We start from the raw sequence: 47,607 nt of genomic DNA, 5'->3' as shown, positions 1-47,607 counted from the left end.
GCGCTGCTCGCGCTTGCCGCCTGCGGCGGTGAGGACCCGCAGACCCCCGGACCGAGCGCGCCGGAGGAACCCGGCGCATCCCTGGGGCTCACCGCTCCCGGCACGGTCCTGGACATCGGCGAGACCGCACGGATCCCGCTGGAGGAGCGCACCGCCGCCTCGGACGGGGAGCCCAACGTCATCGACCTCACCGTCACCTCGGTCAGTCCGGGCGACCCCTCACTGGTCGAGGGCCTTCCAGGAACGCCGTACTTCGCGCGCCTCACCTTCACCGCGGTCTCCGGCGACGCCCAGCGCTTCTTCCCCGCCGACGTCATCGTGGCCTGGTCCGGGGACACACAGGTCCTGCCCCTGGCCTCGCCGGCCGTCGTCGGCGACTGCGCCCGCGTCGGGTTCACCGCGCCAGAGCCGCCGCTGGGCAGCTCGATGGACACCTGCGTCACCTTCGTCGTGGAGCCCGGAGGTGCACCGCTGGACCGGATCGGCTACGACGACAACGACACCTACGACGACCAGGAGGGCACTGCCGTCGAGTGGCGGTGACCCCCGCCCCTAGGCGGGCTGGACCGCGCGCCGACGCGAGAGGACCCGGTCGACCGCAGTGAGCACCGCGGCGACGACGAGGCCGAAGACCAGGATGGCCGCGATCGTGGCGAGCGCTGCGGGGTAGCCGCGCTCGTTGGCCGCGACGAAGGCGTAGGGGTAGGCGTCGATCACGGCGCCGCGGGCCAGCATCCAGACGACCCACAGCAGCGGCACGACGAGCGAGAGTGGCAGCAGGCGCACGGTGAGCCAGCCGCGCGGACCGGCCCAGGCCCAGACGGCCAGGGTGAGCAGCGGCGTCACGACATGCAGGACCGGGTCGGTGAGCAGCGACCAGCCCTGCACGTCGATCGAGGGTGCCAGCAGCAGCTGGTAGACGATGCCGGTGACGGTGATCATCAGCAGCGCGTCCAGCAGCAGCACCCGGGTCCTCGGGCCGTCGCTCCCCCGGGCCAGCAGGGTCGCGGTCACCGCCACGACGATGTTGGACCAGATCGTGAAGTAGCTGAAGGTGTCGACGACGCGCTGGAGCACGCCGTACGCCCCGTCGCCGGTGTCGCCGTAGAGGCCGGGCTCGGGCGGGACCTGGGCGTACCACCCCAGTCCCGACAGCAGCACGGTCGCCACCACCCCGAACCACGCCACGACGGCCACCACTGCCCACGCACGGCTCACCCGCACGTCCTCCCCTGACGTCATGGGGAGGAGTATGAACCCTCGGCGCGCGCTCAGCCCTCGGTCTGCGCGTCGACGACCTGGAAGGACATCCCGGCCGCCTGCAGCCGGGCGAGCAGGTTGTCCCCCATCGCCTGGGCGGTGGTGACCTGCCCGGAGGTCGGCGGGTTGTCGTCGAAGGCCAGGCACAGCGCGGACTCGGCCAGCATCTTGGCGGTCTCGGTGTAGCCCGGGTCGCCGCCGGAGACGCGGGTGTGGATGGTGCGGCCGTCGCCCTCGCCGACGAAGTCGACGGTGAACCAGGACTTCTCCCGGCGCGCCGGCGAGGGGCCCTCGCCCTGCTTGACGCGGGACTTCAGCAGGTTGCGCGCCGGCGGGATCTTGGCCGCGACGCCGATCAGCCCGACACCGAGCGCGCCGCCGGCGGCGTACCGCAGGGTCTTGGTGCCGGCGAAGTGGGAGTAGCGGAAGTCGGGGCCGTAGGTCTCGAGGGCGGCGCCGCTGCGCGCGACGACCTGCGGGTCGATGGTCGGCATGGGGAGCAGGTAGTAGCCCAGCACCGGGTCCTTGCCCGGCTTGCCGGCCACCGCGCGGCTCTTGCGGCCCTCGGGGCGGGCCTCGACGCGGCGCCGCTCCTTGAGCGCCTGGCTCATCTGCCGGCTGCGCTCGAAGGCGCCCATCGCGGAGTGGAACGTGCCGCCCGAGAACGTGCCCGCCGCGCGCACGACGCCGCGCAGGGTCACGGGACCGGAGGCGTGCAGCTGCTGGACGGTGTAGTAGGCGCCGAGGTCGTGCGGGATCGAGTCGAAGCCGCACGCGTGCACGATCCGGGCGCCGGAGCGCTCGGCCGCAGCGTGGTGGCGGACGTACATCGTGTCGACGAACTCCGGCTCGCCGGTGATGTCGACGTAGTCGGTGCCGGCCTCGGCGCACGCGGCGACGAGCGGCTCGCCGAGCTGCTGGTAGGGCCCGACGGTGGTCGCGACGACCTTGGTGCGGCGGGCGAGCGCGGCCAGCGAGGCGGGGTCGGAGGTGTCGGCGATGACGATCTCGAGGTCCTTGCACGCGGGGTCGATGGTCGCCAGGTGCTGGCGCACCGCCTCGAGCTTGCCCTGGTTGCGGCCGACCAGCGCCCAGCGCAGGCCGCTGGGGGCGTGGCGGGCGAGGTACTCGGCGGTCAGGCCGCCGGTGAAGCCGGTCGCCCCGAAGAGCGCCAGGTCGAGGTCACGGGTCTGCGCGTCAGCCATGGGGCCATCGTCGCAGGCGGCCTCGGCACCGGGAACCGCGCGTCCGCGTCGTACGTCGCAGCAGCATGCGCGCACGCCCTCGGACCCTGCTGCTCAGCACCGCGACGGCGGGCGGACTCCTCGCCGCAGGGGTGCTGGTCGGCGTCTCCCTCGCCGACCAGGACGCCGCCCCGGTCGCTGACCCGGTCGGCGAGCCGACTGCCGAGCCGGGTCGTCCGGCCGGCTCGACGAGACCGGTCGCGTGGCAGGGGGACGGACTGGTGCCGGCCGACTCCTGCGAGGAGCTGCTGGCCTGGCACGTCGACCGCGCGGAGGAGCTCGTGACCCCCTGGGGGTGGGCCGGGTACGCCGGCTGGCCGGTCGCCGCGACGGACCTGGGCGCGGAGGCCCTGGCGTCGGTCGGGGGCGCCATGCGCTCCGCCGCGTCGGACTCGGCGGCCACCTCTGCCGACGCCGGCGGCATGACCAACGCGACCCAGAGCGGCACCGGCACCAACGTCCAGGAGGCCGGGGTCGACGAGCCGGACGTCGCGAAGTCCGACGGCCGGCTCCTCGTGCGGGTCGAGCCGGGCGGCTGGGGAGGCGGGCTCGTCGTCGCCGACGTCACCGGCGCGACGGTGCGGGAGACCGCCCGGCTCGACCTCCCCGACGTCGTCGACCCCGAGCTGCTGCTCGTCGGCGACGCGGTGGTCGTGGTCGGGGCCGACCGGGAGGCGGAGCGGGGGGCCGAGGGCACCCGCTTGCTCCGCGTCGACGTCTCCGACCCGGGGGCACCCGTCGTCACCGACACCCTCACCCTCGACTCCGCGCTGCTCTCGGTCCGCCAGCACGGGTCGGTGCTGCGGTTCGTGGTCGAGTCCGGGCTGCCGGACCTGCCCTTCGGTGCACCCGGTCGCGGCGGTCCGCGCGGGCGCGCGGAGGAGGACGCGGCCCTCGAGCGCAACCTCGAGGCGGTCCGTGCCACGACGGTCGACGACTGGCTCCCCCACGTGACGACGTACGCCGCCGACGGGACGTCGCGGACCTCGCGGCTGCTCGCGTGCGAGGACGTCGCGCTGCCCGCCGACCCCGGCAGCGCCGACGGCTCGACCCCGGGGACGGTGGCGATCGTCGGGCTGGACGCCGCCGAGCCGCTCGGCGACCTCGGCGCGACCGACGACCCCGGCGACTCCGGCTCCGACGACGCCGGCCCGGAGGACGCCGGCGGGGCCCAGGGGGTCGGCGTCGCGGTCGGCACGGACCTCGTCTACGCCTCGACCGAGCGGCTCTACCTCGCGACGTCCGGTGCCGCCAGCGGGTGCTGCTGGATGTTCGACGGGGTCACGTCGTGGCGCGGCGGACCGCTCACCGGCAGCCGGGTCGCGCTGCCGGAGCCGGACGGCACCAGCGAGCTGCACGAGTTCGTGCTGGACGGGACGGGCGCGACCTACACCGCCTCCGGCGAGGTGGACGGCGCGATCCGCGACCGCTGGTCGATGGACGAGCACGACGGGAAGCTGCGCGTGGCCGTCGGACCGACGGTCGAGACCGGCAACTGGTCCTCGATCGTGGTGCTGGCCGACACCGGCGACGGCCGGCTCGACGAGGTCGGCCGGGTCGACCGGATCGGCCCCCGGGAGGACATCGAGGCCGTGCGGTGGTTCGGGGACCTCGCCCTGGTCGTCACCTTCCGCCAGGTCGACCCGCTCTACACGGTCGACCTCGCCGACCCGGCTCGGCCACAGGTCGTCGGAGAGCTGAAGATCCCGGGCTTCTCGGCGTACCTCCACCCGCTCGGACCGCACCGGCTGCTCGGGATCGGTGAGGGTCCGGTCCCGACCCGGCGGGGCGGGGAGTCGTGGGGCGCCCAGGCCGGCCTCTTCGACCTGGCCGACCTGGCCGAGCCCCGGCGGCTGGACGTGGAGTCCTGGGCGCCGGGCACCCGGCACGTCGCGGCCACCGACCCGCGCGCCTTCACCTGGCTGCCGGGGTCGCGGACGGCGCTGAGCGTGCTCACCCGGGGCTGGGGGGCGCGGACGGGGTGGGTCTCGGTCGTCCGGCTCCGGGACGGGGTGATCTCGCAGGAGCTGGTCGAGGTCGAGCACGGCTCGGACGTCGAGCGGGTACGGCTGGTCCGGCTGCCCGACACGCGGGTGCTGCTCGTGACCGGCGACGACGCGTCGTTCTTCCCGGTCTGAGGCGCCGCCGAGGAGCAAGGAAGCGTCGAGCCCCGCCGCCCAGGGAGGGGCGACGGGGCTCGAGACGTGCGCGGCGCCGGAGCGCCGGAGGACGGGTCAGTCGCCGACCTTGGCGGCCGCCTCGGTGGTGGCCTGGGCGGCGGCGGTCGCGGTCTTCTTGGCCGCGGTCTTGGTGGCGGTGGCCGACTTCTTGGCCGGGGACTTCTTGGCCGTGGTGGTGGCCTTCTTGGCGGTCGACTTCGCCGAGGTCGCGGTGGTCTTCGCGGTGGTCTTGGCGGTCTTCTTGGCCTGGGTGGTGGTCGTCTTGGCCTTCGCCTTGGTGGTCTTGGCGGAGGTCGCGGCAGCCTTGGTGGACTCCTGCTTGCGGATGCGGCCCACGAGCACCTCGCCGCGCTTGGCCAGGTCGGCGTAGGCGGCCGTCGCGGTGGCGGTGGTCTCGTCGAGCTGCTTGCGGACCTGCGTCGGCAGCGCGAGGGCCTCGCCCTGGAGCTCGGCGACGCGCTTCTCGATCGCGGTGCGGCGGGCCTTGGCCTCGTCGCTCAGCGCCTCGACGCGGGCGTTGACGGTCTTCTCGACCTGGGCGCGCAGGGTGGTGGGCTCGAGGTCCTTGACGGACTTCTGCACGCGCTCGAGGCGGGACTGGGCGTCCTTCTGCAGCTCGACGAGCTTCTCCTGCACCTCGGCGACGTACTCGCGCACGGCCTCGACGGCCATGTCGACGACACCGGCGCCGGCGTAGAGGGTCTTGGTGGCCTCGGTCTTGAGGTCCTCGATGCGGACGGTGGGGAGAGTGGCCTTGGCCATGATGGATGTGCTCCTTCGGTGGGCCCGAGGGCCCGTCGTGTCGGTCGTGGCGGGTGCCGCGACTCAGGGTGTGGCTTCGTGCTCCTCGCCCGGCTGGGCCGGCCCGGGGCCGGCCCCGCTGCCCGCAGCGGCGCCGTTCATGGCGAGGAAGGACTGGTAGACGTCGAGCAGGGACTGCTTCTGCCGCTCGGTCAGCGCCGGGTCCGCGAGGACGGCGAGCTCGACCGAGCCGCCGAGGCCCTCGTCGGGGCTCACGATCCCGGCGCGCAGGTAGAGCTGCTCGGCCGAGATCCGCAGGGCCTTCGCGATCTGCTGCAGCACCTCCGCTGACGGGCGCCGCAGTCCACGCTCGATCTGGCTGAGGTACGGGTTCGAGACGCCGGTCTGCTCGGCGAGCTGCCGCAAGGAGAGCTGCGCGAGCGTGCGCTGCTCCTTGAGGTAGTCACCCAGCGAGCCGACCGCCGTCGACACCTTTCCCTTGGCCATGGGTCCCATAGTGCTAGCAATAGCAAGCACTTGCAAGTCAGCAAGCACGTGTGACGAGTCACGTCCCTCACAGGAACGCCAACAGCGGCAGGGTCCTCGTCACGCGCGTATCGCTAGCACCTTGCTAGCGCTGACGGCCGATGCATGCTGGAGCACGCATGCATCCGGGCGCGCCGACGTACGCTCGGCCCATGTGCCGCAACATCCGTCAGCTCCACAACTTCGAGCCCCCGGCGACGACCGACGAGGTGACGGCAGCAGCGCTGCAGTACGTCCGCAAGGTCAGCGGCTCCACGAAGCCCTCGCAGGCCAACCAGCAGGCCTTCGACCGCGCCGTGGCCGAGGTCGCCCACGCCACCCGGCACCTCCTCGACGCGCTCACCACCACCGCCCCGCCCAAGGACCGGGAGGTCGAGGCGGAGAAGGCTCGGGCCCGTGCGGCCGTGCGCTACGCGCGGTGACGGGTCGATGACCCAGACCGCCCTGCCCCGCGGCGAGCAGCTGGCGGCACCGGCGCTGGACCTGCTGCGCGGGCGCCCCCTCGTGGTGCTCACCGGGGCGGGCCTGTCCACCGACTCCGGCATCCCGGACTACCGCGGCCCCGGGTCGCCGGCGCGGAAGCCGATGACCTTCCAGGAGTTCCTCTCCGGCCCCGAGGCCCGCCGCCGATACTGGGCGCGCAGCCACCTCGGCTGGGGCCGGATGCGCCGGGCCGACCCCAACGAAGGGCACCTGGCCGTGGCCCGGCTCGGGGCGGAGCTAGTGATCACCCAGAACGTCGACGGCCTCCACGAGCGCGCCGGCACCCCCCGGCTGGTCGCGCTGCACGGCCGGATCGCCGACGTGGTCTGCCTGGACTGTCGGCTCACCTCGCCGCGGGCGGCGCTCCAGGAGCGTCTCGACGCGCTCAACCCCGGCTGGCACGAGCGGCACGCGAGCGTGCGGATCAACCCCGACGGCGACGTGGAGCTCGAGGACACCGCGGGTTTCGAGGTGCCGGCGTGCGAGGCGTGCGGCGGGGTGCTCAAGCCCGACGTGGTCTTCTTCGGCGAGAACGTCCCGAAGGACCGGGTCGAGCGCTGCTACGCGGCCGTCGAGTCGCTGGCCGACACCGACGGCGCGTTGCTGGTGGTCGGCTCCAGCCTGACGGTCATGAGCGGGCTGCGCTTCGTGCGCCGCGCCGCCGCGCTCGACGTGCCGGTGGTGATCGTCAACCGCGGCGAGACGCGCGGCGACCCGCTGGCGACGTACGCCGTCGAGACCGGCTGCACGGAGTTCCTGACCGCCCTGGCCTGAGCGCCTGGCCCGAGCCGGCGGGCAGCCGGACGAGCGGCGTCAGGAGGGCTCGGGCCGGTCGCGCAGCCGTCCGAGCAGGTCGAGCAGCCCGCTGAGGTCCTCCCCTGCGGGAGCGCCGGTGTCGAGGCCGGACAGTCGCTCCCGCACCGTCTCGGGGGGCAGTCGCACCCCGAGCTCCAGGACGTAGTGGGTGTCCTCGAGACTGAACTCGAGGTCGACGACGCTGGCAGCGTGGAACTCTCCGTCCGGGTCGACCACCACGACCTGCTCGTCGAGCTCGAGCCCGCGGGTGAGCCCGCTGTCGGAGTGCGAGACGACGAACTCGCCACCCGCGCCGGGACCGTCGGTCAGCACGGCGGCGCGCACCGGCACCGCGATCAGCTCCACGAGGTCCCCCGATCGACCCGCGCCGCTCGACCGGCGCTCCTTCACCGTAGACATACCCTTCATGCCCCGACAACGAGGTGGCTCGGAAGGTGGTCACGTCAGGGTCGGCACCCGTCTGGACGGCCCTCAGGTCCGCCGACGACCTGCCGATAGCCCCCTGCAGAGCCCACGGGGGCGGACGCGGGCCCCGGCGACAGGCTCAGAGCCGGCGCACGAAGATGTGGTCGGCCGCCTCGGGCACGATCTCGGCCGACTCCCCGCCCGCACCGACCAGGACGCCCTCCTCGGTGCGGACGACGGTGACGGTCTTGTCGGGCAGCGCGCCGACCCGGCGCAGCGCGCTCATCAGCAGCTCGTCCTTCTGCATCTCCTCGGAGATGCGGCGCACCAGGACCCGGCCCTCGCCCTGCTCGGCGGCCGCCGACAGCGACTCGACGCCGTCCATGAACGACTCGGCCGGTGCGGACTGGCCGAGCTCCTCCAGGCCGGGGATCGGGTTGCCGTAGGGCGACTGGGTGGGGTGGTCGAGGATCTCGAGGAGCCGGCGCTCGACGGTCTCGGACATGACGTGCTCCCAGCGGCACGCCTCCTCGTGGACCTGCTCCCAGTCCAGGCCGATCACGTCGACGAGCAGCCGCTCGGCGAGCCGGTGCTTGCGCATGACCCGGATGGCCAGGCGCTGGCCCTCCTCGGTGAGCTCGAGGTGGCGGTCGCCCTCGACCGTCAGCAGGCCGTCGCGCTCCATCCGCGCCACCGTCTGCGACACCGTGGGGCCCGACTGGTGCAGGCGCTCGGCGATCCGGGCCCGCAGCGGCACGATGCCCTCCTCGACCAGCTCGTAGATGGTCCGGAGGTACATCTCGGTGGTGTCGATCAGGTCGCTCACGGACCCATCATCCCATCCGGCGGGTGGCCGCCCGGGCGGGCCGTCCGGGCGACCACCTGGGGCGGCCGCTCGGGTGAGCATCGGCTCACCGGCCACCTGGCACCGTGTGGACCCATGACGTCGGTGATGTGGTTCCGCCGCGACCTGCGCCTGGCCGACAACCCGGCGCTGTGCGCCGCGGCGGACGACGGCCCGGTCCTCCCGCTCTTCGTGCTCGACCCGACGCTGTGGGGGCCCGCCGGTCCGAGCCGTCGTGCCTACCTCGGCGCCTCGCTGCGCTCCCTCGACGCCTCGTTGCGGCAGCGGCAGGCGGGGTTGTCGGTCGTGCGCGGCGACCCCGTCCGCCGTGTGGTCCTCGCCGCGAAGGCGGTCGGGGCCGAGAGCGTCCACGTCTCCGCGGACTTCGGGCCGTACGGCGCCGAGCGCGACCGCCGGGTCGAGGAGGCCCTCGAGGAGGCCGGGATCGCGTTCGTGCGCACGGGGTCGCCGTACGCCGTCGACCCCGGCACCGTGCGCAACGGCTCGGGGCAGAACTTCAAGGTCTTCACCCCGTTCTCGCGGCGCTGGGCCGACCACGGCTGGCCCTCCCCCGTCGACGCACCGACCGGGGTCTCGTGGCTCTCCCTCGACGACACCGAGGAGTCCACGACCGAGATCCCCGACCCCGACCTGCCCGCCGGACTCGAGCTGCCCGAGGCCGGTGAGGCCGCGGCACACTCCCAGTGGGAGCGCTTCCTCGACAAGGTGGCGGCGTACGACGACGACCGCGACCGCCCGGGCGTCGACGGCACGAGCCGGATGTCGGTGCACCTGAAGTACGGCGAGGTGCACCCGCGCCAGCTGCTGGCCGACCTGTCCGGGCGCACCGGCAAGGGGGCGAGCACGTACCGCACCGAGCTGGCGTGGCGCGACTTCTACGCCGACGTGCTGCACGCGCGGCCCGACAGCGCGAGGGAGTACTACAAGCCGGAGTTCGCGAAGATGCCCTACGACCGCCCCGGCGAGCAGCTCGAGGCCTGGGCCGCGGGGCGCACCGGCTACCCCATCGTCGACGCCGGCATGCGCCAGCTGCGCGCGACGGGGTGGATGCACAACCGGGTGCGGATGATCGTGGCCAGCTTCCTGGTCAAGGACCTGCACGTGGAGTGGCAGCACGGTGCCCGGCACTTCCTGCACTGGCTGGTCGACGGCGACCTGGCGTCCAACAACCACGGCTGGCAGTGGACGGCCGGCTCGGGCACCGACGCCTCGCCGTTCTTCCGGGTCTTCAACCCCACGACCCAGGGGCAGAAGTTCGACCCGCCCGGCGACTACGTCCGTCGCTGGGTCGAGGAGCTGTCCGACCCCGACCAGGTCCCGGACCCCCACGACCCCGACCCCGACACCCGCGACCTCGTCGGCTACCCGCCCCCGATGGTCGACCACAAGGAGGAGCGGCGCGAGGCGCTGGACAGGTACGAGAAGATCCGCGGGTGAGCACCCTCCTCGTCCCCTCCGCGTTCCACGGTCCTCCCGGCTCCGGCAACGGGGGGTGGTGCGCCGGCGCGATCGCTGCCCTCTGCGGCACCGGCTCCGCCCTCGGCCGCACGGTCGAGGTGACGCTGCGGCTGCCGCCGCCGCTCGAGGTCCCGCTGCCCGTGCAGGAGGAGGACGGCGTGCACACCGCGGTGGACCCGGAGGGACGCACCGTGCTCTCGGCCCGTGTCGTCGAGGCCGGGCTCGAGCCCTCGGACCCGGTCGACGTCGAGGTCGCCCGGGCGGTGGAGGCGGACTTCGTCGGGCACCGGGCGCACGCCTTCCCGGGCTGCTTCTCCTGCGGGCCCGACCGCGCGGAGGGCGACGGGCTGCGGATCTTCCCCGGCCCCGTGCCCGACCGGCCCGGGACGGTCGCTGCCACCTGGACGCCGCACTCCTCGACGTACGAGATCGCCTGGGCGGCGCTGGACTGCGCCGGCGCCTGGGCCACCGGCCTCGAGGACACCCCGCGCGTGCTCGGTCGCATCACCGGACGGCTGGACCGGCTGCCCGCGCTGGGGGCGACGTACGTCGTCACCGGTGAGGCGCTCGGCTCGGAGGGGCGCAAGCACCACGCGCGCACGACGCTGCGCGACGCGTCCGGCGAGCTGCTCGGGGTCACGCGGCAGGTGTGGATCGACGTCGCCGGCTGAGCCGGTCCACGCCGTCGCACCGACGGCCTTTTACCGGTACACCAACCTGTGTCACGATGTCCCTCATGGCACTTGAGCAGACGCACGTCGAGTGGTGGCGCCACGCCGTCATCTACCAGGTCTACCCCCGCTCCTTCGCCGACGGCGACGGCGACGGCGTCGGCGACCTGGCCGGCATCACCAGCCGCCTGCCCTACCTGCGCGATCTCGGGGTGGACGCGGTGTGGATCTCGCCGTTCTACCGCTCGCCGCAGAAGGACCACGGGTACGACGTGTCCGACTACTGCGACATCGACCCGCTCTTCGGCACCCTCGAGGACGCCGACACCCTGCTCGCGACCGCCCACGACCTCGGCATCAAGGTCGTCGTCGACCTGGTGCCCAACCACTCCTCCGACCAGCACGTGTGGTTCCAGGAGGCACTGGCCGCCGGGCCCGGCAGCCCCGACCGAGCGCGCTACATGTTCCGCGATGGCCGCGGGCCCGACGGCTCCGAGCCGCCCAACAACTGGCTCTCGGTCTTCGGCGGCTCGGCGTGGGACCGGGTGCCCGACGGCCAGTGGTACCTCCACCTCTTCGACTCCTCCCAGCCCGACTTCGACTGGCGCAACCCCGAGGTCGGCGACATGTTCGAGGAGGTCCTGCGCTTCTGGCTCGACCGTGGGGTGGACGGGTTCCGGGTCGACGTGGCGCACGGGCTGTTCAAGGAGGAGTCGCTGCGCGACCAGGTCGTGCCCGAGGGCGAGCGGCAGCGCGGCGGCGCCGACGTCAACGAGCAGAAGTCCATGGTCGAGCGCACCCACCGCGACGAGCCCATGTGGGACCAGCCGGAGGTGCACGAGGTCTACCGCCGCTGGCACAAGGTGCTCGAGGAGTACGACGGCGACCGGATGACCGTCGCCGAGGCCTGGACCCAGACGCCGGAGTCGATGGCCCGCTTCGTCCGCGACGACGAGATGAGCCAGTCCTTCAACTTCACCTGGCTGCTGGCCTCGTGGTCGGCGACCGCCTTCGCCGACGTCATCACCAGCACCTTCGAGGCGCTGCAGGACGTGCACGCCGACCCGACCTGGGTGCTGTCCAACCACGACGTCGTGCGGCACGTGACCCGCTACGGCGGCGGCGCCCAGGGCCTGGCCCGGGCCCGCGCGGCCACGCTCACGATGCTCGCGCTGCCGGGCTCGGCCTACCTCTACCAGGGCGAGGAGCTCGGGCTGGAGCAGGTCGACGTGCCCGAGGACGACCGCACCGACCCGACCTGGCTGCGCACGCGGGACACCGACGCCCCGGAGATCGGCCGCGACGGCTGCCGGGTGCCGATCCCGTGGAGCGGTTCGGAGCCGCCGTACGGCTTCGGCCCGGGCACGGGCCAGCCGTGGCTGCCGCAGCCCGCGGGCTGGGGCACGCTCAGCGTGGAGGCGCAGGAGGCCGACCCTGCCTCGACGTTGGCGTTCTACCGCCGGGCGATCGCGGCCCGGCGTACGTTGCTCGGGGCGCCGGGGACGGTGGAGATCCTCAGCGGCGACAGCCACGGCCTCGGCGAGGACGTGCTCGCCTTCCGCCGCGGCGACCTCACGGTGCTGCTCAACTGCGGCTCCTCCCCCGTGCCGCTGCCCGAGGGCGAGGTCGTGGTGGCGAGCGTCGAACTGGGCGCGGGCGATCGGGAAATCCCGGGCGACACGGCGGTCTGGCTGCGCTGAGCGCGACCCGGGTCAGGCCTGGCCGAGCGAGTCGTTGTAGCGCGCGAGGAGGTCGGTGAACAGCTCCAGGTCGCCGGCCTCCCAGCCCTCGAGGCGCTCGGCGAGGTAGGTCCGCCGCTGCTCGGTGACCGTCCGCAGCCGCTCCTTGGCGTCGGGGGTCGCCGAGAGCAGCCAGGCCCGACCGTCCTCGGGGTCGCGCGACTTCTCGACCAGCCCCAGCTCCATGAGGTGGGTGACCTGGCGGCTGATGGCGCCCTTGTCGACGGTGAACAGGTCCGCGACGGACGAGGCCCGCATCGGACCGTTCTCCGCGACGTGGCTCAGCATGAGGTACGACGCCGGCTGCAGGTCGGGGTGGACCAGCCGCGCCCGCTCGGCGATGACGCGGTGGATGCGGCGCACGAGCACGCCGACCTCCTGCTCGAGCCGGACGAGCGACTCCGGACGGGGTGCGGCACACATGGTCCGGCGATCGTAGGGGACGCGGCACCGCCGGTGGTCGAGGTGCGAGCGCAGCGAGCCACGAGACCCGGCACTGCTGCGGCGTGGTCACAGGGTCTCGTGGCTCGACGCTGACGCTCCTCGCACCTCGACCGGCGGTGCTGCGGACGTGGACGGACCCGGTCGCGCTGGGGGGTGTGCGCGACCGGGTCCGGTCCGGGGGGCTGCCACACGCTGGGAGGACGCGTGGCGGCGAGGGTCAGACGCGGAAGCGTCCGACCTGGGCCTTGAGCTCGGCGGCCATGGTGGAGAGCTCGGTCGCCGACTGCAGGGTGTTCTGCGCACCCTGGCGGGTGTCGTCGGCCGCCGAGGCCACCTGCGAGATGTCGTCGGTGATGCCGTTGGCGCCGCCGGCGGCCTCGGTCACCGAGCGGGCGATCTCGTTGGTGGTCGCGGTCTGCTCCTCCACCGCCGAGGCGATGGTGGTCTGGATGTCGTTGATCCGACCGATCACCTCGGAGATCTCCGCGATCGCCGAGACGGCACCGGAGGTGTCGCCCTGGATCGCCTCGATCTTGCGGCCGATGTCCTCGGTCGCCTTGGCGGTCTCCTTGGCCAGCTCCTTGACCTCGTTCGCGACCACCGCGAAGCCCTTGCCGGCGTCGCCGGCCCGGGCCGCCTCGATGGTGGCGTTGAGGGCCAGCAGGTTGGTCTGCTGGGCGATCGAGGTGATGACCTTGATGACCTGGCCGATCTCGGCCGAGGACTCGCCGAGGCTGGCCACGGTGTCCTGGGCCTGGCTGGCCACGCCGACCGCACCGGTGGCGACCGAGGCGGCCTCCGTGGCGTTCTGCGCGATCTCACGGATCGACGCGGTCATCTCCTCCGCCGCCGAGGCGACGGTCTGGATGCTCGCGGAGACCTCGGAGGACGACGAGCTGGCGCTGGCGGCCTTGTCGGAGGTGATGCTGGCACCGTCGCCCATCCCCTGGGACAGGATGGTGAGCTGCTCGGCGGCGACGCCGAGGGCGTCGGCGGTCTGCCCGATGGTCGACATCGACTCGCGCAGCGTGCCCAGGAGGCTGGAGAGGCCACCGGCCAGCTGGCCCACCGCGTCGTCGCCGGCGACCGTCATCTCCCGGGTGAGGTCACCCTCCGCGGCGGCACGGACGACGTCGAGCACCATCTCGACCTTGGCCGCCATCTCGGCGGCCTGCTCGCGCTCGGCGCTCTCCTTGGTGATCCGGGTGAAGGCCTGCGAGACCAGGCGACCCACGTTGCGCAGCGTGTCGAGGCGCTGGCCGCTGGGGGTGATGGTCTCCAGCATGAAGAAGTCCATCGTGCCGATGACCTGGCCCTCGACGATGACCGGGAAGCAGAGACCCGACTTCACGCCGACCTTCTGCGCGACGGGTGCGCGCACGCAGTCGGTCATCTCGCCCAGGTCGGGGGTGAAGAACAGGTCGCGGCTGCGCCAGGCGCGGCCGGACAGGCCCACACCCTCGGCGAAGGTCGCAGCCAGCGTCACGGCGCGGAACTCCGGTCCCGCATCGCCCGACTCCGCTGCGAAGTGCAACAGCCCGTCGGCGGGGTCGACGGCCCAGTAGGAGCCGTACGCCCAGCCGAACTCCGCACGCACGGCGTCCAGGGTCTGCTGGATCGCCTCCTCGCGGGTGCTCGAGGAGCCGAGGACCGCCAGGGTCTTGCTCAGCGCGTTGGCGTCGGCCATCGCGTCGTCGCGCTCGGCCGCGGCCTTGAGCTTCTCGGTGATGACCTCCCACGTGGCCATCGCCCCGATGTAGTGCCCGTCCTTGTCCCGGATGGGCGAGACGTTGAGGTCGAGGGTCTCGGGACCGACCGAGATGTTGGCCCGGCGCGGCAGGTTGGCGTCGTCAGCGAGGATGCCGCGCTGGTAGTCGGGGCTCTTGTGGAAGGCGTCCAGGCTGGTGCCGACGATCTTGTCGACGGGGACCGGGAGGTAGGCCTGCAGCCCGCGGAGGGTCTCCAGCGAGGCCGGGTTCATGTAGGTGATGTTGAAGTCGCGGTCGGCGAACATCATGTTCGTCGGGCTGTTCTCCATCATCGAGGTGACCCGGGCGACCTGCTGCTCCAGGGCCAGCTTCTCGGTGACCAGGTCCCAGGTGGCCATGGCGCCGACGTAGGTCCCCTCGTCGTCGTAGATCGCGGCGACGTTGAGGTCGAGGGTCTCGGGACCGACCTGGATGTGCGCCCGGCGGGGCAGGTGCTTCTCCGGGTCCGCGAGCAGGCCGCGCTGGTACGAGGGGTCCTTGTGGAAGATGTCCAAGCTGGAGCCCACGAGGTTGTCGGGCGAGACCGGGATCCAGTCGGCGAGGGCGCGCAGGCCCTCGACGGTCGCGGGGTTGGCGTAGGTGATGACCAGGTCGGTGTCGGCCAGCATGACGCGGGTCGGCAGGCTGTCGAGCACCGAGCGCATCTTGGTCAGGTCGGGTGCGGCCGCGGGTGCGGCGGCAGGGGCAACGGGCTTCGACGTCGCCGCCTTCACGGCCTTGGCACGCGCGGAGGCGGTGCCGGAGCCGTTCTGGGTGGCGCGGGTCTGGAGCTCGGTCACGGCGTTCCTCCGGTGGTGTCGGGTGAGGAGACGTCGACGGCACGTTCGGCGTCGACGACGAGCAGGATCGATCCGGGCAGGGGCAGCACCCCGCCGACCACGTCCTGCACCGTCGGGGGCAGGTTGGCCGGAGTGGGTTGCAGCGAGACGTCGGTGGTGTCGATGACGTCACCGATGTCGTCGACGAGCAGGGAGACGACCTCGCCGCGGGAGCGGACGATGACGTTCATGGGCAGCTCGCCCTCGGGGCGCGGCGGGAGCCCGAGCCGGCACCGCAGGTCGAGCGCGGTCACGATCTGGCCGCGCAGGTTGATGAGGCCGTGGACGGCGTCGGGTGCGCAGGGCACGACCGTCAGCTGCTGGTAGCGCAGCACCTCCTGGACGTGCTCCACCTGGAGGCCGAAGTACAGCCCGTCGACCCAGAAGGTGCACATCTGACCGGTCATCGCCGAGGTCGGCGCTCCGGGGTTCGTGAGGGTCGCGGTCATCGCACACCTGCCAGGACGGGACGCACGACGGCGTCGAGGTCGACCAGGTCGGTGACCCGGTCCTGGACGACGGCGGAGCCGAGGACGCCGTTGCGCTTGCCGACCTCGGTCGGCACGACCTGCTCCTCGACGACGTCGAGGACCCGGTCGATCACGATGCCGACGCGGTAGGCGCCGTCCTCGTGGACCACCACGCTGATCTGGTCCTCGGTCGGCGGGGACTCCGCCAGGCCGATCGCCGGGGCCAGGCGGACCAGGGGCAGGATGCCGTCGCGGTACTGCACGACCTCCGCCCCACCGGACCGCTCGATCCGGGCCAGGTCGAACTCCTCCAGCCGGGAGACCGCCGTGAGCGGCAGCGCCGCCCGGCGGCCCTGGGAGACCTCGAGTACGAGCAGGGCGCGGGCGTCGACGGTCCCGACGGCGACCTCGGCCTCGGCCGCGTGCGCGGCCCCGATGACCCGGTCGCGGGCGATGCCGGCGACGTCGAGGATCAGCGCGACCCGCCCGTCGCCCATGATCGTGGCGCCGGCGTACATCGGGATCGCCTTGAGCTGGCGACCGATCGGCTTGACCACGATCTCCTGGGTGTCGTGGACCTCCTCGACGCAGAGCCCGAAGCGGACCTCGTCGGCCTGGACGACCACGATCGTGAGCCCTTCGGGCGCGGCCTTCGCCCCGCCCAGCGCCTCGGAGAGCGAGACCAGCGGCAGGAGCCGGCCGCGCAGGCGCAGCACCGGGGCCCCGGCGAGGGTCTCGACGTTGTCGCGGAGGTCCTGGCCCTCCAGGCGCACCAGCTCCACGAGGTTGGCCTGCGGGATGGCGTAGCGCTCCCCGCCCTGGCCCACCACCAGCGCCGGGATGATCGCCAGCGTGAGCGGGATGCGGATCCGCATCATCGTGCCGGCGCCGACGGTCGAGGTCATGTCGACGCTGCCGCCGATCCGCTCGATCGAGGTGCGCACGACGTCCATCCCGACGCCGCGCCCCGAGACGTTGGTGACGGTCTCGGCGGTGGAGAAGCCGGGCCGGAAGATCAGGTCGAGCACGGCCCGCGGCTCCATCCGCGCGAGCTGCTCGCGCGAGACCACGCCGCGGCTGACCGCGACGTCGCCGATCCTGGCGGGGTCGATGCCCTTGCCGTCGTCGGTGATCTCCACGACCACCTGGCCGGACTCGTGGTAGGCGCGCAGGGAGAGCTTCCCGGCCGCCGGCTTGCCCTGGGCGACCCGGTCGGCCGGCGGCTCGATGCCGTGGTCGAGGGAGTTGCGGACGAGGTGGGTCAGCGGGCCCTTGAGTGCCTCGAGCAGCGAGCGGTCCAGCTCGGTCTCGTGGCCCTGCATGTCCAGCTCGACCTCGCGGCCGAGCTGGAGGGCCAGGTCGCGCACGATCCGCGGCATCTTCGACCAGACCTGGCCGATCGGCTGCATGCGTGTGCGCATCACGCTCTCCTGCAGCTCGCTGGCCACGAGGTCGAGGCGCTGCGAGGCCCGCACCAGCTCGACGTCGTCGGCGGTCTCGGTGCGCTGGAGGATCTGGTTGCGGGTCAGCACCAGCTCGCCGACCAGCTGCACCAGCCCGTCGAGGAGGTCGACGTCGACGCGCACCGAGGAGTCGACCACCCCGCGGCGGCCCTCCTCCGGCTCGGCGTCGAGCACCGGCTCGGCGGCGACGGGAGCGGGCGGCGCCGCGGGAGGCGCGGGCGTCGCGGCGACCGGTACGACGGGGGCGGGCTGCTCGACGACGGGTGCCGCCACCCGGGTGGCCGGCTCGGCCACGGGCGGTGCCTCGGGCGGTTCGGGTGCGGCCACGGCGGCCACCTCCTCGGTGAGGAACTGGGCCTCGGTGGGCGGTGCGTGCTCAACCGACTCCGCGACCGGAAGGGTTGACGGCTCACCGCTCAAGGCGGCGGCAGCCGGGAGCGGTGCGTCCTCAACCGACTCCGTCACCGGAACGGTTGACTCCTCACCGCCCGGGAGGGGGGCGGCCTCGGTCGGGGCCGGGCCGGCGGCGGGGGCGGCGGCCTCGGGCTCGGCCTCGCCGGCCAGCACCCGCTCGAGCATCGCGACGACCGACTCGACGTCCACGGCCGGGTCGGCGTCGCCGGCGCCGTGCTCGATCGCCTCGAGCAGGGCCCGGACGGTGTCGACCATGGTGAGCAGCGCCCCGGTGGTGGCGGTGGTCATCGTCATCTTGCCGTCGCGAAGGCGGCTGAGGAGGTTCTCCCCGACGTGGGTCAGCGCCTCGAGCCGGTTGAAGGCGAGGAACCCGCTGGTGCCCTTGATGGTGTGGATGGTGCGGAAGATGCTGGACAGCAGCTCGCGGGAGTCGGGCGTGCGCTCGAGCTCCACGAGGTCGCGGTCGAGCTGGTCCAGGTTCTCGTGGCTCTCCACGAGGAACTCGGCCACGATCTCGGCGTCGTCGTCCATCCCTCCCCCTTCGCTTGCTGTCCTGACCGCTGCCGGTCGGTGGCGAGCGCCTGCCCGAGCGGCCCGCGGACCCGGGTGACCCCGGTCGCGGCTCGGCGCGTCGATGACCCCCATCGGCGCGGCCGGGGAGGACCTGAGCGGTAGGAGCCGGTTGTGGTGCCCGTGGGACGGCTCGGGACCTTGGTCCCACCTGTCCACAGGCCAGGCCGGGCCGGAGCCGGGAGCCGTCCAGCCGTCCGGACGCAGGAACACCGCGACCCCTGCCCGGGAGAGAGGGCAGGGGTCGCGGTGACCAGGGAGAGGTGGAGTGGCGGATCGGGCGCGCCGTCGTACGACGCGGGTGGGGCGAGCGGCTGCGCGCCGGCGGGTGCAGGCGGGTGCAGGCGCGCTAGATCGTGACGTCGACGTACACCGGGTAGGGCGTGACCGCCTGGTCCCGGCTGTTCGCCTCGGCGACGGCCTGCTGGCGCCACGTGTGGTGCAGGGTGCGGCTCATCTCCTCGATGAGCGCGTGCTGGCGGCGGTGGATGCCCAGCGCCCGCTCCACGAGGACGGCCGGGATCGGGCCGATGTCGTCGTCGGGCAGGTCCCAGGGATCCGTGCGGAACTCCAGGCCACGGGCCAGGTTGCGCTCACCACGCATGACGTCGAGCTCGATCCGGTCGAGCACGATCTCCCACGCGGTCACGTCGGCCTGGGCCATGACCGCGGGGTCGCTGACCTGCACGTCGAGGAGACGGGCGGTCGCGTGGTCGACATCGGCATGGGTGGTGAGGCTCGTGACGTGGTGGGCGGCCAGCGCGCTCATGCGACCTGGGCCGCGGCGAGCGCGGCCTCGCGCCACGTGGCGCAGAGGTCCTCGACCAGCCGCAGGCAGCCCTCGGTGGTGGCGGCGTCGCGGCTGATGTTGGCGCGGACCAGCTGCAGGTGCAGGAAGTCGTAGATGGAGGCCAGGCCGGGGCCGCCCTCCCAGGCGTCCACGTCGAGCGTGGCGCGCAGCTCCAGGACGATGTCCTGGGCGTGCAGCAGCTGGGTGTGGGCCTCCGCGTGGTCGCCCTGCTGCTGGGCCGCGAGGCCCTTGCGGACGTCGAGCACGAGGCGCTCGTAGAGCATGACGAGCAGGCGGGCGGGGCTGGCGGTCGCGACGGATGCATCCATGTATGCGGCGCGAGGGTCTGAGTACATGTGGGGTGCCTTCCTTGACTTCCCGTGGAGGTCAGTTCCCGCTGCCCGAGGGCAGGGTCGAGAGCTGACCGGCCAACCAGCTGGACTGGCTGGACATCTGTGAGAGCGCCGTCTCCAGCGCCGTGAACTGCCGCTCGAGAGCGGTCCGGCGCAGCGTCAGCCGGCGGTCCCACTCGTCGATGGAGTCCTCCATCCGGTCGATGCCGGACTGCCGACCGGTGATGGCCGCGCTGAGCGTGCCCTCGGTCGAGTCGCTGGCACCCTTGGCGACCGCGGCGACCCGGGCGGCGAAGCCGTCACCGGTGGTCGTGAACATCTCCGCGGTGCTGACCGGGTCCGCGGCGTACGCCGCCTTGAACGTCGTCTCGTTGAACTCGAGGCGCCCCGAGCGGGTGACCTGGATGCCGTACGCCGCCAGGCTGGTGCCGCCGGCGTCGCCGCGGATCGTGTCGAGCAGGGCCGTGCGCAGCTGGCGCGCGGCGCCGTCGCCCGCGAGCGGGCCGGCGGTCCTACCGGAGCCACCGGCGGCTGCCTTGACGTCGATCTCGCCGAGGGCGGCGTTGATCGAGTCGACCAGGTCCTTGACCTTGGCCGACATCCCGCTGGTGTCGCGGGCGACGGTGATGGTGGAGACCGTCCCGTTGGTGGCGGCGGCGCCCAAGGTGATCGTCGTGCCGGGGACGACGTCGGCGAAGGTGTTGGTCGCGCTCGTCGCGGTGATCCCGGCGCCGAGGTCGATGCTGGCGTTGCTGCCGGCCCGGACCGTGGCGCCGCCGAGGAGCGGCGAGCCGTCGAGGGCGGTGAGGTCGAAGTCCTCGACCGCGCCCGTCTTGGTCGACTCGACGAGCAGCCGGTAGCTGTTGTCGGCCTGCTTGACGACGGTGGCCGAGAGCCCCGTGTTGTTCTCGGGCTTGTTGATGGCGGCGACCAGGCCCTGGAGCGTGCCGTCGCCGGTCTCGAGCTCGACCGGCGAGCCGTCGAAGCGGTCGAGCCGGACCTTCGTGGAGGCACCGGTCACGACGTCGGAGAGACCGGCCGCGTTCGCGTAGCCGAGCTGGTGGGTGGCCGCGACCCCGGTGACGGTGACCATCAGCGAGCGGGGCGAGGCCGAGCTGGTGGTGCTGACGCCGACCGCGGCGTTCGAGCTGGTGGCGGTCAGCGGCTGCCAGGCGGTGTCCTTGGCCAGGGCCTCGGCCTTCGTGGCCAGGCCGGCGACGGACTTGTTGAGCGCCTGGAGGCTGGTGAGGACCAGCTTCTCGTCGGAGATGCGGGTCTTGAGCCGGTTCTGCGGGGCGGCCTCCAGCTGCATGAGCTGGTTGATGATCGTCGCGGTGTCCAGGCCGCTGGCCAGGCCGGAGATGCTTGCTGCCATCGAGGTCGCCTCCTCTCGCGCTCCCGGGTGGTGCCGTGCTGCTGGTGGTACGGGGTGGTGCTGGGAGTCCCGGGGACCGGGGCGTCGACGGGATCGCCGCCGGGCCCCGGTCACCGGGACTCAGGTGATCAGCGCAGCAGGCTCAGGACGCCCTGGGGCGCCTGGTTGGCCTGGGCGAGCATCGCCGTGCCGGCCTGGGAGAGGATCTGAGCCCGGGTGAAGCTCATCATCTCCTGGGCCATGTCGGTGTCGCGGATCCGGCTCTCGCTGGCGGAGAGGTTCTCGGCGGTCACGTTCAGGTTGTTGATCGTGTGCTCGAACCGGTTCTGCAGGGCACCGAGGCTGGCGCGGGCCGTGGAGACCGACTTGATCGCGGTGTCGATCGAGGTGATGGCCGTGGTGGCGCCGGACTGGGTCGACAGGTTGACGCCCGTCACGCCCAGCGCGGTGGCACTGAAGCCGCTGTCGCCGCCGGCAGCGGAGCCGGTGCCAGCCACGAGGCCGGCAGCGGTACCGCTGCCAGCCGCCACGGCGACGGCGTTGCCGTTGCCGCCAATGGCGGTCACCCGCAGCTCACCAGTGGACGTGAGGTCGGCGTAGAAAGCGGAGGAGAAGTTGGCGTCCGCGTTCAAGGCGTCTCGGGTCTGCGTGGCGTTGGTGGTGGTGGCGATGCTGCCCGTGGTGATCGACAGACCGCCCGCGCCAGCCTGGCTGAAGGTGAAGGTGCCCGCGCCGGTCACGGCGACGCCGGTTCCCGCAGCCGTGGTGGCGAAGCTGGCCGGAGCGCCCTTGGCCTCGATGTCGACGGTGATGGTGTCATTGGCGGCGTAGCCGACCTGGAACTGCTTTCCGGTGAAGTTGCCGTCGAGCAGCTTGACGTTGTTGAAGGTCGTCTTGTCCGCGATGCGGGTCAGCTCGTCCTTCAGCGCGGTCGCCTCGGCGTTGATCGCCGTCCGAGAGTTGGAGTCGTTGGAGTCGTTGGCCGACTGGACCGCCAGGTCGCGCATGCGCTGGAGGATCGAGTGCGTCTCGGTGAGAGCACCCTCAGCGGTCTGCACGACCGAGACACCGTCCTGGGTGTTGCGGACCGCGACCTTGAGACCGCCGATCTGCGAGCGCAGGCCCTCGGAGATCGCCAGACCCGCGGCGTCGTCGGCGGCACGGTTGATGCGGAAGCCGCTGGAGAGCTTCTCCAGGGACTTGCTCATCTGGCCCTGCGTGACCGACAGGTTGCGGTAGCTGTTGACGGCGTCGATGTTCTGGTTGATGCGAAGACTCATGATGGATCCCTTCCTGGATGTGAGTCGGTCGGCCCGTCCATGGGCCTCGACGAAGCACATCGGCCCCGGTCGGAGCTGCTTGAGGGGTTTTCTCGAGCAGTTCCGTCCGGGGCCGACGCGGCGCCGAGCAGAGGTGCGGTTCCCCTAGGCGGTGCCTGCCTGGGGGACCCGCACGCTGACCCGACCGGCGGCGTGACGGGCGGCCACGGCCTCGAAGTAGGCGTTGCGGCGCTGGGCGGCACAGCCCTGGGGTCGGGCGTGCGGCGCGACCAGGCTGGGGTCGAGCGCACTGTTGAGGGCGTCGCGCAGCAGGACCAGCGCCTCGGCGCGGATCTGCGAGACCCTGGACTCGGTGACCCCGAGGGTCTCGGCGATCTCGGCCATCGGCCGCTCGGCGAGGAAGTACTCCTGCACCACGATCCGCAGCCGCTCGGGCAGCTCGGCGATCGCGTCGACGAGGTACTCCAGCTTCTCCCGGTGCTCGACCAGGTCGGCCGGCGCCGGGGCGGTGCTCACGAGCATCTCCTCGAAGGAGACCTCCGAGCCCTGCAGGGACAGCACGTTGGCGCGGGCCACGTCGCCGTCGTTGTTCTCGACCTCGGCGACCGAGATACCGAGCGAGGCGGCGACCTCGTGGTTCTCCGGCGCCCGGCCCAGGCTGTTGGCCAGGGCGCTGCGGGCGGCGTCGAGGTCGCGGCCGCGGCGGCGGACCGAGCGCGAGGCCCAGTCGACCTGGCGCAGCTCGTCGAGGATCGCGCCGCGGATGCGGCTGGCGGCGTACCGGGTGAACGGCACTCCGCGGTCGGGCTCGTAGGCCCGGGCCGCCTTGACCAGGGCGGTCAGGCCGGCTGACTGCAGGTCGTCGCGGCTCACGTGGGCCGGGACGCGGGTCATGGTCTCGCGGACGATGTGGGACACGAGCGTCATGTGCTCGACGACGAGCCCCTCACGCATCGGGTCGTCCTCGCGGTGTCCCTCGCCGGTCGAGTCGTAGTTGCTGCACGCGTCGTTGCTCACGCGGGCCTCCCTCAGTTGCTCCCCTCCGCCGGCCCTCCCTGACCGGCGGGTCGTGCTCGGCCCTCCCAGACCGGTGCACAGATGACAGGTTGCGCTCCTTTGCGCAAAGCCGGAAGGGTTTTGGACCGGCATGGCCCGAAGGGGCTAGACCACCCGCACGTTCGACACCGGGCGGACACCTGTCCGAGGGAAGCGTTTACACAGACCCTCCACCCCCGGCACTGAGCGTGGAATCCCCCCTCAGGTCCACCGGCAGGGCTCGGAGGAGCCGTGGGGAAACGTCTCAGGTGGTCTGGTCCCCGGCCGACTGGAGGGTCGGCACCGTGTGCCACCAGCCGGGACGACGCATGGGGCGTCGCCCACGAACCGAGTCGGAGTACGCCGTGGAGAAGCTGTGCCTGGTCCTCTGGCGCGAGCGCGAGCTGCTCGACACCCTGCTGTACCGGCTCGAGGTCGAGCAGCTGGTCCTCGCCAGCAACCGCACCGACCACCTCATGCGCGCCGCGCGTGACGTGGAGGCCGTGCTGGAGACCCTGCGTGAGACCGAGGTGCTGCGCTCGGTGGCCGCCGACGCCGCCGCCGAGGAGGTCGGCTGCGCGCCCAACCCGACGCTGCGCCAGCTCGCCGACGCCGCCCCCGAGCCGTGGGCCACGATCCTGCACGAGCACCGCGAGGCCTTCGCGACCTCGACCCGCCAGATCACCGCGCTCGCCGACTCCAACCGCGACCTGCTCACCCACGGCTACCGCCAGGCCCGCGAGGCGCTGGCCGGCCTGGGCGAGACCACCGAGGGCTACAGCCCCGACGGCACCGCGGTCGGGGCCGCGCCCGTGGCCCGGCTCTTCGACAGCAGCCTCTGAGCCCATGTCCGGCACCCTGTCCTCCCTCAACACCGCGCTCAGCGCGCTGAGGTACAACCGCGTCGCGATGGACGCGGCCAGCCATAACATCGCCAACGTCTCGACCGAGGGCTACAACCGTCGTCGCGCCGACGGCGAGTCGCTGGGCGCCCCGACGGTGCCGGCTCGCTGGTCGCGCTACGAGGGCGCCGGAGCGGGCGTGCGGATGGCCGGGATCACCCGGATGAACGACGCGCTGCTCGACGCCCGGTCGCGCACCGAGCACTCGTCCCTCTCCTACCTCCAGCTGCGCGCGACCGCGCTGGCCCGGATGGAGAGCGGTGTGGGCGAGCCCGGTGACGCCGGCGTCTCCGCCGCGCTCGCCGACTTCCGCTCCGCGTGGCAGGACGTCGCCAACGACCCCGCCGGCGCCGCGGCCCGCGGCCAGGTGCTGGCCCGCGCCGAGGCCCTCGCCGCCGCGTTCTCGTCGCAGTCGGCCAACGTCGCCGCCGAGACCGCGACCCAGCGGCTCTCGCTCCAGGGGACGGTCAGCGAGGTCAACACCCTCGCCGTCGAGCTCGCCGAGACCAACCGAGCACTCGCGACCGCCAAGCTCGACGGCGTCGACACCAGCGACCTCGCCGACCAGCGCGACCTGCTCGGCCAGCGGCTGGCCCAGCTCACCGGCGGGGTCGGCCTCGTGCAGCCCGACGGGGCCCTGAACGTCGACGTCGCCGGCGTCGCGCTCGTCTCGGGCATCACCGCCGGCCGGCTGGAGATCACCACCGGCGTCACGCCCACCGGCGGGTCCGACGGCCAGCCCGTGACTCTGTCCATCACCACCGGCGCCACCACGACGCCCCTCACGGCCGGCGTGCGCGGTGAGGTCGGTGCGTCCACGGACCTGCTCAACACCACGCTGCCGGCGTACGCCGCCGGGCTGGACGCGGTGGCCAAGGACCTGGCCGACACGGTGAACGCCGCGCACACGTCCGGTTTCGACCAGGACGGCAACCCGGGGCTGGCCTTCTTCACCTACGACCCCGCCAACCCCGCGGCCAGCCTGACCGTCAACGTCACGAACCGCCAGGTCGCGGCCTCGTCGCTGCCGGGCGGTGCGCTCGACGGCAGCACCGCCGACGCGATCGGGACCGCCGGCACCGCCGAGGGCGCCTACCAGCGGCTCGTCAACGGCTTCGGCACCGAGGTCGCCTCGGCCCAGCGGCTGGTCCGCACCCAGTCCCTCCTCACCAACCAGGTCGACGCCGCCCGCGAGCAGCTCGGCGGCGTGAACCTCGACGAGGAGACCGTCGCGATGCTCACCGCGCAGCGCGCCTACGAGGCCGCCGCCCGTGTCATGTCGGTCATGGACTCCGTGCTCGACACACTCATCAACAGGACAGGGGTCGGCTGATGGCCATGGTCCGCGTCACCCAGAACATGATCGCCGGGAGGTCGGTGGCCTCCCTGCAGGCCGGGCTCGACCGGCTGGCGCGCACCCAGGAGCGGCTGTCCACGGGCAAGGAGATCAACCGCCCCTCGGACTCCCCCACCGACGCCACCACGTCGATGAAGATCCGGGTGCAGGTCGCGCAGACCCAGCAGCACGTGCGCAACGCGCAGAACGGCCTGGGCTGGCTCGACGTCACCGACACCACGCTCCAGGGCATGGCCGACAACCTGCGACGCGCCCGCGAGCTGGCGCTCCAGGGCGCCAACGCCTCCACCAGCCCGGAGTCCGCCCAGGCCCTGGTGACCGAGCTGCGGCAGATCCGCGAGGGGCTGCTCGGCCAGGCGAACACCACCTACCTCGACCGCCCCGTCTTCGGCGGGGTCACCTCCGGCGGCAAGGCCTTCGACGCGACGGGCCAGTACATCGGTCTCGACGCCCCCGTCGAGCGGAGCGTCGCCGACGGCGTGAAGGTCCGCATCGACGTGCCGGGGACCGACGTCGTCGGCCCGAACGGGGCCAACCTCTTCGACGACCTCGCCGCACTGGAGACCGCCCTGCTGACGGGGGACAAGACCGGCATCCAGACGGGCCTCGCGGCCATGGAGCAGCGCAGCAAGGCGGTCACCCGCGCCCAGGCCGCCGTCGGCGCCGCCTACAACCGGGTCGACTCCGCCGAGCGCAAGGGCCAAGACGCCCTGGTCACCCTGCGTACGGCGCTGTCGGAGGTCGAGGACACCGACCTGCCCAAGGCGATGGTGGACCTGCAGATGCACGAGGTCGCCTACCAGGCCGCCCTCGCCTCCACCTCGCGCGTCATGCAGCCGAGCCTCGTGGACTTCCTGCGATGATCGCCACCGAGACCAGGGATCCCGCCGCCCACCCCGCAGCCGAGGAGCACCGCAGCCAGATGACCGAGCCCCCGTCCGGCCCGTCGGAGAACGGCTCGTCCGCCGAGTCCGTCGCGGCCGACCTGCCCGTCATCGAGCTGGTCCACCCGATGCCCGGCTTCCCCGCCCACCGTCGCTTCGCGCTCGTGCGCCTCGACGAGGGCGGCGTCCTCTGCGCCCTGCGCTCCCTCGACGACCCCGACCTGCGCTTCCTGGTCGTGCCGCCGCACGCCTTCTTCCCCGAGTACGCCCCCGTCATCGACGACGCCACGGCCTCCGAGCTCGGCGTCACCCGCGCCGAGGACGTGCTGCTGCTGAGCGTGCTCACCGCCGGCCCGAGCCTGGCCGACACCACGGCCAACCTGCTCGCCCCCGTGCTCGTCAACACCCACACCCAGCGGGCCTGCCAGGTCGTCCTCGACGATCCCGCGCTGTCCACCCACACGCCGCTCGTGGCCTGAACGCCACGAGGGAGAGGTACGCCGGGTAGCGTTGTCCCATGCTGGTCCTGAGCCGCCGCGTCGGTGAGAGCGTCGTCATCGGCGACGACATCACCGTGACCGTGCTCGAGGTCCGCGGCGACGTCGTACGGATCGGCATCGACGCCCCCCGCTCCGTCGCGGTCAACCGCGCCGAGCTCCTGGCCGAGGTCGCCAACACCAACCAGGCTGCCTCCTCCCCCGCCGAGGACGCCATCGCCAGCCTCGCCGAGGCCCTCCGCAAGCGCGGCAGCTAGCCAGCACGAGCGCCGACCCACCGCCCACGACCGCGCCCACGAACGACCCGGAGGCGCCGGTCGGGCCCTCGCGCGACCGTGTCGGCGGACTGACGGGGGCGATCGGACGGGCGCCCCCGGAGGAGCGTGGTTGGGTCTGGCGGCCCGTTCGTGAGGTACGAGCGAACGGGCTGGTAGCGACGAAGGGGGCGCCCGTCCGATCGCCCCCGGCAGGGAGCCGACGCCTCCGCGCGAGGGCCCGACCGGCGCCGACCACCCACGACCGACCCCGACAGACAGACCTCAGCCCACCGGCAGGGCCCCCGCCAGCACGCTGAGCCGCGGGGCGATCGCCTCGAGCGGCAGCACCTCGTGGGCCAGCCCTGCGCCGGCGACGGCACCCGGCATGCCCCAGACGACCGAGGTGGCCTGGTCCTGCACGACGACCCGGCCGCCCTTGTCGACCACGACCCGGGCCCCCTCGAGACCGTCGGACCCCATGCCGGTCAGGACGAGGCAGAGCACGCCGGGACCGTAGAGCTCGGCGGCCGAGCGCAGCAGCGGGTCGGCGGCGGGGCGGCAGAAGTTCTCCCGCGGACCCTGGTCGAGGGCGGCCCGGACGACGCCGGCCGACCGGGAGACCCGGAGGTGGAAGTCGCCCGGTGCCACGAGGACCTCCCCGCGGCGTACGACGTCGCCGTCGGCGGCCTCTCGCACCGACAGCGGGGAGACCCGGTCGAGGCGGTCGGCGAACTGGGCGGTGAAGACGGGCGGCATGTGCTGGGTGACGAGCACGGGCAGGGCGAAGGTGGCCGGCAGCCCGGCCAGCACCTTCGACAGCGCGTCCGGTCCGCCGGTGGAGCAGGCGATGACGAGGACCTCGGGCTGGGTGCGCACGGGGGGCGTGGCCCGCGGCCGGGGCACGGCAGCAGGCGCGCCGGCGGAGATGCGGCGGGCGGCGGTGAGCGCCTTGACGCGGGGCAGCAGCTCGTCGCGGACGATGTCGAGGGCGTCGGCGAAGGAGGTCGCACCCGTGGGCTTCGCGACGTAGTCGCTGGCCCCGTTGGAGAGGGCGTGCAGCGTGGCGCTGGCCCCCTTCTCCGTCAGCGTGCTGAACATGATGACCGGCAGCCGCGGGTGTCGGGCGCTGATCTCCTTCACCGCGCCGAGCCCGTCCAGGCGGGGCATCTCCACGTCGAGGGTGACGACGTCGGGCTTGAGCACGTCGACCTTCTCGATCGCGTCGAGACCGTCGACGGCGGTGCCGACGACCTCGATCTCGGGGTCGGAGGCCAGCACGTTGCTGATCAGTCGACGCAGCACGGCCGAGTCGTCGACCACGAGAGCACGGATCACGTGGCTGACATCGGCATCCCGGGCACGCACGTGAGGCGTCCGCGGCATCGGTGACCGGGTCGGAGCCAGGTCGGGACCTTGGTCCCTCGCCGACAGCCGGCCCGAGAAGCACTCAGGTCCCCCTGGCCCGGGACGATGGGACCGGCGTGATCTCACCCACCAGCTTCGCCTACGTGGCGGACCTGCTGCGACGAGAGACTGCCATGCTCTGCGAACCGGGCAAGGAGTACCTCGTCGAGGCCAGGTTGCTCCCCCTCGCCCGCGCTGCGGGGACACCGGATGTCGACTCGTACGTCGCCCGTCTGTCCACCGACCTCGCCGAGCGCGCCCGCGCCGTGGACGCACTCACCATCAACGAGACGTCGTGGTTCCGCGACCTCGCGCCCTACCAGGCCTTCACCGACGCCATGCTGCCCCCGCTCCTGGAGTCGCGGAAGCACGTCAAGCACCTGGAGATCTGGTCCGCGGCGTGCTCGAGCGGCCAGGAGGCGTACTCGCTGACCATGCTGCTCAAGGAGCACCTCCCCCCGGGCTGGACGGCCCGCATCCACGCCACCGACGTGTCCACGACGATGCTGGAGCGGGTCAAGGCCGGGAGGTACTCCCAGGTGGAGATGAACCGCGGCATGCCGGCCCAGCGCCTGGTCACCTGGTTCACCCGCGTCGGCAACGAGTGGGAGGTCTCCCCCGAGCTGCGCTCGATGGTGACCACCCAGCACCTCAACCTCGCGGCGCCGTTCCCACCGATGCCGGTCTTCGACATCGTCTTCCTGCGCAACGTGCTCATCTACTTCGACATGGACACCAAGCGCGACATCCTGCGCCGCGTCAGCACGCGCATCTCGCCGGACGGCTTCCTGCTGCTCGGCTCCTCGGAGACCACCCTCGACCTCGACGACGCCTGGACCCGCGAGGCCGCGGGTCGGGTCTGGATGCACCGGCCCCGCACGGCCGCACGCCCGACCCTGGCGACCCGGCCCCCGGCGGCACCCGCTGCCGCGACCACGGTGGCGCCCCCTGCCTTCACCGCCCTCAGTCAGACAGGAGCCTGACGTGCACGCCCTCATCATCGACGACTCCAGGACGATGCGGAGCATCCTGCGCCGCATCGTCACCGAGCTCGGGTTCGAGACCACCGAGGCCGGCAACGGCCAGGAGGCGCTGGACCACCTGGAGTCCGGGCTCACCCCGGACATCTGCCTCATCGACTGGAACATGCCCCTCATGGACGGCTACACCTTCGTCACCCGCGTGCGGGCCGACGAGCGGTGGCGCAACGTGACCCTGATGATGGTCACCACCGAGAGCGAGCACGGCCAGATCGTGCGGGCACTGGCAGCAGGAGCCCACGAGTACGTCATCAAGCCGTTCACGCCCGACGCCATCATCGAGAAGATGGAGCTCCTCGGGCTCGTCGCCCAGGAGGTCCCCGCATGACCGTCACCATGGAGCCGTCCCTCGGGGACGTGCACGCCGTCGTCGAGGAGGTGTGGTCGAGCTTCCTCGGGGCCGAGGAGCCGATCCTGCCGCTGCCCACGCCGATGCCGCCGGGAGGCTGGTCGGCCGCCATCACCGTGAGTGGTGGCTGGGACGCCCAGGTCACCGTGCAGCTGACCGACCCCGGCGCCGTGCACGTCACCTCCACGATGCTGATGTGCGGTGAGGACGACTGCACCGACGAGGACCTGCGCGACGCCCTGGGCGAGCTGGTCAACATGGTCGGCGGCAACATCAAGAGCCTCATGGCCGGCGCCGCCGTCCTGTCGCTGCCGCTGGTCGGGCACGGCGACATCTCCCCCGGCTCGCACCTGGTCGAGGTCTGCCGCCTCGACCTCACCTGGCGCGGGGAGCCGGTCGTCGTGACCGTCCACACGCCTCCTCCCCCCGCCGTCGCCTGACGTCCGGTCACCGTTCCCCCGACCCGCCCGCCCTGAGCTAGGAGCACCCCGATGAAGATCCTCGTCGTCGACGACAGCCGCGTGATGCGCCAGATCGTGATCCGCACCCTGCGCCAGTCCGGCCACGCCGGCCACGACATCGTCGAGGCCGAGAACGGTCGCGAGGGCCTGGAGGCCGTCCAGCGCGAGGCCCCGGACCTGGTCCTCTCGGACTGGAACATGCCGGAGATGAGCGGCATCGACTTCCTCACCACGCTGCGCGCCTCGGGCGGGACGGTGCCGTTCGGCTTCGTCACCTCCGAGGGCTCCGCGGCCATGCGCGCCCAGGCCGAGGCGGCAGGGGCGGCCTTCCTCATCGCCAAGCCCTTCACCCCCGAGGCCTTCGACGAGGCCCTCGGCACGGTCCTCGGGGCGAGCACGTGAGCCAGCCCGTCATGAAGGCTCCCGACCAGGCACAGCCGGTGCACCTGCCGGCGCCCAAGGAGATCCGCGACCTGCTCGGCGACCTCCTGGACCGCGACGTCACGCTCAAGCCCGGGCCGCCGTTCGCGGTGAACGCCCACTACCCGGCGAGCATCGCGCAGTTCGTCGACGACACCCTCGTGGTGCGCGCGGTGGTCGCCTTCGACCTCCCGCTGTCGGCGCACGCGGGGGCCGCCCTCGCACTGGTGCCCTCCAGCGGCGCCGAGCAGGCCATCGAGGACGGCGCCCTGCCCGAGACGATGGCCGAGGGCCTCGCCGAGGTCTTCAACGTCTTCTCGGCCGTCTTCAACGTCGAGGGCGCCGCCCACCTGCGGCTCTACTCCGCGCAGACCGCCGGCCAGGAGCTCCCGGTCGACGCGCGCATCCGCACCCAGATCCTCGGCCGCAGGGCCGACTTCCACGTGGACGTCGCGGGCTACGGCTCCGGTCGGGTGGCCGTGGTCCTCACCTGAGCGACCCCGCCACTGGGGATCGCTCCCGAGGGACCCCTGCGACACCACACGCGAGACCCCCCGGCCCCTCCGGTCCGGGGGGTCCCGCACGTCCGGCCCCGCGACGCACGCCGTCGCCCGCACGAGGCGGAGCTCGTCCGTCCGGTGTGGCGACGTAGTCCACCCGGGGGGTATCGGGACCAGTGGTCCACACATCTCGGAGTTCCGCTCAGGTGCTCGGCGGACGAGCCGATCAGCCACCTCGAGCACGGAACGCTCACCCCTTCCGCCGACGGACCGGCAGCCACCTCGCACCAGCGTGAGGAGTAGTCGTGTCCGTCCCGTCGTACGCGGTCTCCGACTCCGTGTCGGCCATCCTGGGCTTCGCCCTGGACGGGCTGTCGCAGCGTCAGAACACCATCGCCGACAACCTGGCCAACATCGACACCCCCGGCTTCCGCGCGACGGCTGTCGACTTCGAGTCCGTGCTCCGTTCCGCCATCGGCGGCCCCGGTGGGGCCCCCGGCGCGGAGGGCGCCATGGCACGCCGCCTCGGCGGCGCCGCGCCGATGGAGCTGGACGCCAACACCCCGGTCGGTGAGAACGGCAACAACGTCGACCTCCGCAAGGAGACCCTCGCCGCGATGCAGTCGCAGTTCATGTACCAGATGGTCGCCCGGGCGGTGACCGACCGGTTCGCCCTGGTCAAGACCGTCGCCGGGGCCGTGTGATGGGCGCCTTCGACTCCCTGCGCATCGCCGGCTCCGGCCTGGGCATGCACCAGACCTGGCTGGACGCGCTGGCGCACAACATCGCCAACGTCGGCACCGTGCGGGGCACCGACCAGGACGCCTTCCAGGCTCAGCTCGTGGTCGCGGAGTCCCGCGACGACGGTGGGGTGCGGGTGCGCGAGATCGCGCTGAGCGACGCCGAGGGCCGCCTGACCTACCAGCCGGACCACCCGTTGGCCGACGAGGAGGGCTACGTGCGCCTGCCCGACATGGACATGTCGGACCAGATGTCGGAGCTGATCATGGCCCAGCGCGGCTTCCAGGCTTCCGCCCAGGTGACCAAGTTCGCGCAGGACACCTACTCCACCGCGGTCGGGATCGGCCGATGAGCGTCAGCGGCATCGAGGGCATGAGCGGCTTCACGCCGTACGTCCCGCCGACCGTCCCCAGCGCGCCCCCGTCGGCGCCCGAGATCGGCGGCATCGGCGGGGTCGGCGGCACCGGGAGTGCCGGGCGCTCCTCCGGACCCGACTTCGGCGAGCTCGTGCTCGACGGCCTGGACCGCCTCGACGGCGTCCAGAAGACCGCCGACCAGCTCTCCGTGCAGGCCGCCACCGGTGACCTGCAGAACCTCCACGACTACACGATCGCCGCCACCCAGGCCGCGGTCACCACCCAGGTCACCGTCGCGATCCGCAACAAGGCGGTCGAGGCGTTCACCGAGATCATGCGGATGCAGGTCTGATGCGCGACGTCCTCACGCGGTCGATGAACCGCCACCGTTCCACGTTCCAGCAGTTCACAGCCGGCCAGAAGGTCGTCGCGATCATCGGCACCGCCGCGCTGCTGCTGGGTGGCTTCATGGTCTTCCGCTGGGCCTCGGCCCCGACCTACGCCCCGCTCTTCTCCAACCTCGCGCCCGCCGACGCCTCGGCGGTCGTCGAGGAGCTGGAGGCGCAGGGCATCGGCTACGAGTTGGCCGACGGCGGGGGCACGATCATGGTCCCGCGCGACGCCGTGTACAGCACCCGGATCACGCTCTCGGGCGAGGGCCTGCCGACGGCCAGCGAGGGCGGCTACTCCATCCTCGACGACCAGGGCATCTCCACCTCGGAGTTCAAGGAGCAGACCGACTTCAAGCGGGCGATGGAGGGCGAGCTCGCCTCGACCATCAAGGCGATCGACGGCGTCAACGGCGCGGTCGTCCACCTCGCGATCCCGCAGAAGGACGTCTTCACCGACGAGCAGCAGCCGGCCACCGCCTCGGTCCTCGTGCAGACCAACCCGGGCAGCACCCTCGCGCCCGAGCAGGTCCAGGCGGTCGTCCACCTCGTCGCCTCCAGCATCGACGGCCTGGACCCCGACAACGTCACCGTCGCCGACTCCAGCGGCCAGGTGCTCTCCTCCCCCGGCGGCAGCACCTCGGCCGTGGCGACCGAGCGCACCCAGCAGACCGAGGCCTACCAGGACCAGCTCCGGGCCCGGCTCCAGGCGATGCTCGACCGGGTCGTGGGTCCGGGCAACTCCACGGTGCAGGCCACGGTCGAGCTCGACTTCGACAAGGCCGTCACCGAGACCACCGACTACCGCGCCGACGAGGAGATCCCCGCGCTGCAGGAGTCGCTGTCCAGCGAGACCTACTCCGGCGCCGGTGCCGCCGAGGGCGTCGGCGGGGTCGTCGGCGTCGACCAGGGCACCGACACGGGTGCCGGCGCCGCCGGCGACAGCGCCTACAACAACTCCTCCAGCTCGCGCACCAACGGCGTCGACACCGTCGTGGAGACCCGCGAGACCGCCCCGGGCTCGGTGGAGAAGGTCAACGTCGGCGTCGTCCTGGACACCAACACCACGCAGGGGGTCTCGGCCACCGACGTGCGGACCCTCATCGCCGACGCGATCGGCATCGACGGCCGCCGCGGCGACAGCATCCGCGTGGTCACCATGCCGTTCGACCGCAGCGGCGAGGAGTCCGTGGCCGCCGAGCTCGAGGCCGCCGCGGCCGCCGAGGCGGCCGCCGCCCGGGCCGACCTGATCGAGAAGGGCGCGCTGGTCGGCGCGGTCCTGCTGGTCCTGCTGCTGGCCATGCTCTCGGCCCGCCGCCGCAACAAGAAGCGCGAGCAGGCCACGACGTACGTCGTCGAGCAGCTGCGCCAGGAGAGACAGGCCATCGAGGCGCCGGCCGCCGCCACCCTGGCGCTGGCCGAGGCCGAGCACATCGAGGAGTCCAACGTGCGTGAGGAGCTCAGCGCCCTGATCGAGCGCCAGCCCGACGACGTGGCCGCCCTGCTCCGCGGCTGGCTGGTGGAGCGCTGATGAGCACCCTGACCAAGAGCCCGATCCAGACCCTCGGTGCCCGCAAGGCCGCGATCCTGCTGGTGCAGCTCGGCAAGAACCAGGCCGCCAAGGTCCTGAGCGGCCTCGACGAGCACGAGGTCGAGGCGATCACCGCCGAGATCGCGATGCTGGACTCGGTCAGCGTCGCGGAGTCCGAGGCGGTGGCCCTGGAGTTCCGCGACATGCTCATGGCCCGCGAGCACATGGCCCGCGGCGGCCTCGGCTTCGCCCAGGCCCTGCTGGAGCAGTCCCTCGGCCCCGAGCGCGCCGCCCAGATCATCGAGCGCCTGCACGCCGCCGCGGTGCAGATGCCCTTCCAGTTCCTGCACCAGGCCGACCCCGCCCAGCTGCGCTCCTTCATCGTCGAGGAGCACCCCCAGGTGATCGCGCTGGTCCTGGCGCACATGACCCCGGACAAGGCCTCGCTGCTGCTCTCCGGCCTGCCGGCGGAGCAGCAGGCGCAGGTCGCCCACCGGATCGCGGTCATGGACCGCACGTCCCCCGACATCGTCAAGGCCGTCGAGAGCACCCTGGAGCGCAAGCTCTCCTCGATGCTCCAGCCGCAGGACATGTCGCGCGTCGGCGGCCTGGACCAGATGGTCAACATCATCAACTGCTCCGACCGCTCGACCGAGCGCTCGATCGTCGAGGGCCTCGAGGCGCTCGACCCGGCGCTGGCCGAGGAGGTCAAGAGCCGGATGTTCATGTTCGAGGACATCACCAGCCTCGACGACCGCTCGGTGCAGCAGGTGCTGCGCCAGGTCGAGGTCTCCTCGCTGGCCCTGGCGCTCAAGGGCGTCTCGCAGGCCGTGCGCGAGAAGATCACGCGCAACCTCTCCAGCCGTGCCGCCGAGGGACTCGTGGAGGAGATCGACCTGCTCGGGCCGGTCCGCCTCTCCCAGGTCGAGGAGGCGCAGCAGGCCATCATCCGCACGATCCGCCAGCTCGAGGAGCGCGGCGAGATCATGATCCGGCGGGCGGGGGGCGACGTTGAGTTCGTCGACTGAGAGCGTGCTGGCCGACCTCGACGGGCGCGTGCTCCGCGGGGAGCAGGCGGCGGCCGTCGGGCTGCTGAGCACTCCCGAGCTGCGCACCGGTACCTGGACCCGCTTCGGCGGGGAGCGCGGGCTGGGCGACCCGGTCACCGAGGAGGTCCTCTCGGGGCTCGCCGAGACCACCCGGGCCGCCGCGCGCGCCCAGGGCTACGCCACCGGCTGGGCCGAGGGCCGCCGCGAGGCTGCCACCGAGGCCGCCGCCCAGCGGGCGGAGCTGGAGCAGGCCCACCGCGAGGCCGAGGCCCGTCGCGACGCCGAGCACCGGGCCGCGGTCGAGGGCCTGGCACGGGCCGCCGCCGTCCTGCAGCAGCAGGTCGCGGCCACGACCGCCGAGGTCGAGGAGCACGCGCTCGCGCTGGCCCTCGAGCTCACCGAGACCCTGGTCGGCCACGAGCTGACCACGGCCGCCGACCCGGTCGGCGACGTCGTACGACGGGCCCTGGCCGTCCTGCCGCAGGGCCTGCCCGTGACGGTGCGGCTCGCGCCGTCGGTGGCGGGCGAGCCCGCCACCGCCACCCTGCGCGAGCAGGGCGTCACCGTGGTGGCCGACCCCACGCTCGACCGGCACGACGCGCTGGTCGAGTCCACCGTCGAGGCCGTCGACCTGCGGATCCGTAGCGCCCTCGACCGGGTCCGCGAGGTGCTGTCGTGAGCGCCGTGCCTCTGTCCGGCCTGCCAGGTGCCGGTGCCGGTGCCGGTGCCTCCCGCGCCCAGGCAGCGCTCGCCGCGAACCGCTCGCGCGCCCTGGCCGCCATCCGTCCGCTCGGCCTGGGCCGGATCTCGGAGATGGTCGGTCTGCACCTGCAGGTCACCGGCCTGCGCGCCGCCGTCGGCGACCTGCTGGAGGTCCAGGCGACCCCGCCGGTCCTGGTCGAGGTCGTCGCCTCCAGCACCGAGGGCCTGGTCTGCCTGCCGCTGGGCAGGCTGACCGGCATCCAGGTCGGGGCCTACGTCCGTCACACCGGTGGCCCGCTGAAGATCCGCGTCGGCGAGGCCCTGCGTGGCCGCGTGCTCGACGGCCTCGGTCGCCCGATCGACGGTGGTCCGCACCTCGGTTCACTGGCCGGCATGTCGCTGGTCGACGTCGACGGCAACGCCCCGGACGCCCTGTCCCGCCCGACGATCAGCCGCCAGCTCGGCCTGGGCGTGCGCGCCCTGGACTCCTTGGTCCCCTGCGGCCGCGGCCAGCGCATCGGCATCATGGCCGGCTCGGGCGTCGGCAAGTCCAGCCTGCTGTCGATGATCGCCCGCGGCACCGACGCCGAGGTCTCGGTGATCGCCCTGGTCGGCGAGCGTGGTCGCGAGGTCCGCGAGTTCATCGAGAACGACCTCGGCCCCGAGGGCCTGGCCCGCTCGGTCGTCGTGGTCGCCACCTCCGACGCCCCGCCCGTGGAGCGGGTCCGCTCGGCCTTCGTCGCCACCCGGATCGCGGAGTCCTTCCGCGACGCCGGTCGCGACGTGGTGCTGATGATGGACAGCCTGACCCGCGTCGCGATGGCCCAGCGCGAGATCGGCCTGTCGGCCGGCGAGCCGCCCACGACCCGCGGCTACCCGCCCAGCGTCTTCAACCTGATGCCGCGCCTGCTCGAGCGCGCCGGCACCTCCGCGACCGGTTCGATCACCGGGCTCTACACCGTGCTGGTGGAGGGCGACGACCTCCAGGACCCGATCGGTGACACCGCCCGCTCGATCCTGGACGGCCACGTCGTGCTGACCCGCCGCCTCGCCACCGCCGGCCACTTCCCCTCGATCGACGTCCTGGAGTCCATCTCGCGCGTCACCGGTGCCGTGACCACCCCCGAGCAGCGCGCCGACGCGGTCGCGCTGCGGCGGATGCTGGCCGCGCACCGCGACGTCAAGGAGCTCGTCGAGATCGGCGCCTACGTCTCGGGCACCGACCCCGAGGCCGACCGCGCCATCGCGCGGATGCCGCGCATCGACGCCTTCCTGCGCCAGTCGATGGACGACCAGACCCCCGTCGCCGACACGTGGGCCGACCTGCACGCGCTGGTCGCCGACGGCCCCGCAGCCCTCCCGGGGGCGGGCCGATGAGCCGGCGTACCCACCCCGCCGACCGCGGGCTGGCCGCCGTCGCCCGGGTCCGCGAGGTCCGCGAGCACGACAGCCGGCTCGGCCTGGTCGAGGCGCTGCAGGACCTGCGCGCCCGCGAGGCGCGCGTCGCCGAGCTCGAGACCGCCCTGCGTGAGCACGGGTCGTTCGTGGCCGGGGACCTGCGCGACATGGCGACCTTCGTCGCGCTGCGCGAGTCGCTGACCGCGGTGCGCGAGAGCCTGGTCGCCGAGCGCGCACGGCTCTCGGTCGCGCAGACCGTCGCCATGGACGCCGACGCGCGCTGGCAGGCCGACCGCTCCCGCCTGGGCGCCGTCGAGGGCCTGCTGGAGCGCCGCGCCGCCGAGCGCCGCGTCGAGCGTCGCCGTGCCGAGGACCGCGACCTCGACGAGGTCGCCTCGCAGGGCTGGCTGCGCCGCGCGCAGGCCCAGCAGGCACACGGCCACGCCACGCACGGGGGTGCCGCATGAGCATCGCCTCCGTCGAGGCCCGGATCGCGCAGATCCAGGGGCAGCTCCAGCAACTCGCGCCCACGTCGATGAACGGTGCGCAGTTCGCACAGATGATGACGGGTGCGACCGCGGCGTACTCCCCCACCGGCGCGCCCGCCACGAGCTCGACCACCACCGCCGACGCGGTGATCGCGGAGGCGAAGAAGTACGTCGGCATGCCCTACGTCTGGGGCGGCAGCTCACCCGCGGACGGTGGCATGGACTGCTCAGGTCTACTCCAGTACGTCTACGGCAAGTACGGCGTCGACCTGCCCAGGGTCTCCGCCGACCAGGCCCGCGCCGGGGTCGAGGTGGGCTCCTTGGCCGAGGCCCGCCCCGGAGACCTCGTCGCGTGGGACAATTCCTCGCGCAACGTGGGCGCTGACCACATCGCGATGTACCTCGGGGACGGGATGATCCTCGATGCCCCTCGCACCGGGCTCGACATCCGGATCATCAGCATCGAGGACGCAGGACTGGGCACTCCCGACTACATCCGTCGCGTGCTGCCCGACTCGCCGGTCACCTCGAGCGCGCCCGTCGCAGCGCCGTCCTCGACCTCGAGCGTCGCCGGCGTCCCGTACGCCGACCTCTTCAACGCCGCCGGCAGGCAGTACGGCGTCGACCCGGTGCTCCTGGCCGCCATGGCCCGCACCGAGTCCAACTTCGACCCCGCGGCCGTCAGCCCCGCCGGCGCGCAGGGCCTCATGCAGCTGATGCCCGGGACGGCCAAGGGCCTCGGCGTGACCGATCCCTTCGACCCGACGCAGTCGGTCGACGGCGCCGCGCGACTCATGCGCGACCTGCTCGACCGCTTCGGCCGGATCGACCACGCGCTGGCCGGCTACAACGCCGGTCCCGGCGCGGTCCTGCGCTACGACGGCATCCCGCCGTACGCCGAGACCCAGGGCTACGTGTCCAAGATCCTCGCCCTGGTCCAGGGGGCCTGATGACCATCGCACCGCTCCCGACCTCTGTTGCGACCACTTCGTCCGCCGGCCCCTCCGGCTCCGGCTCGTCCGGTGCCGGCGCGGGCTCCACGGGCTCCACGGGCTCCAGCGCCGACGTCTTCGCGACCCTCGTGGAGGCCGTGCTGGGCGCCACGACGGGTCTCGCCGGCGACACCGCCCTCGAGGCCGCCGATCCCGTCGGCCCCGCGACGGGCGACGGCCTCGGGACCCCTTTCCCCCCTGCGGCCGCCGCCAGCCCAGGCACCGCGCACGTCGCCGCAGCCATGGCCGTCAGCGGGCTCTCCGTCGCCGCGGACGACGTGCTGCCGGGCACCACTGATGCCCTGGCCGCCGCGGCGGACGAGGGGCTCGCCGGCACCGAGCCGGGCACTGCAGTGGGCGCCGAGCCGGGTGCCGACGCGAGCACCGCCGCGGACGCCGCCGCGCTGGCCGGGGCGGTCGCCACCGCCGTACCCCTGCCGGTCGCCGCGCCGGCCCTGGCCGCGGCCCTGGGGCTGTCCCCGCTCACCACCCCCGCGGCGAACTCCGCGGTGAGCGGTGACTCCTCGACCGATCCGGCACCCGCACCGGTTGACCACGCACCGCTTCCCACCACCCCCGCCGCGGGCGGTGCGCCCTCGACCGGACCCGCCCCGGCACCGGTCGACCAGGCACCACTCCCCACAGCCCCCACCGTGAGCGGTGCGCCCTCGACCGAACCCGCCCCGGCACCGGTCGACCACGCACAGCTCACCCCGGCCGCGCCGCGACCCACCGACGAGCCCGCCCCGGGACGTCATGCGGACGGGACGGCCGCCGAGGCAGGACGGATGACGTCCGAGGGCACCCAGGGCACCGGCCGCGGCACCGACACCGCCGCGCGCGCCGCCGACGCTCCCGGCCCGACCCTGGTCCAGGGCACCCAGGCCACCCCGGTCATCGACGCCGCCCAGGCGACCCGCGCGACCGAGGCCCAGCCCACGACCCAGGTGACCCGCAGCGCGGCCGCCCAGGTCGTGCCCGAGCTGACCCGGCTCGTGCAGGCCGGCCCCGGCACGCACCGCATGGTGCTGCGCCTGGACCCCGAGCACCTCGGCGACGTCCGGATCACCCTGACCGTCCACCCGGGCGGCGTCCGGGTCCGGATGGCGACCGGCAGCGAGGACGCCCGCGTGGCGCTGAGCGACGGCCTGCCCGAGCTCCAGCGCGCGCTCGGTGCCGCCGCCGGCCGACCCGCCGGCGAGACCCAGGTCGCGGTGCTGCACCAGGCCCGCCCCGACCAGGGCACGACGTACGACGGCGGCGCGCCGTCGACGCAGACCGACGCCGGCCAGGCGTCGGACCACCAGACCCCCGGCGACCGGCCCCAGGCCGGCGACCGGGACGCAGGGCGACCCGCACGGACGCAGGTCGACACCACCGCCAGGGACGGCAGCCAGGGCGCGGGGACCCCCCGCCCGGCCGACCCGCTCACGTCGTCCCGCGGCACCGCCGCGCGGCTCGACGTGAGCATGTGAGGAGGACCCGATGACCATCCCAGCCACCGAGGCTGTGACGGCCAGCGGACTGGCGGGCTTCATGCCCGGCAGTGCGGCTGCGGCGACCGACGAGAGCAAGGAGATGTTCCTGCAGCTCATGGTCGCCCAGCTGAGATACCAGGACCCGATGAACCCGGCCGACTCCAGCGAGTTCCTCTCGCAGAACGCCCAGTTCACGGCCCTGGAGAAGATGCAGGACGTCGCCGACCAGACGGCGATGGTGCTCGGGGCCACGATGGCCTTCGGCGCCAGCTCGCTGGTGGGCCGCGACGTCGCCTACACCCTCGACGACGGCACGCAGGGCACCGGAGCGGTGCAGGGCGTGACGTTCGGCGCGACCGGACCGGTGCTCGACGTCGACGGTGTCGACGTCCCGCTCGCCTCGGTCCTCACCGTCACCGGGGGCGGCGCCACCGCCGGCCCCGCCTCCTCCGCCACCCCGTCCACCGGCTCGACGTCGTCGACCGACTCCTGAGAGGCAACCGCCATGCTCCGCTCGCTCTTCGCCGGGATCTCCGGCCTCCGCGCCAACCAGATCATGCTCGACGTCACGGGCAACAACATCGCCAACGCCAACACCACCGGCTACAAGTCCAGCACCACCGTCTTCCAGGACACCCTGAGCCAGATGATGCAGGGCGGCACCGCCGCCAACGCCGAGCGCGGTGGAACCAACCCGATCCAGGTCGGCCTCGGCGTGCAGATCGCCACCACCTCGACCAACTTCGGCCAGGGCTCGGCGCAGATGACCGGTCGCAACACCGACCTGATGCTGCAGGGCGACGGCTTCTTCGTCGTCCAGCGCGGCAACGAGCAGATGTACACCCGGGCCGGCGCGTTCACCTTCGACGAGACCGGGACCCTGGTCACCAACTCCGGCGCCCGGGTGCAGGGCTACAACGTCAACCCCGACGGCACCCCCGACATCGCCGGCGGCCTGGTCGACATCACGATGACCCCGGCCGTCATCTCCCCGCCGCTGGCCGGCGCCACGCTGAACTCGTTCACGTTCGGCTCCGACGGCACCCTGCGCGGCGTCTTCTCCGACGGCGTCCAGCGCGACATGGCCCGCGTGGCCATCGCGGACTTCCCCAACCCGATGGGCCTGGAGAAGATCGGCGAGACCGCCTTCCGCGGCTCGGCCAACTCGGGCCCGGTCGAGCTCGGCGTCCCCGGCGAGGCGGGCAACGGCACGATCATCGGCGGCGCGCTGGAGATGTCCAACGTCGAGCTGGCGGCCGAGTTCACCAACCTGATCCTGGCCCAGCGCGGCTTCCAGGCCAGCTCGCGGGTCATCACGACCTCCGACCAGGTGCTCGAGGAGCTCGTCAACATCAAGCGCTGAGCCCGCCGCGCGACTGCAGACCGAGGCCGTCGGTCCCAACTCCTCAGGTGTCGGGACCGGCGGCCGATCTTCTCCTCCGACGGCCACGGACGGCTGTCGGACCCGCACAAGGATGGTGCATCCCATGATCTCGCTGACCCGACTCTCGGGGTCCGTGTTCGCCCTCAACGCCGACCTCATCGAGCGCATCGACAGCACGCCGGACACGGTGATCACGCTGGTCGACGGCAAGAAGTACGTCGTCGCGGAGCCGCTGCGCGAGGTGATGGCCACGATCCTGCGCCACCGCGCGGAGGTCGTCGCACTCTCCGGGCACATCCACGTCGGTGAGCTGCTGCTCCCGCGTGACCCGCACGACCCCCTGCACGCCCAGCCGGCGCTCGCCTCGCTGCTGGACCTGCAGCAGGCCCGTCCGACGCTCAGCGTCGTCGACGCCGGCTACGCGGCCGCCACGCGCGGCTCCGAGGGGGAGGTGACGCCGCGATGAAGGACATCTCGACCGCGCTGGGCGTGGTGGGTGGCTTCGGCATCGTCGTCACCGCCAACATCCTCGAGGGCGGCAACCCGATGTCGATGCTGCTGCTGCCGCCGATGCTGCTGGTCTTCGGCACCTCGATCCTCGTGACGATCGCGGGCGGGACGCTCCCCGACGCCAAGGCGGCCGTCAAGGCCTTCGGCCGCGCCTTCATGGGCAGCGCGCAGACCTCCGGCGCCGACGCCGTGCCGCAGATCGTCTCCCTGGCCGACCGGGCCCGCCGCGAGGGCCTGCTCGCCCTGGAGGACATGGTCCGCGACATGGACGACCCGTTCCTGGCCAAGGGCGTGACCCTCGCCATCGACGGCACCGACCCCGAGGAGGTCCGCGAGATCCTCGAGTCCGAGGTCGCGGCCAAGAAGCGGGCCGACAAGCAGTCGGCGAAGTTCTACGCCGACGCCGGCGCCTACGCCCCCACCATCGGCATCGTCGGCACCGTCATGGGCCTCGTGCACGTGTTGGAGAACCTCGCTGAGCCGGAGAAGCTGGGCGAACTCATCGCCGCGGCGTTCCTCGCGACGCTGTGGGGCGTGGCCAGCGCCAACATCATCTTCCTCCCGATCTCCGCCCGCCTGAAGCGGCTCTCCGAGCTCGAGGCCGCCCGCATGGAGCTGGTGATCGAGGGGATCGCCGCCATCCAGGCCGGCGCCAACCCGCGCGTCATCCAGCAGAAGCTGACCTCGCTGCTGCCCGCGGAGGACCAGCTGCCCGAGGCGGCGTGACATGAGCGGTCACGGCGGCGGACGCCGCAAGAAGCACGAGGAGCACGAGGAGCACGAGAACCACGAGCGCTGGCTGGTCAGCTACGCCGACATGGTCACGCTGCTGATGGTGCTGTTCGTGGTCATGTTCGCGATGAGCGCGGTCGACGAGCGGAAGTACGCCGAGCTGAAGGACGGCCTGGCAGCCGGCTTCGGCAACAGCGACGCGCTGCTCAGCGGCAACGAGTCGATTTTCGACTACGCCGGCACCGCGCCGGTCAGCGCGATCGCGCCCCAGGTCAACACCGACGACATGACCCCCGAGCAGCAGCAGGCCGTGGCCGACGCCGTCCAGCAGGCCCAGGCGCTGCAGAACCAGCGCTCCTGGGACGAGGCCACCGCCGAGGCCGAGCGGCTCGAGCGGGTGCGCAAGGACCTGCTCGGGGCCCTGGACGCCCGCGGTCTCGCCGGCGACGTCACGACGTCGTACGACCACCGGGGCCTGGTGGTGAGCCTGGTGTCCCGGCACGTGGTCTTCGAGGCCAACCTCGCCAGCCTGAGCGCGCGCGGCCAGCAGGTCGTCGACGCCATCGCGCCGGTGCTGGCCCGGCTCGAGGACGACCTGCAGGTCGACGGGCACACCAACCAGGTGCCGGTGAAGCCGAAGTACTACGACACCGACTGGGACCTCTCCGCCGCCCGCGCCGTCACCGTGCTGCGCCGGCTGGAGGAGCGCCACGGGCTGCCGACCGAGCGCCTGTCGGTGGCCGGCTACGGCTCGACCCGCCCGCTCATCGACCCCGCCGAGCCGGGCTCGCAGGAGGTCAACAAGCGCGTGGACATCGTGGTCCTGACCGGCCTGGCCCCCCAGGACGCGGCCCTCCTCCCGGAGGCCGCGGCCTCCCTGGACGACCTCGAGGGGCTCGCCGCGACCGACGAGCCGGGCAGCGAGGGCGGCCGCGAGGGCCGCGGGCGCGGGGACCGACGCGGCGGGACGCAGGACGGCACCGACAGCGACACCGAGAGCAGCACCGACACCACCGACGAGGAGGGGGCCCAGTCGGCCGCCCTCCGCGACGCCGACCCGGAGGAGAAGCGATGAGCACGACGACGACCGCACCGCCCACACCCGGCGCCGAGGAGGAGCCGGCCAAGGGCGGCAAGAAGAAGCTCGTCATCGTCGCCGCCCTGGTGCTGGTCCTGGGCGGGGCGGGCTACTGGTTCTTCCTCAAGCCCGCCGGCCCCACACCGCCCCCCGAGCCGGGCGAGGTCCTGGTGATGGAGCCGGTCCAGATCAACCTGGAGGGCGGGCGCTACCTGCGGATCGGGATCGCCCTGCAGCTGACCAAGGCCGCCTACGACGCCGACGGCAGCAAGGCCCTCGACGCCGTCATCGACCTCTTCTCCGGCCGGGACATGGCCGAGATCAGCAAGGCCAAGGAGCGCCAGGAGCTCAAGGAGGAGCTGCTGGAGACTTTGGTCGACAAGTACGAGGGAAAGGTGATGGGGGTGTACTTCACCGAGTTCGTCACCCAGTAGCCCGAAGGGCCCGGCCTTCGGCCGGAACGGCCTCGAGCTCGCTTCGCTCGCCGCTCTGCTGTTCCGGTCGACCAGGCTCGCTCCGCTCGCGGTCGACCGGGCTCGCTGCGCGAGCCAGGACCGGCACGAACGGGCACCTGGCCTAGTCACTTCGAACCATTTCCACGCCTGAGCTGCGAGCACGGATGCCGCGACGGCTCAGGACACCTCCCCGGACGCCGATCGGGGAGGGCGTGAGCCTCCCGTCGAGCCTGCCGGCCAGCACCGGACCGACCTCCGGCGCACGCTCCCGCCGCCGCGGCGGTGGGGACGTCGTGCCCTACGACTTCCGCCGACCCATCCAGCTCTCCCGCGAGCACCAGCGGATCCTGCAGCTGGGCTTCGACGGCTTCACGCGCCAGGCGACCACCGTCTTCACCTCGGCGCTGCGCTCGGTGTGCTCGGTCTCCATGCGCACCATCGACCAGCGCTCGTACGCCGAGTACGTCGACTCGCTGGGCCAGCTCACCTACATGACGCTGTTCACGACCGAGCCGATGCCCGGTCGCAGCGTGCTGCACCTGCCGCTGGACGCGGTGATGTCGTGCGTGGACCACATGCTCGGGGGCCCCGGCTCCCCGTCACAGCCGAACCGCCCGCTGACCGAGATCGAGAGCGGCGTCATCGCCGGCCTCGTGGACCGGCTGCTGCGCGAGATGCGCTACTCGCTGGCCGCGATCGTCGCGATGGACCCCGAGGTCACCGGCGTCGAGTACAGCCCGCAGTTCGCGCAGGTGGCCAGCGCCGCCGACGTCATGGTGGTCATCGAGCTGGAGCTGCGCATCGACGACACGTCGTTCCCGATGTCGGTCTGCCTGCCCTTCAACGGCCTGCACCCGCACCTGTCCGCCGCCGCGGCCCCGGCCCCGGTGTCCAACCGCGAGCGGGCGCAGCGCGACGAGGCCGCCCAGGTCCTGCAGCGCTCCTTCACCGAGGTGCCCGTCGAGGTCAGCGTCCGCTTCCGCTCCAGCACCGTGGACCCCGCGGTCCTCTCCGGACTGCGCATCGGCGACGTGCTCCGCCTGGGACACCCGGCGACCGCCCCGCTCGACGTCACCGTCGACGACGAGGCCTTCGCCCACGCCACCGCCGGCTCCCAGGGGCAACGGCTGGCGGCCCTCATCGTGGCCGCCCGCCCCGTCGCCGACGAGACGGCCCCGGTCGCCCCCCTCGCGCCGGCCGCCGCGGCCGCCCCGATGACCTCGGTCCTGGACGCGGTGCTCGCCGGCAACGTGCTGCCGCCGGCGTACGGCGCCGGGGGTGCCCGCGACCCGTTCGCCGGCCAGGGCGCCGACCCGTTCGCAGGCGCGCTCGCCGACCAGACCGCCCACCCCGCCGCACACCTCACGCAGGAGCTCCGATGACCGCCGCCCCGATCGTCCCCGGACCGCACGACGAGGTCGCCCGCACCGCTGCCGAGGCGCTGGCCGCGCTGCTGCCCGCCTCCGAGCAGCTCGAGGCCGGCGCCGCCCAGCCCGGCAGCGAGCACATCACCACCCTCTTCGCCGCCGCCGTGATCGCCGACCTCGGCGGCCCGATCAGCGGCCGCGTGGGCGTGCTGGTCGCCGAGGAGCTCACCGCGGCGCTCTCCAGCAGCCCGATGGGCCAGCTCGACCTGGCCGCCGCCGTACAGCCCGCGCTCGACGCGGCCGCCGCCGCGCTCGGCGGCACCGCGCAGGCCGGCCGCTCGGTCTCCCTCGACGACGTCGTGACGGACATGGCGGGCGACTTCACCGCCGTCCCGCTCATGGGCAGCACCATCCTGGCCGCCGTGCTGGTGCCCGACACCACGCTCGAGGTCGCCGCCGCTGCCCCTGGCGCCGCCCAGGCCGCCGCGGCGGCACCGGCTGCTCCCGTGGGCGTCCCCGCGATGCCGGCGACCGCCGAGGCGGCCGCCCCCGCCGCGAGCACCGCGATGCCGGCCGGGGTCGAGCAGCACTCACTGCCCCCGGTGCCGGGTCCGCCGGTCGAGGGCAACGTCCGCTCGATCGCCACCGGTCGCCGCGGGATCGAGATGCTCCACGGCGTCGAGATGGAGGTGACCGTCGAGCTGGGCCGCACCCGGATGGCGGTGCGCGACCTGCTCGCGCTGACCCCCGGAGCCGTGCTGGCCCTCGACCGCGCCGCCGGCAGCCCGGCCGACCTGCTGGTCAACGGCCGGCTGATCGCGCGCGGCGAGGTGGTCGTCGTCGACGAGGACTTCGGTCTGCGGATCACCGAGATCCTCGACCAGAGCGCCGCGGTCTGAGCCGCGGGAGGGGGAGAACACCATGGGAGAGCTGCTCGTCCGGATGGTCGTGTCGCTGGCGGTCGTCGTCGGCCTGCTGATCCTGCTCAGCCGGGTCGCCGCACGCCGGTTCCAGGGCCGGTCCGGCTCCACGATCGAGGTCCTGCACCGCCAGGCCCTCGGCAAGGCCGCCTCGGTCTCGATCGTCTCGGTGGCCGGCCGGGTCCTGGTGCTCGGCACCACCGAGCAGCAGGTCAACGTGCTGACCGAGCTCGACCCCGACGCCCTCGAGCTGGCCGCCCTCGCCGCCGGTGAGGGGACCGACGAGGACGCCGACGAGGCCTGGGACCAGGAGTGGGACGAGGAGGTCGAGCAGCTCGACACCGCCACGCTCCCCTCCCCTTTCCAGGCCGACACCCGCCGCGGCTGGGCGACCGAGCAGGTCCCCTCGCTGGAGGCCCTGCTCGCCGAGCCCGACCTGGTGACCCTCGAGGAGCTCCTCGGTCGTCCCGCCCCGACCCACGCGGCCCCGGTGGGCGCCGCCTACGCCGCGGCCCCCGCTGCCCCCACCGTCGTCCCCGCCGTGGCCCCGGTCAGCGCAGCCGCCGTCGCGGCGCTCGACGAGGAGGACCCGATCCTCCCCGAGGACCCGTCGTACGCCGCGTTCGCCTCGCAGCTGCGCGCGCAGCTCGCCAGCGGGCAGCTCGCCGACCCCGAGCCCGTCGTGGGCAGCGGCCGGCACGCGGCCCCGGCGCCGGCGCTCGAGCTGCCGCCGACCGTCTCCGGCGGCGCCCGGGCGGCCCGCCCGCTCGCCCCAGC

52 protein-coding genes are annotated in these 47,607 nt (G+C 73.1%); 36 read left to right on the top strand and 16 right to left on the bottom strand.

Annotated elements, in window-relative coordinates; translation table 11 throughout:
- On the top strand, nt 1-543 hold a 543-nt coding region (locus Q1V71_RS00670; protein ID WP_300639285.1), incomplete at its 5' end, for a hypothetical protein.
- Nucleotides 544-552: 9 nt separating this feature from the next.
- On the opposite strand, the gene Q1V71_RS00665 is transcribed toward Q1V71_RS00670, so the two are convergent.
- Together Q1V71_RS00665 and Q1V71_RS00660 are read right to left on the bottom strand one after the other, a co-directional pair.
- Complete coding sequence (locus Q1V71_RS00665; protein ID WP_300639282.1) at nt 553-1,242, bottom strand: Pr6Pr family membrane protein; 690 nt, start codon at nt 1,240-1,242, stop codon at nt 553-555.
- A gap of 29 nt (nt 1,243-1,271) precedes the next feature.
- Nucleotides 1,272-2,465 carry a trans-acting enoyl reductase family protein gene (locus Q1V71_RS00660; protein ID WP_300639279.1) on the bottom strand — a complete coding sequence of 398 codons (1,194 nt, stop codon included), beginning with the start codon at nt 2,463-2,465 and terminating at the stop codon, nt 1,272-1,274.
- Between the two features lie 65 nt (nt 2,466-2,530).
- Between Q1V71_RS00660 and Q1V71_RS00655 the strand changes: the two genes are divergently transcribed.
- Entirely contained in the window at nt 2,531-4,642 is a 2,112-nt protein-coding gene (locus Q1V71_RS00655) for a beta-propeller domain-containing protein (protein WP_300639276.1), read from the top strand.
- A gap of 96 nt (nt 4,643-4,738) precedes the next feature.
- Here Q1V71_RS00655 and Q1V71_RS00650 read toward each other — a convergent pair whose 3' ends face one another.
- Both Q1V71_RS00650 and Q1V71_RS00645 read right to left on the bottom strand, forming a co-directional pair.
- Nucleotides 4,739-5,446 carry a hypothetical protein gene (locus tag Q1V71_RS00650; RefSeq protein WP_300639274.1) on the bottom strand — a complete coding sequence of 236 codons (708 nt, stop codon included), beginning with the start codon at nt 5,444-5,446 and terminating at the stop codon, nt 4,739-4,741.
- A 63-nt stretch (nt 5,447-5,509) separates the two neighbouring features.
- A complete protein-coding gene (locus Q1V71_RS00645; RefSeq protein WP_300639271.1) occupies nt 5,510-5,932 on the bottom strand; it encodes a helix-turn-helix transcriptional regulator in 423 nt (140 codons plus the stop codon).
- Between the two features lie 191 nt (nt 5,933-6,123).
- Here Q1V71_RS00645 and Q1V71_RS00640 point away from each other — a divergent pair, with 191 nt between their 5' ends.
- Both Q1V71_RS00640 and Q1V71_RS00635 read left to right on the top strand, forming a co-directional pair.
- Nucleotides 6,124-6,393 (top strand): DUF2277 domain-containing protein, encoded by a 270-nt coding sequence (locus Q1V71_RS00640; RefSeq protein ID WP_300639268.1) that lies wholly within the window; start codon nt 6,124-6,126, stop codon nt 6,391-6,393.
- Between the two features lie 7 nt (nt 6,394-6,400).
- Nucleotides 6,401-7,228 carry an NAD-dependent protein deacetylase gene (locus Q1V71_RS00635; RefSeq protein ID WP_300639265.1) on the top strand — a complete coding sequence of 276 codons (828 nt, stop codon included), beginning with the start codon at nt 6,401-6,403 and terminating at the stop codon, nt 7,226-7,228.
- A gap of 39 nt (nt 7,229-7,267) precedes the next feature.
- Here Q1V71_RS00635 and Q1V71_RS00630 read toward each other — a convergent pair whose 3' ends face one another.
- The gene (locus Q1V71_RS00630; protein ID WP_300639262.1) at nt 7,268-7,660 is read right to left on the bottom strand and encodes a hypothetical protein; all 393 of its coding nucleotides are present in this window, start codon (nt 7,658-7,660) and stop codon (nt 7,268-7,270) included.
- Nucleotides 7,661-7,814: 154 nt separating this feature from the next.
- Nucleotides 7,815-8,501, bottom strand: coding sequence for a metal-dependent transcriptional regulator (locus tag Q1V71_RS00625; RefSeq protein ID WP_300639259.1), 687 nt, complete (start codon nt 8,499-8,501; stop codon nt 7,815-7,817).
- 114 nt (nt 8,502-8,615) lie between these two features.
- Here Q1V71_RS00625 and Q1V71_RS00620 point away from each other — a divergent pair, with 114 nt between their 5' ends.
- From Q1V71_RS00620 to Q1V71_RS00610, 3 genes are all read left to right on the top strand, one after another.
- On the top strand, nt 8,616-9,977 hold the full coding sequence (locus tag Q1V71_RS00620; protein WP_300639256.1) for a deoxyribodipyrimidine photo-lyase: 1,362 nt from the start codon (nt 8,616-8,618) through the stop codon (nt 9,975-9,977).
- Complete coding sequence (locus tag Q1V71_RS00615) at nt 9,974-10,669, top strand: hypothetical protein (protein WP_300639253.1); 696 nt, start codon at nt 9,974-9,976, stop codon at nt 10,667-10,669. The genes Q1V71_RS00620 and Q1V71_RS00615 overlap by 4 nt, the downstream gene beginning before the upstream one ends.
- 65 nt (nt 10,670-10,734) lie before the next feature.
- Nucleotides 10,735-12,369 (top strand): alpha-amylase family glycosyl hydrolase, encoded by a 1,635-nt coding sequence (locus Q1V71_RS00610; protein ID WP_300639250.1) that lies wholly within the window; start codon nt 10,735-10,737, stop codon nt 12,367-12,369.
- 12 nt (nt 12,370-12,381) lie between these two features.
- Here Q1V71_RS00610 and Q1V71_RS00605 read toward each other — a convergent pair whose 3' ends face one another.
- The 9 genes from Q1V71_RS00605 to Q1V71_RS00565 all read right to left on the bottom strand — a co-directional run bounded on the left by Q1V71_RS00605 (nt 12,382) and on the right by Q1V71_RS00565 (nt 23,171).
- A complete protein-coding gene (locus tag Q1V71_RS00605; protein ID WP_300639247.1) occupies nt 12,382-12,831 on the bottom strand; it encodes a MarR family transcriptional regulator in 450 nt (149 codons plus the stop codon).
- 238 nt (nt 12,832-13,069) lie between these two features.
- Nucleotides 13,070-15,400 carry a methyl-accepting chemotaxis protein gene (locus Q1V71_RS00600; RefSeq protein WP_300639244.1) on the bottom strand — a complete coding sequence of 777 codons (2,331 nt, stop codon included), beginning with the start codon at nt 15,398-15,400 and terminating at the stop codon, nt 13,070-13,072.
- A complete protein-coding gene (locus tag Q1V71_RS00595; RefSeq protein WP_300639240.1) occupies nt 15,397-15,888 on the bottom strand; it encodes a chemotaxis protein CheW in 492 nt (163 codons plus the stop codon). The genes Q1V71_RS00600 and Q1V71_RS00595 overlap by 4 nt, the downstream gene beginning before the upstream one ends.
- The gene (locus tag Q1V71_RS00590; RefSeq protein ID WP_300639237.1) at nt 15,885-18,317 is read right to left on the bottom strand and encodes a chemotaxis protein CheA; all 2,433 of its coding nucleotides are present in this window, start codon (nt 18,315-18,317) and stop codon (nt 15,885-15,887) included. Before Q1V71_RS00590 ends, Q1V71_RS00595 begins: the two co-directional genes overlap by 4 nt.
- A 388-nt stretch (nt 18,318-18,705) precedes the next feature.
- Nucleotides 18,706-19,125 carry a hypothetical protein gene (locus Q1V71_RS00585; RefSeq protein WP_300639234.1) on the bottom strand — a complete coding sequence of 140 codons (420 nt, stop codon included), beginning with the start codon at nt 19,123-19,125 and terminating at the stop codon, nt 18,706-18,708.
- The gene (gene fliS, locus Q1V71_RS00580; protein WP_300639230.1) at nt 19,122-19,502 is read right to left on the bottom strand and encodes a flagellar export chaperone FliS; all 381 of its coding nucleotides are present in this window, start codon (nt 19,500-19,502) and stop codon (nt 19,122-19,124) included. Before fliS ends, Q1V71_RS00585 begins: the two co-directional genes overlap by 4 nt.
- A 31-nt stretch (nt 19,503-19,533) precedes the next feature.
- Complete coding sequence (gene fliD / locus Q1V71_RS00575) at nt 19,534-20,874, bottom strand: flagellar filament capping protein FliD (RefSeq protein ID WP_300639227.1); 1,341 nt, start codon at nt 20,872-20,874, stop codon at nt 19,534-19,536.
- A gap of 128 nt (nt 20,875-21,002) precedes the next feature.
- A complete protein-coding gene (locus tag Q1V71_RS00570) occupies nt 21,003-22,154 on the bottom strand; it encodes a flagellin (RefSeq protein WP_300639224.1) in 1,152 nt (383 codons plus the stop codon).
- Nucleotides 22,155-22,298: 144 nt separating this feature from the next.
- Nucleotides 22,299-23,171 (bottom strand): sigma-70 family RNA polymerase sigma factor, encoded by an 873-nt coding sequence (locus tag Q1V71_RS00565; RefSeq protein ID WP_300639221.1) that lies wholly within the window; start codon nt 23,169-23,171, stop codon nt 22,299-22,301.
- A gap of 383 nt (nt 23,172-23,554) precedes the next feature.
- Here Q1V71_RS00565 and Q1V71_RS00560 point away from each other — a divergent pair, with 383 nt between their 5' ends.
- Genes Q1V71_RS00560 through csrA form a run of 5 tightly spaced genes read left to right on the top strand, consistent with a single transcriptional unit; the run spans nt 23,555 to nt 27,086 of the window.
- Nucleotides 23,555-24,031, top strand: coding sequence for a flagellar protein FlgN (locus Q1V71_RS00560; protein ID WP_300639218.1), 477 nt, complete (start codon nt 23,555-23,557; stop codon nt 24,029-24,031).
- Nucleotides 24,032-24,035: 4 nt separating this feature from the next.
- Nucleotides 24,036-25,424, top strand: a complete 1,389-nt coding sequence (gene flgK / locus Q1V71_RS00555; protein WP_300639215.1) for a flagellar hook-associated protein FlgK — start codon at nt 24,036-24,038, stop codon at nt 25,422-25,424.
- The gene (gene flgL, locus Q1V71_RS00550; RefSeq protein WP_300639212.1) at nt 25,424-26,311 is read left to right on the top strand and encodes a flagellar hook-associated protein FlgL; all 888 of its coding nucleotides are present in this window, start codon (nt 25,424-25,426) and stop codon (nt 26,309-26,311) included. Before flgK ends, flgL begins: the two co-directional genes overlap by 1 nt.
- Entirely contained in the window at nt 26,308-26,811 is a 504-nt protein-coding gene (fliW, locus tag Q1V71_RS00545; protein WP_300639209.1) for a flagellar assembly protein FliW, read from the top strand. Before flgL ends, fliW begins: the two co-directional genes overlap by 4 nt.
- Nucleotides 26,812-26,849: 38 nt before the next feature.
- The gene (csrA, locus tag Q1V71_RS00540) at nt 26,850-27,086 is read left to right on the top strand and encodes a carbon storage regulator CsrA (RefSeq protein WP_300639207.1); all 237 of its coding nucleotides are present in this window, start codon (nt 26,850-26,852) and stop codon (nt 27,084-27,086) included.
- A gap of 282 nt (nt 27,087-27,368) precedes the next feature.
- On the opposite strand, the gene Q1V71_RS00535 is transcribed toward csrA, so the two are convergent.
- Nucleotides 27,369-28,421, bottom strand: a complete 1,053-nt coding sequence (locus Q1V71_RS00535; protein ID WP_300639204.1) for a chemotaxis response regulator protein-glutamate methylesterase — start codon at nt 28,419-28,421, stop codon at nt 27,369-27,371.
- A 146-nt stretch (nt 28,422-28,567) separates the two neighbouring features.
- Between Q1V71_RS00535 and Q1V71_RS00530 the strand changes: the two genes are divergently transcribed.
- From Q1V71_RS00530 to Q1V71_RS00415, 24 genes are all read left to right on the top strand, one after another.
- The gene (locus Q1V71_RS00530; protein ID WP_300639201.1) at nt 28,568-29,473 is read left to right on the top strand and encodes a protein-glutamate O-methyltransferase CheR; all 906 of its coding nucleotides are present in this window, start codon (nt 28,568-28,570) and stop codon (nt 29,471-29,473) included.
- Between the two features lies 1 nt (nt 29,474).
- Entirely contained in the window at nt 29,475-29,858 is a 384-nt protein-coding gene (locus Q1V71_RS00525) for a response regulator (protein WP_300639197.1), read from the top strand.
- Nucleotides 29,855-30,319 (top strand): chemotaxis protein CheX, encoded by a 465-nt coding sequence (locus Q1V71_RS00520; RefSeq protein WP_300639194.1) that lies wholly within the window; start codon nt 29,855-29,857, stop codon nt 30,317-30,319. Before Q1V71_RS00525 ends, Q1V71_RS00520 begins: the two co-directional genes overlap by 4 nt.
- A gap of 51 nt (nt 30,320-30,370) precedes the next feature.
- Nucleotides 30,371-30,742 carry a response regulator gene (locus tag Q1V71_RS00515; protein WP_300639191.1) on the top strand — a complete coding sequence of 124 codons (372 nt, stop codon included), beginning with the start codon at nt 30,371-30,373 and terminating at the stop codon, nt 30,740-30,742.
- Complete coding sequence (locus tag Q1V71_RS00510) at nt 30,739-31,254, top strand: hypothetical protein (protein ID WP_300639188.1); 516 nt, start codon at nt 30,739-30,741, stop codon at nt 31,252-31,254. The genes Q1V71_RS00515 and Q1V71_RS00510 overlap by 4 nt, the downstream gene beginning before the upstream one ends.
- A 311-nt stretch (nt 31,255-31,565) precedes the next feature.
- Nucleotides 31,566-31,964 carry a flagellar basal body rod protein FlgB gene (gene flgB, locus Q1V71_RS00505; RefSeq protein ID WP_300639185.1) on the top strand — a complete coding sequence of 133 codons (399 nt, stop codon included), beginning with the start codon at nt 31,566-31,568 and terminating at the stop codon, nt 31,962-31,964.
- Nucleotides 31,964-32,353, top strand: a complete 390-nt coding sequence (locus Q1V71_RS00500; protein ID WP_300639182.1) for a flagellar basal body rod C-terminal domain-containing protein — start codon at nt 31,964-31,966, stop codon at nt 32,351-32,353. Before flgB ends, Q1V71_RS00500 begins: the two co-directional genes overlap by 1 nt.
- Nucleotides 32,350-32,709 carry a flagellar hook-basal body complex protein FliE gene (gene fliE, locus Q1V71_RS00495; protein WP_300639179.1) on the top strand — a complete coding sequence of 120 codons (360 nt, stop codon included), beginning with the start codon at nt 32,350-32,352 and terminating at the stop codon, nt 32,707-32,709. The genes Q1V71_RS00500 and fliE overlap by 4 nt, the downstream gene beginning before the upstream one ends.
- Nucleotides 32,709-34,277: a flagellar basal-body MS-ring/collar protein FliF gene (gene fliF, locus Q1V71_RS00490; protein WP_300639176.1), complete on the top strand. Its 1,569-nt coding sequence runs from the start codon at nt 32,709-32,711 to the stop codon at nt 34,275-34,277. The genes fliE and fliF overlap by 1 nt, the downstream gene beginning before the upstream one ends.
- Nucleotides 34,277-35,305: a flagellar motor switch protein FliG gene (gene fliG / locus Q1V71_RS00485; RefSeq protein WP_300639173.1), complete on the top strand. Its 1,029-nt coding sequence runs from the start codon at nt 34,277-34,279 to the stop codon at nt 35,303-35,305. The genes fliF and fliG overlap by 1 nt, the downstream gene beginning before the upstream one ends.
- Before the next feature lie 4 nt (nt 35,306-35,309).
- Nucleotides 35,310-36,005, top strand: a complete 696-nt coding sequence (locus Q1V71_RS00480) for a FliH/SctL family protein (protein WP_300639170.1) — start codon at nt 35,310-35,312, stop codon at nt 36,003-36,005.
- Nucleotides 36,002-37,405, top strand: a complete 1,404-nt coding sequence (locus Q1V71_RS00475) for a FliI/YscN family ATPase (protein WP_300639167.1) — start codon at nt 36,002-36,004, stop codon at nt 37,403-37,405. Before Q1V71_RS00480 ends, Q1V71_RS00475 begins: the two co-directional genes overlap by 4 nt.
- Nucleotides 37,402-37,893, top strand: coding sequence for a flagellar FliJ family protein (locus Q1V71_RS00470; RefSeq protein ID WP_300639164.1), 492 nt, complete (start codon nt 37,402-37,404; stop codon nt 37,891-37,893). The genes Q1V71_RS00475 and Q1V71_RS00470 overlap by 4 nt, the downstream gene beginning before the upstream one ends.
- On the top strand, nt 37,890-38,864 hold the full coding sequence (locus tag Q1V71_RS00465) for a transglycosylase SLT domain-containing protein (protein ID WP_300639160.1): 975 nt from the start codon (nt 37,890-37,892) through the stop codon (nt 38,862-38,864). Before Q1V71_RS00470 ends, Q1V71_RS00465 begins: the two co-directional genes overlap by 4 nt.
- Nucleotides 38,864-40,381 (top strand): flagellar hook-length control protein FliK, encoded by a 1,518-nt coding sequence (locus Q1V71_RS00460; RefSeq protein ID WP_300639156.1) that lies wholly within the window; start codon nt 38,864-38,866, stop codon nt 40,379-40,381. The genes Q1V71_RS00465 and Q1V71_RS00460 overlap by 1 nt, the downstream gene beginning before the upstream one ends.
- 10 nt (nt 40,382-40,391) lie before the next feature.
- On the top strand, nt 40,392-40,877 hold the full coding sequence (locus tag Q1V71_RS00455) for a flagellar hook capping FlgD N-terminal domain-containing protein (RefSeq protein WP_300639153.1): 486 nt from the start codon (nt 40,392-40,394) through the stop codon (nt 40,875-40,877).
- A 12-nt stretch (nt 40,878-40,889) separates the two neighbouring features.
- Entirely contained in the window at nt 40,890-41,747 is an 858-nt protein-coding gene (locus Q1V71_RS00450) for a flagellar hook-basal body complex protein (RefSeq protein WP_300639150.1), read from the top strand.
- 124 nt (nt 41,748-41,871) lie between these two features.
- The gene (locus Q1V71_RS00445; RefSeq protein WP_300639147.1) at nt 41,872-42,234 is read left to right on the top strand and encodes a flagellar FlbD family protein; all 363 of its coding nucleotides are present in this window, start codon (nt 41,872-41,874) and stop codon (nt 42,232-42,234) included.
- Nucleotides 42,231-43,004: a MotA/TolQ/ExbB proton channel family protein gene (locus Q1V71_RS00440; protein WP_300639144.1), complete on the top strand. Its 774-nt coding sequence runs from the start codon at nt 42,231-42,233 to the stop codon at nt 43,002-43,004. The genes Q1V71_RS00445 and Q1V71_RS00440 overlap by 4 nt, the downstream gene beginning before the upstream one ends.
- Before the next feature lies 1 nt (nt 43,005).
- Nucleotides 43,006-44,085, top strand: coding sequence for a flagellar motor protein MotB (locus Q1V71_RS00435; protein ID WP_300639141.1), 1,080 nt, complete (start codon nt 43,006-43,008; stop codon nt 44,083-44,085).
- Nucleotides 44,082-44,522: a flagellar basal body-associated protein FliL gene (gene fliL / locus Q1V71_RS00430; protein ID WP_300639138.1), complete on the top strand. Its 441-nt coding sequence runs from the start codon at nt 44,082-44,084 to the stop codon at nt 44,520-44,522. The genes Q1V71_RS00435 and fliL overlap by 4 nt, the downstream gene beginning before the upstream one ends.
- Nucleotides 44,523-44,755: 233 nt before the next feature.
- The gene (locus Q1V71_RS00425; protein ID WP_300639135.1) at nt 44,756-45,925 is read left to right on the top strand and encodes a flagellar motor switch protein FliM; all 1,170 of its coding nucleotides are present in this window, start codon (nt 44,756-44,758) and stop codon (nt 45,923-45,925) included.
- Nucleotides 45,922-46,809, top strand: a complete 888-nt coding sequence (gene fliN, locus Q1V71_RS00420) for a flagellar motor switch protein FliN (protein WP_300639132.1) — start codon at nt 45,922-45,924, stop codon at nt 46,807-46,809. The genes Q1V71_RS00425 and fliN overlap by 4 nt, the downstream gene beginning before the upstream one ends.
- 22 nt (nt 46,810-46,831) lie before the next feature.
- On the top strand, nt 46,832-47,607 hold a 776-nt coding region (locus tag Q1V71_RS00415; RefSeq protein ID WP_300639129.1), incomplete at its 3' end, for a flagellar biosynthetic protein FliO.

Origin of the sequence: Nocardioides sp. (genome assembly GCF_030149505.1) — a bacterium.
Classification (GTDB): Bacteria; Actinomycetota; Actinomycetes; order Propionibacteriales; family Nocardioidaceae; genus Nocardioides.
This window is presented reverse-complemented; position numbering and strand designations above follow the sequence as displayed.

What these genes read in the sequence shown, in the direction of transcription:
- Q1V71_RS00665 (WP_300639282.1), bottom strand. Translation starts at nt 1,242, where the DNA reads ATGACGTCAGGGGAGGACGTGCGGGTGAGCCGTGCGTGGGCAGTGGTG.
- Q1V71_RS00660 (WP_300639279.1), bottom strand. Translation starts at nt 2,465, where the DNA reads ATGGCTGACGCGCAGACCCGTGACCTCGACCTGGCGCTCTTCGGGGCG.
- Q1V71_RS00655 (WP_300639276.1), top strand. Translation starts at nt 2,531, where the DNA reads ATGCGCGCACGCCCTCGGACCCTGCTGCTCAGCACCGCGACGGCGGGC.
- Q1V71_RS00650 (WP_300639274.1), bottom strand. Translation starts at nt 5,446, where the DNA reads ATGGCCAAGGCCACTCTCCCCACCGTCCGCATCGAGGACCTCAAGACC.
- Q1V71_RS00645 (WP_300639271.1), bottom strand. Translation starts at nt 5,932, where the DNA reads ATGGCCAAGGGAAAGGTGTCGACGGCGGTCGGCTCGCTGGGTGACTAC.
- Q1V71_RS00640 (WP_300639268.1), top strand. Translation starts at nt 6,124, where the DNA reads ATGTGCCGCAACATCCGTCAGCTCCACAACTTCGAGCCCCCGGCGACG.
- Q1V71_RS00635 (WP_300639265.1), top strand. Translation starts at nt 6,401, where the DNA reads ATGACCCAGACCGCCCTGCCCCGCGGCGAGCAGCTGGCGGCACCGGCG.
- Q1V71_RS00620 (WP_300639256.1), top strand. Translation starts at nt 8,616, where the DNA reads ATGACGTCGGTGATGTGGTTCCGCCGCGACCTGCGCCTGGCCGACAAC.
- Q1V71_RS00610 (WP_300639250.1), top strand. Translation starts at nt 10,735, where the DNA reads ATGGCACTTGAGCAGACGCACGTCGAGTGGTGGCGCCACGCCGTCATC.
- Q1V71_RS00605 (WP_300639247.1), bottom strand. Translation starts at nt 12,831, where the DNA reads ATGTGTGCCGCACCCCGTCCGGAGTCGCTCGTCCGGCTCGAGCAGGAG.
- Q1V71_RS00595 (WP_300639240.1), bottom strand. Translation starts at nt 15,888, where the DNA reads ATGACCGCGACCCTCACGAACCCCGGAGCGCCGACCTCGGCGATGACC.
- Q1V71_RS00590 (WP_300639237.1), bottom strand. Translation starts at nt 18,317, where the DNA reads ATGGACGACGACGCCGAGATCGTGGCCGAGTTCCTCGTGGAGAGCCAC.
- Q1V71_RS00585 (WP_300639234.1), bottom strand. Translation starts at nt 19,125, where the DNA reads ATGAGCGCGCTGGCCGCCCACCACGTCACGAGCCTCACCACCCATGCC.
- fliS (WP_300639230.1), bottom strand. Translation starts at nt 19,502, where the DNA reads ATGTACTCAGACCCTCGCGCCGCATACATGGATGCATCCGTCGCGACC.
- fliD (WP_300639227.1), bottom strand. Translation starts at nt 20,874, where the DNA reads ATGGCAGCAAGCATCTCCGGCCTGGCCAGCGGCCTGGACACCGCGACG.
- Q1V71_RS00570 (WP_300639224.1), bottom strand. Translation starts at nt 22,154, where the DNA reads ATGAGTCTTCGCATCAACCAGAACATCGACGCCGTCAACAGCTACCGC.
- flgK (WP_300639215.1), top strand. Translation starts at nt 24,036, where the DNA reads ATGTCCGGCACCCTGTCCTCCCTCAACACCGCGCTCAGCGCGCTGAGG.
- flgL (WP_300639212.1), top strand. Translation starts at nt 25,424, where the DNA reads ATGGCCATGGTCCGCGTCACCCAGAACATGATCGCCGGGAGGTCGGTG.
- fliW (WP_300639209.1), top strand. Translation starts at nt 26,308, where the DNA reads ATGATCGCCACCGAGACCAGGGATCCCGCCGCCCACCCCGCAGCCGAG.
- csrA (WP_300639207.1), top strand. Translation starts at nt 26,850, where the DNA reads ATGCTGGTCCTGAGCCGCCGCGTCGGTGAGAGCGTCGTCATCGGCGAC.
- Q1V71_RS00520 (WP_300639194.1), top strand. Translation starts at nt 29,855, where the DNA reads ATGACCGTCACCATGGAGCCGTCCCTCGGGGACGTGCACGCCGTCGTC.
- Q1V71_RS00515 (WP_300639191.1), top strand. Translation starts at nt 30,371, where the DNA reads ATGAAGATCCTCGTCGTCGACGACAGCCGCGTGATGCGCCAGATCGTG.
- Q1V71_RS00500 (WP_300639182.1), top strand. Translation starts at nt 31,964, where the DNA reads ATGGGCGCCTTCGACTCCCTGCGCATCGCCGGCTCCGGCCTGGGCATG.
- fliE (WP_300639179.1), top strand. Translation starts at nt 32,350, where the DNA reads ATGAGCGTCAGCGGCATCGAGGGCATGAGCGGCTTCACGCCGTACGTC.
- fliF (WP_300639176.1), top strand. Translation starts at nt 32,709, where the DNA reads ATGCGCGACGTCCTCACGCGGTCGATGAACCGCCACCGTTCCACGTTC.
- fliG (WP_300639173.1), top strand. Translation starts at nt 34,277, where the DNA reads ATGAGCACCCTGACCAAGAGCCCGATCCAGACCCTCGGTGCCCGCAAG.
- Q1V71_RS00470 (WP_300639164.1), top strand. Translation starts at nt 37,402, where the DNA reads ATGAGCCGGCGTACCCACCCCGCCGACCGCGGGCTGGCCGCCGTCGCC.
- Q1V71_RS00465 (WP_300639160.1), top strand. Translation starts at nt 37,890, where the DNA reads ATGAGCATCGCCTCCGTCGAGGCCCGGATCGCGCAGATCCAGGGGCAG.
- Q1V71_RS00460 (WP_300639156.1), top strand. Translation starts at nt 38,864, where the DNA reads ATGACCATCGCACCGCTCCCGACCTCTGTTGCGACCACTTCGTCCGCC.
- Q1V71_RS00455 (WP_300639153.1), top strand. Translation starts at nt 40,392, where the DNA reads ATGACCATCCCAGCCACCGAGGCTGTGACGGCCAGCGGACTGGCGGGC.
- Q1V71_RS00450 (WP_300639150.1), top strand. Translation starts at nt 40,890, where the DNA reads ATGCTCCGCTCGCTCTTCGCCGGGATCTCCGGCCTCCGCGCCAACCAG.
- Q1V71_RS00445 (WP_300639147.1), top strand. Translation starts at nt 41,872, where the DNA reads ATGATCTCGCTGACCCGACTCTCGGGGTCCGTGTTCGCCCTCAACGCC.
- Q1V71_RS00440 (WP_300639144.1), top strand. Translation starts at nt 42,231, where the DNA reads ATGAAGGACATCTCGACCGCGCTGGGCGTGGTGGGTGGCTTCGGCATC.
- Q1V71_RS00435 (WP_300639141.1), top strand. Translation starts at nt 43,006, where the DNA reads ATGAGCGGTCACGGCGGCGGACGCCGCAAGAAGCACGAGGAGCACGAG.
- fliL (WP_300639138.1), top strand. Translation starts at nt 44,082, where the DNA reads ATGAGCACGACGACGACCGCACCGCCCACACCCGGCGCCGAGGAGGAG.
- fliN (WP_300639132.1), top strand. Translation starts at nt 45,922, where the DNA reads ATGACCGCCGCCCCGATCGTCCCCGGACCGCACGACGAGGTCGCCCGC.